The organism is Sphingobacterium sp. HSC-15S19, from assembly GCF_050433745.1.
Lineage (GTDB): Bacteria > Bacteroidota > Bacteroidia > Sphingobacteriales > Sphingobacteriaceae > Sphingobacterium > Sphingobacterium siyangense.
This window is the reverse complement of record NZ_JBNPWQ010000046.1, coordinates 1-42,430: the sequence shown is the minus strand read 5'-3', so window position 1 is coordinate 42,430 and position 42,430 is coordinate 1. Positions and strand designations below refer to the sequence as shown.

General features: G+C 39.0%; 38 protein-coding genes and 1 pseudogene. 20 read left to right on the top strand and 19 right to left on the bottom strand.

The genetic code is table 11. The features are described 5' to 3' along the window. Window positions 1-185: 185 nt before the first annotated feature. The 3 genes from L1283_RS25450 to L1283_RS25440 all read right to left on the bottom strand — a co-directional run bounded on the left by L1283_RS25450 (window position 186) and on the right by L1283_RS25440 (window position 1,863). Window positions 186-680 (bottom strand): hypothetical protein, encoded by a 495-nt coding sequence (locus L1283_RS25450; protein ID WP_232475760.1) that lies wholly within the window; start codon window positions 678-680, stop codon window positions 186-188. Between the two features lie 198 nt (window positions 681-878). Then, a complete protein-coding gene (locus tag L1283_RS25445; protein ID WP_429626595.1) occupies window positions 879-1,652 on the bottom strand; it encodes an Fpg/Nei family DNA glycosylase in 774 nt (257 codons plus the stop codon). A gap of 10 nt (window positions 1,653-1,662) precedes the next feature. Further along, on the bottom strand, window positions 1,663-1,863 hold the full coding sequence (locus tag L1283_RS25440) for a hypothetical protein (RefSeq protein ID WP_088161276.1): 201 nt from the start codon (window positions 1,861-1,863) through the stop codon (window positions 1,663-1,665). 93 nt (window positions 1,864-1,956) lie between these two features. Here L1283_RS25440 and L1283_RS25435 point away from each other — a divergent pair, with 93 nt between their 5' ends. The 3 genes from L1283_RS25435 to L1283_RS25425 all read left to right on the top strand — a co-directional run bounded on the left by L1283_RS25435 (window position 1,957) and on the right by L1283_RS25425 (window position 2,967). Next, window positions 1,957-2,139, top strand: a complete 183-nt coding sequence (locus L1283_RS25435) for a DUF3606 domain-containing protein (RefSeq protein ID WP_075992235.1) — start codon at window positions 1,957-1,959, stop codon at window positions 2,137-2,139. A 4-nt stretch (window positions 2,140-2,143) separates the two neighbouring features. Next, window positions 2,144-2,401: a hypothetical protein gene (locus L1283_RS25430; protein ID WP_286850943.1), complete on the top strand. Its 258-nt coding sequence runs from the start codon at window positions 2,144-2,146 to the stop codon at window positions 2,399-2,401. Window positions 2,402-2,520: 119 nt separating this feature from the next. Further along, window positions 2,521-2,967, top strand: a complete 447-nt coding sequence (locus L1283_RS25425; protein WP_075992237.1) for a hypothetical protein — start codon at window positions 2,521-2,523, stop codon at window positions 2,965-2,967. Window positions 2,968-2,993: 26 nt separating this feature from the next. Here the strand turns inward: L1283_RS25425 and L1283_RS25420 are convergent, their stop codons facing one another. Then, the gene (locus L1283_RS25420; protein WP_088161279.1) at window positions 2,994-3,461 is read right to left on the bottom strand and encodes a hypothetical protein; all 468 of its coding nucleotides are present in this window, start codon (window positions 3,459-3,461) and stop codon (window positions 2,994-2,996) included. Between the two features lie 358 nt (window positions 3,462-3,819). After that, window positions 3,820-4,773 (bottom strand): helix-turn-helix domain-containing protein, encoded by a 954-nt coding sequence (locus tag L1283_RS25415; RefSeq protein ID WP_075992241.1) that lies wholly within the window; start codon window positions 4,771-4,773, stop codon window positions 3,820-3,822. Window positions 4,774-4,856: 83 nt separating this feature from the next. Here L1283_RS25415 and L1283_RS25410 point away from each other — a divergent pair, with 83 nt between their 5' ends. Together L1283_RS25410 and L1283_RS25405 are read left to right on the top strand one after the other, a co-directional pair. Continuing rightward, entirely contained in the window at window positions 4,857-6,029 is a 1,173-nt protein-coding gene (locus tag L1283_RS25410) for an FAD-dependent monooxygenase (protein ID WP_286768344.1), read from the top strand. 3 nt (window positions 6,030-6,032) lie between these two features. After that, the gene (locus tag L1283_RS25405; RefSeq protein WP_286768343.1) at window positions 6,033-6,428 is read left to right on the top strand and encodes a hypothetical protein; all 396 of its coding nucleotides are present in this window, start codon (window positions 6,033-6,035) and stop codon (window positions 6,426-6,428) included. 284 nt (window positions 6,429-6,712) lie between these two features. On the opposite strand, the gene L1283_RS25400 is transcribed toward L1283_RS25405, so the two are convergent. Then, complete coding sequence (locus L1283_RS25400) at window positions 6,713-11,221, bottom strand: AAA domain-containing protein (RefSeq protein ID WP_286774930.1); 4,509 nt, start codon at window positions 11,219-11,221, stop codon at window positions 6,713-6,715. Between the two features lie 262 nt (window positions 11,222-11,483). Between L1283_RS25400 and L1283_RS25395 the strand changes: the two genes are divergently transcribed. Next, a complete protein-coding gene (locus tag L1283_RS25395) occupies window positions 11,484-12,230 on the top strand; it encodes a hypothetical protein (RefSeq protein ID WP_088161284.1) in 747 nt (248 codons plus the stop codon). 81 nt (window positions 12,231-12,311) lie between these two features. On the opposite strand, the gene L1283_RS25390 is transcribed toward L1283_RS25395, so the two are convergent. After that, window positions 12,312-12,839 (bottom strand): hypothetical protein, encoded by a 528-nt coding sequence (locus L1283_RS25390; protein WP_286774931.1) that lies wholly within the window; start codon window positions 12,837-12,839, stop codon window positions 12,312-12,314. Window positions 12,840-13,058: 219 nt separating this feature from the next. After that, window positions 13,059-13,529 (bottom strand): hypothetical protein, encoded by a 471-nt coding sequence (locus L1283_RS25385; protein ID WP_286774932.1) that lies wholly within the window; start codon window positions 13,527-13,529, stop codon window positions 13,059-13,061. Window positions 13,530-13,539: 10 nt separating this feature from the next. Between L1283_RS25385 and L1283_RS25380 the strand changes: the two genes are divergently transcribed. Next, window positions 13,540-14,280 (top strand): Rpn family recombination-promoting nuclease/putative transposase, encoded by a 741-nt coding sequence (locus L1283_RS25380; RefSeq protein WP_286774933.1) that lies wholly within the window; start codon window positions 13,540-13,542, stop codon window positions 14,278-14,280. Window positions 14,281-14,410: 130 nt separating this feature from the next. Here L1283_RS25380 and L1283_RS25375 read toward each other — a convergent pair whose 3' ends face one another. Then, window positions 14,411-14,629, bottom strand: coding sequence for a hypothetical protein (locus tag L1283_RS25375; protein WP_145331369.1), 219 nt, complete (start codon window positions 14,627-14,629; stop codon window positions 14,411-14,413). A 629-nt stretch (window positions 14,630-15,258) separates the two neighbouring features. On the opposite strand from L1283_RS25375, the gene L1283_RS25370 reads away from it, so the two are divergent. Together L1283_RS25370 and L1283_RS25365 are read left to right on the top strand one after the other, a co-directional pair. Beyond that, a complete protein-coding gene (locus tag L1283_RS25370; protein ID WP_286769525.1) occupies window positions 15,259-16,374 on the top strand; it encodes a hypothetical protein in 1,116 nt (371 codons plus the stop codon). A gap of 18 nt (window positions 16,375-16,392) precedes the next feature. Next, entirely contained in the window at window positions 16,393-16,743 is a 351-nt protein-coding gene (locus L1283_RS25365; RefSeq protein WP_145331365.1) for a hypothetical protein, read from the top strand. Between the two features lie 90 nt (window positions 16,744-16,833). On the opposite strand, the gene L1283_RS25360 is transcribed toward L1283_RS25365, so the two are convergent. Genes L1283_RS25360 through L1283_RS25345 form a run of 4 tightly spaced genes read right to left on the bottom strand, consistent with a single transcriptional unit; the run spans window position 16,834 to window position 22,649 of the window. After that, window positions 16,834-17,205, bottom strand: coding sequence for a response regulator (locus L1283_RS25360; RefSeq protein ID WP_070568401.1), 372 nt, complete (start codon window positions 17,203-17,205; stop codon window positions 16,834-16,836). 2 nt (window positions 17,206-17,207) lie between these two features. Further along, window positions 17,208-17,579: a response regulator gene (locus tag L1283_RS25355; RefSeq protein WP_429626594.1), complete on the bottom strand. Its 372-nt coding sequence runs from the start codon at window positions 17,577-17,579 to the stop codon at window positions 17,208-17,210. Between the two features lie 7 nt (window positions 17,580-17,586). Further along, a complete protein-coding gene (locus tag L1283_RS25350) occupies window positions 17,587-21,171 on the bottom strand; it encodes a response regulator (protein WP_429626593.1) in 3,585 nt (1,194 codons plus the stop codon). 8 nt (window positions 21,172-21,179) lie between these two features. Next, a complete protein-coding gene (locus L1283_RS25345) occupies window positions 21,180-22,649 on the bottom strand; it encodes a hybrid sensor histidine kinase/response regulator (RefSeq protein WP_088161294.1) in 1,470 nt (489 codons plus the stop codon). A 331-nt stretch (window positions 22,650-22,980) separates the two neighbouring features. Here L1283_RS25345 and L1283_RS25340 point away from each other — a divergent pair, with 331 nt between their 5' ends. Next, window positions 22,981-23,106 carry a hypothetical protein gene (locus tag L1283_RS25340; protein ID WP_262507993.1) on the top strand — a complete coding sequence of 42 codons (126 nt, stop codon included), beginning with the start codon at window positions 22,981-22,983 and terminating at the stop codon, window positions 23,104-23,106. A 138-nt stretch (window positions 23,107-23,244) separates the two neighbouring features. Here the strand turns inward: L1283_RS25340 and L1283_RS25335 are convergent, their stop codons facing one another. Together L1283_RS25335 and L1283_RS25330 are read right to left on the bottom strand one after the other, a co-directional pair. Further along, entirely contained in the window at window positions 23,245-24,402 is a 1,158-nt protein-coding gene (locus L1283_RS25335; protein ID WP_429626592.1) for a zinc-dependent alcohol dehydrogenase, read from the bottom strand. 497 nt (window positions 24,403-24,899) lie between these two features. After that, window positions 24,900-25,055, bottom strand: coding sequence for a hypothetical protein (locus L1283_RS25330; protein ID WP_286777505.1), 156 nt, complete (start codon window positions 25,053-25,055; stop codon window positions 24,900-24,902). Between the two features lie 212 nt (window positions 25,056-25,267). On the opposite strand from L1283_RS25330, the gene dinB reads away from it, so the two are divergent. The 6 genes from dinB (at window position 25,268) to L1283_RS25300 (ending at window position 32,140) form a co-directional block, all read left to right on the top strand. Next, on the top strand, window positions 25,268-26,449 hold the full coding sequence (dinB, locus tag L1283_RS25325; RefSeq protein WP_429626591.1) for a DNA polymerase IV: 1,182 nt from the start codon (window positions 25,268-25,270) through the stop codon (window positions 26,447-26,449). Next, on the top strand, window positions 26,430-29,366 hold the full coding sequence (locus L1283_RS25320) for a DNA polymerase III subunit alpha (protein WP_429626590.1): 2,937 nt from the start codon (window positions 26,430-26,432) through the stop codon (window positions 29,364-29,366). The genes dinB and L1283_RS25320 overlap by 20 nt, the downstream gene beginning before the upstream one ends. A 114-nt stretch (window positions 29,367-29,480) precedes the next feature. After that, window positions 29,481-30,104, top strand: coding sequence for an alpha-ketoglutarate-dependent dioxygenase AlkB family protein (locus L1283_RS25315; protein ID WP_286848044.1), 624 nt, complete (start codon window positions 29,481-29,483; stop codon window positions 30,102-30,104). 253 nt (window positions 30,105-30,357) lie between these two features. Continuing rightward, window positions 30,358-30,831 carry a hypothetical protein gene (locus L1283_RS25310; protein ID WP_286848046.1) on the top strand — a complete coding sequence of 158 codons (474 nt, stop codon included), beginning with the start codon at window positions 30,358-30,360 and terminating at the stop codon, window positions 30,829-30,831. A gap of 110 nt (window positions 30,832-30,941) precedes the next feature. Next, complete coding sequence (locus tag L1283_RS25305) at window positions 30,942-31,739, top strand: SOS response-associated peptidase (protein ID WP_312353201.1); 798 nt, start codon at window positions 30,942-30,944, stop codon at window positions 31,737-31,739. 11 nt (window positions 31,740-31,750) lie between these two features. After that, window positions 31,751-32,140, top strand: a complete 390-nt coding sequence (locus tag L1283_RS25300) for a hypothetical protein (protein WP_286848048.1) — start codon at window positions 31,751-31,753, stop codon at window positions 32,138-32,140. Between the two features lie 243 nt (window positions 32,141-32,383). On the opposite strand, the gene L1283_RS25295 is transcribed toward L1283_RS25300, so the two are convergent. From L1283_RS25295 to L1283_RS25285, 3 genes are all read right to left on the bottom strand, one after another. Next, window positions 32,384-32,632 (bottom strand): hypothetical protein, encoded by a 249-nt coding sequence (locus tag L1283_RS25295; protein ID WP_286848049.1) that lies wholly within the window; start codon window positions 32,630-32,632, stop codon window positions 32,384-32,386. A gap of 135 nt (window positions 32,633-32,767) precedes the next feature. Then, window positions 32,768-33,259, bottom strand: a complete 492-nt coding sequence (locus L1283_RS25290; protein WP_312353198.1) for a hypothetical protein — start codon at window positions 33,257-33,259, stop codon at window positions 32,768-32,770. 149 nt (window positions 33,260-33,408) lie between these two features. Next, window positions 33,409-33,972 carry a hypothetical protein gene (locus L1283_RS25285; RefSeq protein ID WP_286848051.1) on the bottom strand — a complete coding sequence of 188 codons (564 nt, stop codon included), beginning with the start codon at window positions 33,970-33,972 and terminating at the stop codon, window positions 33,409-33,411. Between the two features lie 496 nt (window positions 33,973-34,468). On the opposite strand from L1283_RS25285, the gene L1283_RS25280 reads away from it, so the two are divergent. Next, window positions 34,469-36,931: a hypothetical protein gene (locus L1283_RS25280; RefSeq protein WP_429626589.1), complete on the top strand. Its 2,463-nt coding sequence runs from the start codon at window positions 34,469-34,471 to the stop codon at window positions 36,929-36,931. Between the two features lie 191 nt (window positions 36,932-37,122). Then, complete coding sequence (locus tag L1283_RS25275) at window positions 37,123-39,015, top strand: right-handed parallel beta-helix repeat-containing protein (RefSeq protein ID WP_312353113.1); 1,893 nt, start codon at window positions 37,123-37,125, stop codon at window positions 39,013-39,015. A 292-nt stretch (window positions 39,016-39,307) separates the two neighbouring features. Here L1283_RS25275 and L1283_RS25270 read toward each other — a convergent pair whose 3' ends face one another. After that, entirely contained in the window at window positions 39,308-40,855 is a 1,548-nt protein-coding gene (locus L1283_RS25270) for a hypothetical protein (RefSeq protein ID WP_291095899.1), read from the bottom strand. 420 nt (window positions 40,856-41,275) lie between these two features. Between L1283_RS25270 and L1283_RS25265 the strand changes: the two genes are divergently transcribed. Both L1283_RS25265 and L1283_RS25260 read left to right on the top strand, forming a co-directional pair. Further along, window positions 41,276-42,097: a hypothetical protein gene (locus tag L1283_RS25265; RefSeq protein WP_291095901.1), complete on the top strand. Its 822-nt coding sequence runs from the start codon at window positions 41,276-41,278 to the stop codon at window positions 42,095-42,097. 82 nt (window positions 42,098-42,179) lie between these two features. Continuing rightward, window positions 42,180-42,338, top strand: a pseudogene (locus tag L1283_RS25260) (IS256 family transposase); the annotation flags it as partial. Window positions 42,339-42,430: the final 92 nt, after the last annotated feature.

Genomic DNA, 42,430 nt, shown 5'->3' with positions numbered 1-42,430 from the left:
ATTTTCTTATTTTATAAGATACAAATTATGCTGTTTTCTAATCCTGTTTTTAAAAATAAATTAAATAGTGGGTTTTGTTAAGGAACGACTATTTATAGAAAGTGATAAGGTCCATTAGTCTATAAGTCCGCTTGGTTATTTGGCGTGAATATCTTCTGTTTAAAGATTATTGTGACTACATTTTTTTAAGAGATCCAGAGGTTAAAGAATCGTTGTATGATTACCCATTTACCATTCACTTTTTCAAGCAGAAATGCATCACCGTTTCCACATAAAGGGCCACATATATAGTCAACCGGCACGTATGCTTTTTTGCGATTATACCCTATAATGGGAAGATGAAAGTAATAAATGCTTTGGTTGCGGTCCATCCTGTATTTATCGGCGTCATCAACAGTGTACGCTGCTTTGATAGCGGCTGGAATCGGGATGATTGCCTTCCTTTCGTTCATCTGATTCAGCATATCCAGCGAATCTGTGAGCTGGTTATCCAGTATTTTCATCAGCTTCTGTGGATCGACGTTGTAAAAAACATAATTCCTGTCATGCAATGATGAGATAGAATCTCTCATAAACTTGTTATGAATGAACGCCCTTCGTTCTCCTTCACGTTGCAGTTTGATACCAGCTGAATCGTCAGACAAAATTGTTTCTAAAATGGAAACATAGTCTTGTTGCATTGAGCTGTCATTGTATATTTTGGACTTATTATTTTGTACCGGTGTCATTGTACTTTTACGCATTGTACAGCCCTGGAGAACTAAAAAAAAGAAGATAATATATAGATTATTCATATGCAATTAGTTGCTATTATTTCCGTACCAGATCTGTGCCAAAAAACTTCACTGAGATAAGTAATTCTCTAGTCGTATCCTGTGCTATTCGAAAACTTTTTGTTGCTCTGTGTAATAAGTAGTTCTGCCGCTAATTTTGGTTTGCAATATTTCATGACCCTTACCATCAACCTTCGCATTTTTGTGATGAACTTTCATGAAATCCCTTATCTCACCGTTAATGATTTCAGGATGCTCTTTTAGAATCTGCTGTTCGGCATTTTCCAGTACCTCCTTAATTGCTTTGGCAAGATGTTGAACCTTCTCTTCGGGGATTTTGTTTGAAATTGAAAGTGGTGATATCCCTGCTTCATACAGGATTTCGTCGGCGTAGGCATTTCCAATACCGCCAATGACGTTTTGGTCCATCAGGAGAGTTTTAATTTTGGCCTTGCTTGATTGCAGCAATCCGAAAAGTAATTTTGGATTTAGCTTTTCAGAAAGTGCATCCATCACGTTTGCATGTTCAGGATTCAATTCTATATATGCCATCCTCTGAAAGTCGGTAATGGATAGCGTGCCACCATCCTTAAACTTCATGGAAACTAATGCATACTTTGGGTTTTCGTCTTCAGAATATATCAGTTTCCCATGCAACATGAGATGAACCGACAAGGTAGCATCTTTGCCAAAATCAAAAAAAAGCCTTTTACCTTCCCGATAAACTTTGACGAGTTTTTTGCCCTCTAGAGTTTGCAGCTCATTCAGGCTGACTTTGGTTTTTTGTTTGTTGTGAATGGCAGCTTTTTCAAGCACTTTACCTTTAAGCATTTTTGTGAGATTTTTGCTGAAGGCCTGTAGGTCTGGTAATTCTGGCATAGTTGTCGATTTAATAATTTGTGTACTTCTTTCTACTCTCTTCTTTTACCTTTTTAAAATGCTCCCTCGCTTTTTTTAGGCCGGTTGCTATGGCAATTCCTTCTTCGGCGCCTTCCTCAAGCAAAGCGTTTGCGATTTCAGTTGCTTTCTCCCGGATGTTGACCGGTTGATTTTTATATGATGGTGGATAATCTCCATTATACCAAGGCATAATTCCTCCTTTTTGTATTTAGAACAACATCAGAATAGTGATAGTTTTCAAACTCTATTGGCTGGCGGTTGTTCTATTCCAAAAACATTTATTATGACAGACAATAAAAATAAAAAAGATGCAAGGGACCGCAATCAGGTAGCTGGCGGTGAATCTTATGAGGTAGATTATTTGGCAAAAGAACTTGGCGTAACCCGGCAGCAAGTCGAAGAGGCCATCAAAAGCGTTGGCAATGGTCGTGAGGATGTTATTAATTATTTGAAAAATAAAAAATGAGAATATGGGAGCTATAGCAACATTCACTGGAATTCCGGTGACAAATAACATAGGAATAGAAAAATACTGTGATTTTGAAGTAGGACAGGAGGGGCAAAATGGACCATATGCCCGAATTACGATGGATGGCTGCCAGATGATCTTAGATGAAGATTTTGGTGTTATAGAGGGCGATCTTGCGGAAGAATGGAGGGAACCCGCTATTGCCAAACTTCTTCTTTTACTGGAAGTAGACCGAAACCGAGATGGAACTTTGAGCTAGTTAATTTGTTCATTACTTTTCTCAAGTTTAATTATGATATTCAGGTTAAAAGGACTCTACAATATATTAGCGGGGATTTGGCCGGGTATTCAGGATCGTATTGAAAGATAAAAATAAATATGACTGGTATTAAGAAATCCAAAAATGAGCTGTTAAAAGATGCACGATTGCAGGAGCTTGAAGGTAAAACTGAAGATGCCATCAAAAGCTATATCCTGGTTATAAGGAAAGCACCATTACAAGCAGGGGCATATAACAGATTAATGATTCTTTATCGAAAGCTCAAAGAATATAAGAAGGAGCTAGCCATTATTAAGCAGGCTATTGCTGCCTATGAGAAGGATTTTAAAGACGATCAACAGACCTGGAAGAAAGCAAACAGTAAGTCTGCACGTCTCAGTCTTAGTTTAGCTAAATCTATGGGGCTTCTCAACGATAAAGGCCTTCCCGTATATGAAGAATCTCAGATCATCAGCTGGAGAAAGCGCATGGAGGCCGTACAGAAAAAAATTAAGACACCAGCAAAGCCACAAAAAAAGAAACCGACAAAACGTTTAAAAAAGTAGCGTTAAACACACCAATAACCTCGAAATTATCTATTATCATCTTTTCTCCATTTTAGCTCCCCGTGTTGAATCATTCCGATGTATTTTTGTACCTGGTCGTCGGTCAGTAGGCTGTTGTCCTCAATATGATAATCGAAATTCTTAGTATACTTGTCGTGCTGGATGCTGCCTACATAAGCATTGTTCAGATAAATGTGCCAAAGACTGTATTTTTTCGCGCGTACCTCGACTACCTGGCGCACGCCATGGTGGTAAAATAGCTCCGGTACATCGGTATCGAATCGCAAGATCAGTGCATCGATACATGCTTCCTTTATATCATCTGCAAGTTCTCCAAACGCAAGTTCCCAAACTCCCTGAGACTTTCTGAAAACATAAAAAGCAAGCCCATTTTTGTTGTAAAGATGATAGTCTTTCATGCCCATGCTTTTATCATGCACAGTCATTTGGACATACATAACGCGATTACGGCAAAAGACTTCAAGAGGTTTCATGGATCAAAAATACTAATTAATTTAGTAAAAATAAATGATCAAATTGTGGTAATTGTATCTTTCAGTGTCACTACACTCCTTTGTACTTTATTTTTGTGATCTTTTTTTACAATTATAAATACTGCTAACAGAGGGATTTTCCTGCCTTGATACTGCTGATCTGCATAAACCGTATATATCATGGTTCTAAATATTTAAGAAAGAACAAGAGCTGTGGCATATAGGTTTATCTATTGGTAAATATTGGTCAACGAGCAACTTTAAACGGCTAGCGTATGCACACGAAGATCAAAATAAAAGATGAGCTCTCAACCTCTGATTTCTCCGGTAAAGTAGAATTTGCAAAGGGATAAGGTATTTACATTCTATTTTTATCCTGCCACTTCTTTGGTTTTAATCCAAAGTGTTTTTCAAACAACCTTCCGAAATAACTCAGATTGCTAAATCCTACTTGATAGCCAACTTCTGAAACTGAAAGATTTTCCTGCTGTAATAGTCTTGCTGCTTTTTGCATACGAAGATGATTGTAATATTCGTACATTCCTTTTCCAAAAACTTGTGTAAAAATCCTTCTTAGTTTTAGCTCATTCATTCCACCTATTTTTACCAGTTCATCTTTAGATAGGGATTTTTCCAGATTTGATGCTATCGTATTCCGAACCAAATAAACCGCATCAATTTCAGCGTTGTTAAGATGGAAATAATCTGTTTTTTTTCTTTTTAATAAATTGCTGAAAAGCAGATAAATAAGTTCAAGTGCTTTTAACCGATAAAAAGCTTGCGGTAAAATGTTTTCTATTGAAAGGTCAGCTAATTGAGCAATTAAATCAGTCATTTCAGGTGACAAAAATTCTTCTATCCAAAAGGTTTTTTCTATATCAAAAAGATAAGACAATTTATCTGCATCATTTCCTACAAAATGTTTCAGGTATTCCAGCTCAACTAAAATGCTGATTTGCTGTACGTGGACATCTTTAGGAAATAACACTTCACTTTCCAAATGTGAAGGTATAATACGAACATGAGGCTGATTGTTCAAAGATCTTTTACTAATGGCATTTGCCGATTTTTTGTTAATAAGAATATTTTGAAACGAAATGAGTAGTCCTTTTTCTATTGTCCTGATTGGTTTTCTTTTATAAGCAAAAGTCTTGCTGGCAATTAAAGAGCGAACCATTATTAACATCTCGGGCATCAAGTCCACAATGTTCAATTCGTTGAAATTCAAAAATTTTATCTCATTTTCAATGGAAGATAAGGAGATGCCAAGTTTTTCAGCAAGTTTTCTCATTTTACGCTTTTCATCAAACATAATTTTTTGGACTATTATTAGTTTAATTTGGGCTATTTTATCTGTAAATATAGAAAGATATTTGCTGTATAAAAATGAAAAAAATGAAAAAAAATATTATTATTTCAGGAGGTGGCATCGCTGGATTGACTGTTGCAAAACTGTTGAGCAAACAAGGGCATAAGGTGACTGTTTTGGAAAGAGCGGCATCATTCAGTAAGTCCGGATTTCTTATTTCGCTTAAGAGTTTTGGCGTTCGTATTATTGAAGAATTAGGATTAGCAGAACAATTACAACAAGCATCGTCACCCTCTGAATTTGTAAATTTCAGGGAGTCAGACGATTCAATTATACAAAGTCTTAGCTATGAGAAAATGAACGAGAATATTGAACGTTCCGTTCTGATAACGCGAGGCGGATTGCATCACGTTTTATACAACGAAGTAAAAAATGAAGTGAGTATTCATTTTTCATCTTCTGTTGAAAACGTAATGCATGATGAAGACAAAGTCCAAATATTACTCAACAACGGAACTGTGTTGGAGGCCGATCTCCTTATCGTTTCAGAAGGGTTACGCTCTACGACAAGACAAAATTATTTTCCGGAAAGTACGCTAGAGGATTTTAAATTTGTTTATATGGGTGGACGATTGAAAGAGCATCATTCTTATGAGGTTGGCAAATTCAATATCTATATTGATGTGAATAAGATGCTGTCTATTTATCCCATTGCTTCCGATGAAATAGCCATTCAGTGCTATTTACATAATACAGGAGATTTACCATCTGTTCAAAATAAAGCTAATGAAATACTCAAAACATCTTTTGCTGGGTATAATGAAGATATACAGCATTTGTTAGGTCGCTTCGCGGATAACGGTCTAATGTTTATTGATAAAATGGGGATGGTAAATTCATCCACTTTAGTAAATCGTAATGTGGTTTTATTGGGAGATGCGGGGTATTGTCCCACTGCGCTATCGGGAATGGGAGCATCATTATCAATTTATGGAGCAAAGGCGCTAGCTCATTTTATTCATCAAAATCCGAATGATTTAAAAACGGCTTGTTGCAATTATGATACCATGATGCAGCCAATAATTCAGAAATTTCAGGCTAATGCAAAAAATAATTCAGCATCATTTATCCCTGATAGTAAAGAAAAATTAAACTGTTTTGTCCATTCATTCAGAGCCGCCTCTGAGGCTGATGTGCAAAAAATAATGATTGATCCAATTTTATTAACGAAAGACCAGTTAAATTTTAAAATCAATTAGATAATGAATTTTAGAAAGATATTTTCCGTCATAGTTGGATTCGGAACGATAGGATTAATGAGTTCTGTTTTTGCAAAAATGCAAGGCTCGCTGTTCACGTCATCTTTAGAAATATTTACCAGTAAGGAAATCGCTGCCACCAATTTTTCCCAATTTATCATCAAACTTTTTTGTGTTTGGTTTAGTTGTGTGTTGGGTGGAATGGCTACTACGAGGATAGGGGGCAAGCCAAGAGAAAATCTTATAGTTGGTGGTTTAATAATACTGGTCGTGGGTTGGCTATGGTTGTCGTCTGAAAATCCTATATGGTTTTGGGTATTGCTGATTTTAGGTATTTTACCCTGTGTATTTTTAGGATATCGAGTAACTTCTATTATATGTAAATTTCATATCAAATGACCATGCGATTCTTAGTTGCAAATTGACCACCTGATTTTTTGGCGAAACTAGATTTAGTGCTGTAGGAGTAATGTCATCAAAAGCGATAATTAATATGCATCTTTTAAGTTATCAAGCCTGAACGTGAGATCAGACTTCGTCATTTGGTGTGAATAGCTCCCTTTTAAAGGTTATTGTGGTTACGATTGTTGCCTCGATAACCTTTAATAGGAGTCGGGAACCAATGAGATAACATTATTTGTGCTGGTTACCTGCGAATTATCGGTTCTATCAATGGCGATTCGCTAATTATCATTTATATTGATTTTCGTTCCCACATGCACGTGGTTGTTCAAATTTGCCTCTTCTTCATCCTGTTGACGAATAAAATCAAGTAGTCGCTTCAGCTCTCCATCGGCATCATCCCACCATTTAATTGACCATATCCTATGAAATACAAAACCATATCTTTCAAGTTGCTCCTGTCGGAAACTGTCCCAAGCATAAGCTTCCGGACTGTTATGATATTTCGCGCCATCACACTCTATTGCGATGAGTGGTTTGTGGCTTGTTTTTGATTTGACAACGATATCAATCCGGAAACCGCCTACGGAATGCTGCTGTTCTAAACGATCGGCACCGATATGCTGTGCAAGTTGTTCGAATACTTCATCTTCAAATGGAGACTCAGACCCCAAGCTAAATTCTGCTGGCTCATACAGTTTATCTGTACAATACTGACTCAATAGCTGGAGAATGCCCTTTCGCAATTCGTCATTACCCTCACTTACCGCTTTCGCATAGGTAAAGTAAGCGTACATAATACCACGGCCTTTATTGCCCTTCTGTTGGATAAGATTTGGGTACTGACCAACATACTCCTGCGGGAAAGAAGTACATACATATACCTTTGACCGCGCTCGAGTGATGATTACGTTCAACATACGATGTCCTTTACCTTGTATAATCGGACCAAAGTTTTGACTAAACGAACCGTCGGCTTTTCGCCCAAATGTTGTGGATAGAATGATAATATCCCGTTCGTCGCCCTGAATGTTTTCGAGATTTTTAACAAAGAATGAATCTCCCGCCTGCGCCATTAAACTGTCGAATGCAGGGTCATTCTGGCGAACTGCACTCAGTTCCTCAAGGATCAAGTTGCGTTGGTAAATATTGAAAGTAGCAACACCCACGCTTGGAATACTGTCTTTAGCTTCCTTCATGATCTGTTGTAACAATTCGACCACTCTCAATGCCTCTTGTTTATTTACTTGCCCTTCATACAATCCATCAATCTGTAAATATTCGATAGGAGTGTAGTGCTCCTTCGCCGGAACAGGCATCAACCTATTTCCGTAAAACGCATGATTAGAGAAGTCGATAAGATAAGGGTGTTTCGAGCGGTAATGGACTTTTAAATAAGACTCCACAAACCCTTTGTCTACAGCATAAGCTAGTAAGGATTCACTATCTGCAAGGTTAAGCTGAGCCGCTTGTAGCGCAGTCCGATCAGAAAATTCATCTTCGGAGTCTTCTATCTCATCATCGATCGGATCAAGTAGCGCTCCACTTCCTTCGAAGTAAGAGGAGGGAGCCATCTGGTGCTTATCACCGGAAACAATTTTTGCTTTTCCCCGGATCAGGGCCGCGTAAGTATCTTCGAGACGCAGCTGGCTGGCCTCATCGAATATGACCACATCAAAAATTCCTTCCTCCAGTGGTAGGATAGAACTGCAGACCGATGGATTGACCAATAATACTGGAAAAAAATTAGTAAATAGTTCAAATTCTCTGTTCACAATAGTGCGGAGTGAATTGCGACGCATTCCCTTAGCTCCCTTTTTGTTAAACAAACTATTTATGTTGTGTCCTCTGGCTTTAAAATGTCCGACGGCTTCCGCTTGTTTTTCTGTCCATAAGGCAATAACACTATTCAGCTGCGCATGGTTAAACTCTTGTTTTTGCTGTTGATATTGTTGTAGTTGGTAATCGCTTTTTGGCAATTCCTGTGGCTCATTTGTCGTGAGTATCCAATACAGATACCAACATTCAAATGCATCAGCCCAATGATCTTTAAGATGTATGCTGATTCTTGTAATAAGCCTTTGTTGCGCTTCGTCCTGTGAAAGGAAAAATGATTTCCACTCATGATAGATACGGAAATCACTTATGTGCTCGTTGAATGTTGCGATAGTGTGATTAATCCTATCACATTGTTCCTGTGCGGTTTGAAGATTTATATATTGTAAAAATACACCATCCGTAATATTTCCTGTTAATTGGTTACTTTCAATATCGTCAAACGAGTTTTGTAGACTTCGATAGGCATCAGCGCGTACCGCGTAGTAGTCACGAAAATTATTAAAATAGCTTAATTGAAAAGTTACTCTTTCAGTTAGATAAGGTATTGCCTCAAGCAACCCATTGATATCGGTAACAGGAGTCGTTGGAACGATATTGTAATCAGCGATTAGCATTTGCTCTATACTATCCAATTTTTGAAGTAGGGGAGTTATCTGCGCTTTTAGTTCACTCAGTTCAGCATGAAAATGATGATCATTAATATTAGACAAATAGTTATTTATCGTATGCGGGTATTGCTCTTTCCAATCGGCTGCCTTTTGTCTGAGTTCCTCGATATTATTTAGATAAATAGATAAATCAGTCGTTTCCAAATGATCGTTATATTGATGGTCAATATAATTTTTCTGAACATGGGCTGATCTTACCTGCGCGATGCGATTCTTTAATTCGATCCTCGTTTGTTTTATTTGTTTATGTTTTCCCGAGAATATACTTAATAAACTTGTTTTAAATTTTGCACCACTACTATTATCCAATAAATTATTACCATATTGAGCAATGCTTGATTCAGCGTAGGCAAGATAAGTTATTATTGCATTGCTTAGCGATGTATGATAGCTGCTATAATGTTGTTGCAAAGCATCTTCATATTGCTTGAAAAATTGTTGCGCTTTAATCCGAACTGTTTGTAATGCTAAGACAATTTCGTTGATCCGCTGTTCCTGAGGAAAAGTGGATGGTAATGCCTCTTCTTGAACTGAATCTCCAATACAAAATGCTAAATAGGGCTTAAAATCCTGCTGCATTATTGCGGGAATACCGCTCAAAAAATCATCAGCCCAATGCTTTCCACTCACCTGACGTTCAGCAATAACCTGTTCAATCGTTGGAATCTGTTTATGAGCGTATGCAATAAAATCTTCAATTCTTACACGTGATGGTCCAACCTGTTGATCTAAAAACAGATCGTCTGTCAATGGTCTAAATATGGAATGGACCTGATGCGATTGCTTAAATAAATTATGGCTATGTTTTAAAACAGCAAGTGTCTTTTCTAGTTCTGTGTGATCCTGAGCAAAATTAAAATCCTCTTTCGGTATAATATTCTTAAGCGGTACCTCATTAAAGTTTTTTAATAAAGCCAAATACCGTCCTACGATCTGCGACCAACTCTTATCACCGTAGACCGTTTGAGCTAAGGCAGCATGCTGTGCGTTAATAAGTTCAGCTGATTCCTTGAGTTTTGATTTTATCGTATCATATTGGTTTTGAGCTTGCCTTACTGAGATGTGAAACGGAACTCCGATCTGACGATCTCTGACAGAATCTACGATCGCTTCACGCGCATCGTTTACATCATCAATTATACCGACTAAAGCGCCGATTTGAGGATTCGTACGTTCGATATTTGCTTTAATGACATCAAGCGCTGTTTTCTTTTCGCAGACGACAAGACATTTCATTCCATTGGCAAGTGCATTTGTTATCAGTGCAGTTAATGATTGACTCTTTCCCGTACCTGGGGGGCCTTGTATTATTTGATTCGGTTCATTTCCAAGAGCACTTATTATTGCCTGTTGGCTTGGGTCTGTATCTACGGCACTGAAAGGTGTTGTCGATAAGCTTTCCACTTTAAGCTCATCAAATTCAAAGGCATCGAAGCGATCTAATAAGCGGGAAATGTCGGTAATAATACTTTCTTTTTGCGCTCTGAACAAACCAAAAATACCACCAAAATGAATGTAAGCTTTGTTATTGGCGATAGCATCTATCTGGGATGCTTCGGGTAATACATTGATAGCTGTTTCAAAGTTTTTGCTTAGCACCTCGAGTATCTGCTCTTTACTATTTGAATTGAGTGCTTCCAGTACTTCAGCACAAGCGTTCACTAACTCGTTGCTATCAATCAGTGCGTCATCTAAGGCCTCATTGGTCAGATTGGGGAGTGTGATGTCATCTTCACTTTTGATAAAAGAAAGGAGGACTTCATTGATACTGATCGGGTGAATATCTGAATCCACTATTTTTCCATTCGCTTGAACCACTTTATTTCGCAAAAACGACCATTCATTGACTTTGTTTTTAGATTTAACGGCCTCTAGTTGCCAAATGAATAATGGGGCTTTTATGATCTTAGCGGGGTCTTTTGAAGATCTTTTTATAAGTATCGGGTAGCCGAACCCAAGGGTCTTCATCCCATGTTCTTTAAAATAGTCCTCATTTTCTATGATAATGGAGTTCAGTCGTTTAGAAATGACGGTCAGTTTCTTTTGAGCCTCCGCATCTTTTTCATTGAGATCTATTTTATCAAATGATATCTTAAATTCAAAGTTTGCTTTGGTCAACAAGGTATCCAAAAATGATTTGGCGAGACCATCCTCAATGAGGTCGAGCTGCTGTAGGTCTAACCGTGTGGCCAACCTTCCTGGCAATGCATTTAAATGAATAGATCGGGCGTTACCGCCTTTTAATTTACTTTGTAAAGATTGCAGGAAAATCTTGGATGACATAATTGTAATATTTGTATTTAACCTAAGATACAAATATTCGGTATAATCAGCAATCGAATCAAATTACCTTATCAATGCCTGTCAGCATTTTAATTAGACACTCCAGCTTCATCGCAAAGATCCTACACGAGATGGTTCAGGTACGCGTAGGATATCAAATAAATTTATCTGTTTCTGTACTAATTAGTTAATTGACACAGGATTGTTACAGGAGGAATTTTTTCTTAATTTCGAACCGTTATAGTTATAATTCATTCCATTTATGCTGTTCATTTATACACGTTACGAGTACGTTTTAGGAAGTAAAAATATCATTGCAACATTAAAAAATGAGACCATAGCGCAGAATTTCAATCTTAGTATCATTACACCTGCGACCAAATTTTTAGGGTTTCCAGTTGGAGGAGGTCTGGTAAAAATGTCTCGTTTAGTCAATCAATACGGGCAGGTCATCCACGCAAGAAATTATTCGCCTGAAATAAAAGAAGAGGTAAAGAAATTTAAGAAGACACTAGAAATTCCGTATTTCAAACTTTGGAAAGGGTATTTGATTATAGCATCGATAGCAATTATCGGCTCTATTATTTATGGTATTAAACTGAACATAGATGGTAAGAAATATCGGAATGAAAAAGAAAGTCTTGCTCAATCGGCTCAACAACTACAGGCAGGACAACTATATGGTGCAAGTTTCTTTACCGATGCTGAAGGAAATAACATCCAAGGTTTACCAGCAGGTTGGGTTAAGATTCTAAAGATAGAAGGAGATACAATTTTTGTCCAACGGTCTAAAAAAATATCGGATCGTGCGATGTTTGAAATGAAAGATTTGGAATCAATTAAGCCAACATCGGATGAAGACTGGAATAATAGGGTCGAAAAAATGAATTATACGCTATTTAAAGAAGCTGTGAACAATAAAAATTTATCCGGTATTGATTTATCTTATATTGGTGCAGATCACGATAAATATTCTGGCGTTATTATGTCTTTTAAAGGCGTTGAATGATATTATTTCTAGAATTAAAACCGGAAAAATGGGATGAAAGCTCGCAAGTTTATTGTCAGGAAGAGAACAAATACATCGATATTACCAATTATCAATATTGGTTGATTTTTCAAGAATAGATTTGATCAGCTCATTAAAGTACGCGTTTACGAATTGATGTTTTTTCTCATTTTTGGGGCTACCGTTGCCTTTGAAATAAAATTTTTTCACGTTCATTTTATTCCAAGTACCGTTGTAATTCATAATTTGAGCACTGAAAGTTGGACTATTGATTCTTATTTTTCCATCTTTAAATAAAAAAGACAAGGTGTAATCGACATCATAGTAAGCAATAGCGGATGTTTTAAGTCCTCTGTGTTTGTAAGCCGCTAAAGTGATCGCTTGCCCAGGAACCAAAGTCAGGCCTTCTTTGGGGTTGGAATATAAGCTATTGATCGATTTTAATACATTATCGTAAAGTTCTTGCTGTTTAGCGCCAGGAACTTCCACTACGGTATAATCTAGATTCTCTTTAGAAACGAAACCTGTTGGAGCTAGGGTGAAATATTGTGAAAATGCTAAATTTGTGAACAGAAGCAAAAATATTCCAGTAATTATGTAATTTTTCATATTAAATTGTTTTGAAGGAAAGTAACTCAACCAACTTTACAAAATAAGTCGTTAGTCGCATTAATTTTTTGCAATGTACTTCTTTGTGTAGGAAAATCCAAAGCGAGCGGGTTAGAGAATTGAAATTTGTATATCAAATGCGTTGAGTTTTCAATAAGATAAGTCGATCGGAAAACTATAATATAGATGCAATCATATTTCACTACATTTTATAAAATTTTAATAGATAACAATATCAAAAGCCATACTGTTTTGCCTAAAAAATATTTGAGAAAAGCCAAAACTGCCTCCCTTAACGATTAACAAGAGAGACTTTTTATTTCCCCTTTTCTGCTTGACCAGCACGATCCAATCATCTTGTACGCTTTCTGTACCCACCAATAATAGCGCATCGTCTATTGACAATAAATCGTCCTCCCAAAGTGGAGTTGTACAGGTTCGAGCGAGCAGTTGCTCCAGATTTCCTTTCATGGGTTTATAGGCATGCGCATGCTTATGGAGGACTCGATATGGCTGATGCATGTGCTCCGGCGGATGATGTAGGGGAAATATCGCAGCAAAGACCATTTGATCGAAATTGAGGATAAGTTCTTTTCCAACTGTAAGGCGAAGTGCTACGACGAAAAGATTAGCCGTGAGATCTGGCGGCAGATGGAAAGCTTTGCCGGTTATTCGTTTAACAAGGCACATTCAGCATCTTTTGCCGTATGGCGAACGTTTTATTATTGAAGTGCAGCGCACGGCGCAGGATAATTTGAAAAAGCGCATGCTTTACTACAGTAGTAAATTGATAGCGGATCAGGCACCCAAAGGCAACCGAAGGGCTTGGAATTATGGAATTAGTGAAGTTTATATCATTGTACTGATGGATGGATTTGCAATGCCTGATGCGGGGGATGAGAAGTATTTTCTACACGATATTTGTTTATGTTATCGAGATCATGGTAAAATATTTTATGACGATCTAGGCTTTATATATGTGGAATTGGTTAACTTTGTTAAAGCTGAGGCAGAGTTAGTTAATGATTTAGATCGTTGGCTTTATGTACTCAAAAATATGTCTTCGCTAAATGGACTTTCCACTTATTTGCGTAAGCCTATTTTTGAGAAGTTATTTCAGTTAGCAGAGTATAGCAAACTAAAACCGGAGGAACGAGAGATGTACAACGTAAGTTTAAGGAATAAATGGGATGCCGAGAGTATCCGAAGTAGTCAGGAGGAGCGATTGAAACGAGCGCGCGAAAAAGCAATGGCTGAGGGAAAAGCAGAAGGAAAAGCTGAAGGAGAAGTTATCGGAAAAGCCGAAGGAAAGGCGGAAGTAATAAAAAATCTTTTGTCTTCGAATAAGTTTTCGATATCGGAGATAGCCGAATTAGCGAACGTCACTGTAGAATTTGTAAATGAGGTCCAGGCTGAGATAGCTAAATACGGCCATGGTTGATAGTCTACGCTTGTCCTACAAAGGGCAAGTCACTAAGGATGCCAAGCGGACACCACTGGTTGCAGAACCTTGGACAGGACACTCCTAGCAACTCGAAGAATTTAGGAAAGACGGACAATTAATAGTAGACCTATTTCGGCAGGGTAGCAGTTCCCGAAAGTATGGTCTCAAAATTATCTTCACTTATGAGGTTCCAACTAGCCCAATCTTTATACCATCGGAGTTCATAGGAAATACTGGTGCCATTTTTTTTCAGAATAAGTTTATGCTCACCAGGTTCATCCATAAAAACAACTGATTTGTCAACTTTAGTTCTTAATTCAATGGCAGATTGTGCCAATTCCTTCAACGAATCGTGAAAAAAGGAAATGTTGAGTGTGACAGTCTTTTCTATATTGCCAATTTCAAGAGCAGCCTAGTCTCCAGTATTAAAGGTGAAAACTGATTTCATTGTTTTTAGCGATTTCCTCTACAATTTAAAAAGAATATATTATATCCGTGGGATTTTGTATTTCAAACCTCACACTTTTCGGTATCTCCCACATACCGCCTACATACACCTCATCGAAGCTGATCGTTGGCAGATCGGTATTGTATTGGCGTGTTCTATTATTGCACAGGTTACTTGCAAATAAAGTTGATGATTTTTCATTGTTAGATAGAATACATATATGGTTTCCTCGTCAACAATATATTAGCTGTTTTCAGCTTTGTGTTAACTTTTTGTTATAGAATATTTAAAAAATTAACATAAACCTTTTTTTATTTAAAGATTTATTACACAAAAGTGTAGGATTGAATATTTCATTTCATTGAAAGAAAATTATAATTAAATTTGTGAATCAAGTTTCTGTATGTAATAGTGGTTTTTAGTATTTTTTTTAAAATATGTTCTTCCTTTTCAATAGAATGCTTGATAGAAGAAAACGTATTCAAATAATAGCAAGCTGACTTGCTTGATTTTTAATTTTAAAATTAATGATAAAGATCATATCGAATAAGGTTATTGTAAATACCAGAATTGCTGCGGCATGTTTTATAGTTTTAGGATCAGCATCTTGCAGTAAAAGTCCAATGCCAGTTAAGCCACCTATCGTCGATAGTACAGGTAAGAAGATAGACTATAGTGTTTATGATTTTGAAAGAATGGCAGCGCTTAGTAATCGTTGGATATCCGATACATTATGGAATGAAAAAAAGAACGAAATTATCGGATTTAGGCTTAAGAAGGCAGCAGATTATGCTTTTTCGTATGATTCTGAAAATTATTTAAAACAACCTTATTTTAATGTATTTGTTTCCTTAAACGATTTTCCAGAATTTAATTTGACCCAGTATCAATCGCAGTCTGCCTCCTATATTCCTTATGTGCGATTTAATCGTTATAATTCAAATCCCGTCGCGTATCAAAAAATTGCGAGCAGACAGGATCTAGATCAATTTATAAAAGATAAGTTTGTTGACAAGGGCCCGGTAAATTACTATGGCCATCAGGATTATATTTATCATTTTAAGCAATTTGAGAATCTACGTCTTGTTTTTAGCGGAGATGTGGATATAAAATCGAAGTTCGCCATCCCTGATTCACGTTATAATAGGATGGAAAATACGGGCTGGCTATACTATAGTTATAAACCGACATTTAATATCAAATCACATGCAGAGGAAAAAGATTTCAAGAAACTATTCCCTACGGCGAATTTAACTGGAGGCAACATTGTCAGGGTAGCAGAAATAGAATATGGAAAAAGTGCTTATATGGTCGTGGATGGCCCTGAAAAAATTAAGCCTATCATCTCTAAATTATCTTTAGACCCGCAGAGTTTAAGTGCTGACGATAAGAATCTTTTAAACAAACAACGAGCTTATTTTTACCTTATTGGCTATCAATCTTCGGATTTAGATCTGATACGAAATGCGCCTAGCACCGTAGAAAAAATAGATGCTTATCTAGCCTTGGCAATTCGCTCCCCAGAAACAAAGACTTACGAATATCCCCATATAGGAGTTCCCGCTTTATATAAATTAGAGTCATCCAATTTAAATGATGAAACTTTCAAAACCCTTCAGTTTACAAAAGAAATAAAATTTTAATACATAATATAAACTAAAATGAAAAGTAGTCAATTAAGTCTTGTACTCCTGGCCGGGGTATTGGGATTCTATTCCTGTAAAAAAGACAACTCGAGTCTAAAAAATGAAATCGGAAATAACGAGGATTCCCTGTTAAAAGTTTTCCAAAACACGAAGATCATCGAAAATCCAATTATTGACCTGACTAAGAAAGGAAATTCGAGCAGACTCCGGGCCGGAGGAATCATTAGAGACAGCGTCTGGCAAAATGGGCTTGGCAATACCTATTTTGTTGAGTCTGATAATATAACCATTTCATCAGAAACGGAGGATTATGCCTATCCAGGTGCAATATTCAATAGCAAAAATATCATTAGGTCCACCAGGTAAAGCATTAGTGCAAATATCAAGTATGTCGTTAATCCCTAAAATAATAAAATTGGTGCCCCAGATTGATAAATTTTTGGGGAGTAAAAGATCTTAATAATTTAAATTTAGCATTTTATTGATCACCTTCTCCAGATCGACGATGTCGAATGGTTTTTCCAGGTAGTCATCAGCTCCTGCCAGTTTAGCCAAGCTTTCTATATCTTTGTTCGCGGAAAGATAAATTACCGGTATTCTCTTGAATTCCTGATGGTTTTTGAGTAACTGAGTCGCTTCAATTCCTCCAATGGATGGTATCCAGTTATCCATTAAAATTAAGTCAGGCTTTGTCTCAGTAACCTTTTCTATCACGTCGTGGGAGGTAGAGGACACAGCTACTGAATATCCGAAGCTCTCCAATATCATAGAAATCATCTCCAGCAATTGTTTGTCATCGTCAAACAATAATATTTTCTTCTTTTCCATTCTTAAAATTTTTCGATCAGCGGAATAAGTTCGTCGATATCTATAGGTTTAGAAATATAACCATCTGCGCCAGCACTTAGGCATTTTTCCCGGTCACCGGACATGGCCTGAGCAGTAACCGCAATTATGGTAACATCGTTAAATATTTCGCTGGATCCCCTGATCCTGGCAATGCCTTCATATCCATCTATTTCAGGCATCATCATATCCATCAGCACGGTATTGATATTTTTATGCTGATGGAGTATTTCAAGCCCTTCTGCTAAGGAAGCACTGCTTAGTACAGCATAACCTTTTGACTTAAGAATCAATTTTAGGGCAAAAATATTATAAGGTTCATCATCGATGATCAGAATCAATTTTTTATTGTCCATATTTTAATCAGTTGTATAACCATACACGTAATAATGAAAGCAATTGATCGGTATCCACGGGCTTTGAAATATAATCAGAGGCCCCGGCTATGATACACCTTTCCCTGTCACCGATCATGTTTTTTGCTGTTATGGCAATTATCGGTATTTCACTATAATGGGGATTTTGACGAATCATTTTAATCGTTTCATACCCATCCATTTCGGGCATCACCATATCCATAAGAATAGCAGAAATATCATCGTGTTCTTCAATTTTGTCTAGACCTTCCTTTCCGTCCATTGCAGAAACAACATTAATCTGATACCTTTCAAGCGCTTGAGAGAGATAATAAATAGTGCGTATATCGTCATCGACGATAAGAACTTTTTTATTTTGCAGTACTTCTCTGATGGTTCCTAAAGACGATTTTTTTGACCATTCTTCACCAGGATGGTTTCCTACTAAATGCAAAAACAGTCCAACTTCGTCCAGTATTCGCTGGTAGGAATTTGCCGTTTTGATGACAATCGAATCGGCATATTGCTTCAATTTTAGCTCTTCAGATTTCGAAAGATTCTTCCCTGTGAATACAATGATAGGTATATTTTCTAAACCGGGTTTTTGTCGTATCGAGTCTAATGTGTCATATCCCATATTGCCCGGAACGCCCATGTCCAGTATAACGCAATCTGCTTTATCAGAATAGAGACTGTCGACGCTTTCTGTAACGGTAGTCTTTATTTCAGAAATGATATCATAGCTTTCCAAAAAGTTAGCAAGTGCTGCTGCATGTTTTGAATTTTCCTCTACAATAAGCACCTTTTTCGGATTCCGGGCAAGTGCTTCCTCAATTTTTATAAACATCTGCGCCATTTGTTCCAGCGCAATAGGTTTATCCATAAAATCGATAGCCCCTTGGAGCAGACTTTCCCGTTTAACTTCAAAAGATGACATAACATGGACTGGAATCGGACGTGTAATTGGATTGTTTTTAATCTCTGCCATAACCTGCCACCCATCTTTTACAGGTAATTGAATATCCAATAAAATCGCCGTAGGCTTATACCTTATCGCTGCATCAGCTGCCTGGTCTCCACGCACGATGACTACCCCTTTATACTTTTGCTGCCGGGTATACCTAAGCAGCGCTTTAGCAAAATTAACATCATCTTCCACGATCAATATCACTTTATCGTCCTCTTTTATATCATTCCGGTCATCATCAACATCCGGCGGGATAATGTCAACGGTATGTGGATTACTGGACATTATGATGTCCTGTGTTTCTTCGATGTTTTCCGCAATGGACTGTATAAGCTCTTCCGTTGTCGGAACAGTATTTTCTTCCTGATTTTCGGGAATTAAAAGGGTAAAGGTACTTCCTTTTTTTTCCTGGCTACTTAAACGGATCTCTCCGCCCAACAGACGCGAGAGTTCACGGCTGATCGAAAGCCCAAGACCTGTCCCGCCAAATTTACGCCGTGTGGATCCGTCAGCCTGCTGAAAAGCTTCAAAAATGACGTCCTGTTTGTCCGGTGCAATTCCTATACCGGTGTCAGTTACGGCAAAAGCAATCTGTCCATCTTGTGCCTCGCTTGGGAAGACGGAAAGTATGACTTGTCCCTCTTTCGTAAACTTGATGGCATTCGATAATAGATTCCGTAGGATCTGGTCCAGTCGCTGGCGGTCAGTACGTATTGTCTTTGGCAGGTTGTCTGCCAATTTTATTGTAAATGAGAGTGCTTTTTCCCTTATAATCGGAGAAAATAGATTGTCCAGGTCTTTTGTCAGATCCGAAATTGCAACCTGCTGATAATCGAGTTCCATTTTACCGGACTCAATTTTTGAAAGATCGAGAATTTCGTCGATAAGGGTCAATAGGTTTTTTCCCGATAATTGGATCACCTCGGCCGATTCAATCTGTTCGGTTGTCAGGTTCTTTTCGGGATTATCCGACATTAGGCGTGATAGAAGCAAAATTGAATTGAGCGGTGTACGCAGCTCATGTGACATATTTGCCAAAAATTCTGACTTATATTTCGTGCTCCGCGCCAGTTCTTCCGCTTTTTTCTGAATTTCCTGATTTCGGTCTGCTATCAGTATATTTTTTTCTTCTAGCATTGCAGAGCGTTGCTCCAGTTCTTTATTGGCTTGCAGCAGTTCTTCCTGTTGTACGCGTAGTTCTTCTTCGGACGTCTGGAGTTTTTGGGTATGGATTTCAAGATTTGCATTGAGATTTTCCAGCTCGGCATGCTGTGCCTGAAGTTCCTCTGTCTGCGATTGCGTTTCTTCAAGCAGCTGCTGTACTTTCAGCCGCGCCTGAGCTGCAACAATCGCTGCACCAATATGACGGCCCGCTTCTCTATAAAAGGGCATCTGGGGTTCCTTGAATTTCCTGAAAGAACCAAGTTCAATAACACCAATGCAGGTGTGACCATCAAAAATTGGAAGTAATAAGATCGAATGCAGGGGTAAATATCCTGCAGTAAAACTGACCACATTTTTCGAAGGATATGGATTTTCTATGATCCGTACTTTGCCGTCCACAAACGCCTGACCGACAGCGCCTTCTCCGGGTGCGATAAATTGCCGCATCGAATCTTCATGGCCGTAGGCTCCTATCAGTGCTAGCTGCGTATGCTCAAGGATATAAAGGGAGCCGTTGGCACATTCCCCATAAGTGACTAAGATTTGCAATGCATCGGAAACTAGATCTTCTTTCACTTTGTTGCCGACTAAAACTTCGTTTAGCAAGGCGAGCCCGGTCTGGCGCCATTCATTGTCGCTAAGTTCATCGAAAGATTGTTTTAACGAATCTGCCATATTGTTAAGTGAACCGGCTAAACTTCCTAGTTCATCATGCTCCTGGTCATTGATTTTAACCGAATAGTTTCCGGCAGCAATCTGTCCCGCAATACGTTGTGTTGCGACGAGTCTTTGGGTGATCTCCCTATCTTTTTTCTTAAGGTCTTGTTCGAGCTGTACCCGTTTCGCCAGGTCCCTTCTAAGCCTTATATAAGAAAATATGGTAATGAACAGCGAAAAAATCGCAGCGATGATCACAAAAAGTGAAGTCAATGTTGATGCCGTATTGAGCCTTCCGGACCTACTGTCGAGCAATTTCTCCTCATTGTCCACAAGTCTGGCGAGAAGCGCACGGCATCTGTCCATATATTTCTTGCCCTCCTCCATGTCCGCTAAGGTCACCGTACCCCGGGCCTTTTTTATGTTAACCAGTCCGGCCAGTTTATTCAATCGGGACTCGACCAGCTGGCCGATGCTATCTATTATTTTTTGCTGCGGGAGATTGTCCGATACCAGGTCACGGGCGGTGGCAATTGACTGAGGGAGGGAGCGGGAACTGCTATAATAGGGTTCCAGAAAATGTTCTCTTCCGGTGAGCAGAAACCCCCGCTGTCCAGTCTCGGCATTTTGCAGGTCGATCAAAATTCTGTTCGAGCGTGCAATGACACGTCTACTGTGATCAACCATTTGACTATTATGGATCTGATTACGGATACTTAGATATGATGCTGTCGAACTGGTCAATAACAGGGCCAGTGAAAATCCAAAGCCGATCTGCAGATCTCTTAAAAAACGTTTTGGCATTGCCTGGTTCAATTTAAAGGTAAAGAAAAATAAAAAGTAGATCCTCCTGTGGGGGCACTGCGTACACCGATAGTTCCATTGTGCTGCTTAATTATTTCAGCGCAGATATAAAGACCAATCCCCAGACCCTGAAAGTTTACGGACGATTCTTCCACACGGTAAAACTTATCAAACACGTGTTTTTGCCTGTTTTCCGGGATACCTATACCGCAATCGGTGACAAATACACTAACTGAGTCAGATTCATATTGTATGTCTATTGTTATACAGGGCCTATTGACTGAATATTTTATCGCATTACTGAGAAAATTGATCAAGACTTGCTCTATACGCCTCTTATCACCTTTTATCATGTGGTTGATAAGATTGGGATCGTAATGAAAATAAAAATCAACATCGGCATTCATCTGTCTCATTGAGGATATAGTCTCTTCAATCAGGTTTTCAATTACAAAATCCTCTTTTCTTAAATTTAGCTGGCCGCTATCAATTTTAGAAATATCGAGCAGGTCTTTTATCAGCTCCTGTAATTTATCTACATGTCCATCTAGGGTAAGGAGATGTTTTTGGATAGAAGAAATGTCGTTTAAGCCGATCAGACGCATCATAAATTGCACATAACCCTTAATACTGGTCAGAGGTGTCTTTAGTTCGTGGCTGGCAATGCTCAAGAATTCGTCTTTCTTTTTTTCCAATTGTTTTCTGTGGTCAATGTCCGTCAGGGTTCCCACCCAAATTGGGCCCGATTCCTGCTCGCGTATCGGTGCTATGCGAAGAAGAAAATATTTGTAATTTTCTGCGCTAAGCTCTTTGATGCGGACTTCTTTTTCATAAACCGTTCTGTGTGACACAGCGTCAGTCCATAGCATTTTGATCTCCTCGTCATCGGGATGTGTGGGCGGAAAAGATTCAGCGGACCGAGCAAATCGGTACCATTGGGAATTGACAAATTTTATGCCCCCATCAAAATTTGCAGTGAAAGCCAGCTGCGGTAAGGATTCGAGTGTCAGGTGGAGCTGGTCAACCTGTTTTTCAAGGGCACGCTGGGCTTTTTTGCGTTCTTCGATTTCAGATAGAAGCTGTTCCTGCATTTTATTGAGAGCGACTGTCTTTTCATGGAGATCATAGAAAGTTTTGACTTTCAGATTCAGGATATCCGGATCGACAGGTTTAGTGACGTAATCATGACCACCGGAAGCATATCCCTGCGTAATGAATTTTTTGTCCTTGCTGACTGCCGATAGGAATATTATCGGGATATTTTTTGTTTTATTGAGGCCACGTAGGGTTGCTGCAACTTCAAATCCATCCATATCCGGCATCTGGACATCCAGAATAATGAGTACGTAGTCGGTTTTCAGGGATTTTTTTAGCGCTTCCTCACCAGAGAGGGCAGTATCCACTAAAAAATTTTTTGATTCTAAGAGCTTCTTTAATGAAAATATGTTTTCTTCTTGGTCATCTACAATTAAAATCATGGTTTCTGCATTTATGTTTAACGGTAGTTTGAGATTGTATAAGTAAATGTTAAATATACACAGTTTATTTGTATCAACGAATTCAACTCTGTCTTAAAGGGAAAATTTTTGATAAATTATAAAAGCCGACAGCAAATATAGATTTAGCCGTTTATAAATTGGGGTAATATAGAAAATCGATACAAGTCTACCAAAACTAGCTTTGCGGTATTACTTAAAAATAAATGAACTATTGTAGCTTCAATAATGCATAGAAATAAACTCTAATTATCTGATATAGTATTTAGTATCGTCTTAAAGCGTATGATTGATTTACAAAAAATATTTGCAGATGGGGTGGTCCCAGATCGAAAGTGCTGCAGCTAATTTTAAAGGGGGGATTACAGCTTACACGCTTGAAGAGAAAGTAGACCAAAGCACAGCAAAAATATGGAGAAAATATTTTGGTAACTTTTGAAGGAATACTTGCGAAGCTATTTTAGCGATTTGCGAAAAGGCCTATCCGCATTAACCGAACGATAAACCGCGAGGAAAAATCATTTAATGTTTACAGCAAGCCTGCTCGTTTTTCGTGATTTTTCCTCGCAAATTTATCTTAGGGTTTCAAAACTACTTTAACGCAATCGTCTTCTTTCTCATTGAAGATTTTATAGCCATGCTCCGCTTCAGTAAGCGGAATGGTGTGGGTGATAATATCATCGAGAACTACTTTATTTTCGCTGACGAGGTTGACAAGCTTGTCAATATAGTTAAGAACAGGGGCTTGACCCTGCTTAATGGTGATACCTTTATCAAAAATCCTGAATAGTGGGAAATTATCGTATGGTGAACCATATACGCCCATGGTCGATACTGTTCCCATTCGTCTGACCGCTTCAAAGCACATTTCCAATACTTTTATCGACCCTTTTTCAAAATTTATCGTTGCTTTTACTTTATCCATAAAATTTCGTTCGGGCTCAAAGCCTACTGCATCTACGCACACGTCGGCTCCTCTTCCGTCAGTCATTTCACGAATTGCCTGAATAACATCTACTTTATGTGGGTTTAGGATTTCAACGTTATTGACTGCTTTCGCTTTCTCCAATCGATAGTCCAGTGGGTCTATAGCGATAACTCGACCAGCACCATTAAGCCATGCTGCTTTTTGAGCCATCAGGCCGACAGGACCCGAACCAAAGATTGCAACAGTTTCACCGCCTTTCAGATTTGCCCAATCAATCGCAGACCATCCGGTAGGAAAAATGTCTGTTAAAAACAAAGCCTGTTCATCAGTCAGGTGTTCGGGAATAATCCGAGGACTGATATCGGCATAAGGAACGCGTACATATTCAGCCTGACCGCCAGAATATCCTCCGTAAAGATCAGTATAGCCGAAGAGTGCACCACCTTTTTGATCCATCAAATCCCCGTTGGGACCATAGTGTTTAAAGTTTGAATTCTCGCAGGCAGGAGATGCTTCATGCGTACAGAAAAAACATTTTCCGCAAGCGATCGGAAAGGGGACTACTACACGGTCGCCTTTTTTTAGATTGGTGATTTCTGAGCCCACTTCCTCTACGATGCCCATAAATTCGTGTCCCATGATCAGGTTTTCCTTCTGCGGGACTGCACCGCTTAGAATATGTAGATCGGAGCCACATATTGCGGTCGCGGTTACTTTTAGAATGACGTCTCTTGGGTCAAGTATAGCTGGGTCAGGTACATTATCGACCCTGATATCGCCGGGCTTATGGAATACTGCTGCTTTCATAATTTATATTTTAGAATGTGTGTACATTTAACCAATTATTAATCTGTGTTTTAAAGGAACACATCCAAAACAACTTTGGTTCAAAAAATAATAGCACACAACTATTCACATCTCAATGAAGGGTATTTTTCTCAAAAGATAACGTATATGCAACATCAATATGTGTCAAACCATTAGGTGTTCGGTGATGTTCACGGTGAAAGAATAATTCATTAAATGAAGGTGATGAAGATTAAATAGAATAGGTTGTATGGTGGAATGATATTATTTTTAAATTCACTAGAATCAATCTCTGTCGAAGAGTCTTCGAATTGCTCTATTGTTTTTTTGAGTTCTTTCCGCTCGCAACAATACTAAGGCTAATCAATAACAGCAATGATAAGGTAATTAGGTAAGGTCTTTTGCTTTAGCTCAAAGCCGCCGAAGCCCCTTAACATGTAACCAAGGCGGGCATCTAATAAGCATTACCTCCCTTAACGATTAACAAGGGAGGCTTTTTATTTCCCCCTTTTCTGCTTTACCAGCACGATCCAATCATCTTGTACGCTTTCTGTACCCACCAATAATCGCGCATCGTCTATTGACAATAAATCGTCCTCCCAAAGTGGAGTTGTGCTGGTTTGAGCGAGCAGTTGCTCCAGATTTCCTTTCATGGGTTTATAGGCATGCGCACCGCATTTCCGCCATAAGTAAGTGAAGTTTAAGCCAATCCTTTACTATAAATTATATCGCTGACAATGAATGTGATAAAAATTAAATCATTTCTCGCTGTTGATTGTTTGCTAATAATATTAGTAATTTTGAATGCAGCAATTACCAAAAATCAAAGGCGACAATACAGGGCCTTTGATACAATTGAAAAAACATGGAGAGGAGTATAGTACATTGTGATCTCGATACATTTTTTGTATCTGTCGAGCGCTTGCAGAACAGCAAGCTCATCGGAGTACCCGTGCTCATAGGAGGAAGTAGTGACCGCGGGGTAGTTGCATCTTGTTCCTATGAGGCCCGCAAGTTTGGCGTGCATTCCGCTATGCCAATGCGGCTGGCGCTGCGCATGTGTCCAGAGGCGGTGGTCGTACGGGGCGATCACGATCGGTACAGTTATTATTCGGGTATAGTTACACAAATTATTGAAGAAGAAACGCCCATCGTCGAAAAAGCCAGTATAGACGAACATTACCTTGATGTCTCCGGTATGGACCGCTTTTTTGGCTGTTGGAAATGGACACAGGAACTCCGCCAGCGTATTATCCGAGAGACTGGATTGCCCATTAGCTTTGGCCTGTCGGTCAACAAGACCGTCTCCAAGATTGCCACCGGTACCGCCAAACCCTGTGGTGAAAAGCAGGTACAAAACGGTGCCGAAAAAGGTTTCCTCGCACCACTATCCATCCGTAAAATTCCCATGGTAGGCGAGAAGTCCTTTACCTTGCTCCGAAATATGGGAATTTCCAAAATCGGAACCTTACAGCAGATGGAAGTGTTCACCATGCAAAAGGTCCTCGGGGAAAACGGGATCAACATCTGGCGTAAAGCCAATGGGCTCGATGATTCCCTGGTGTTGCCTTTTCGGGAGCAAAAGTCCATGTCCAAAGAAAATACCTTTCAGCAGGATACCATCGATATGGATGTCCTTCGCCGAACGCTGATCAGTATGGTCGATATGCTCGCTTTCGATCTGCGCAAAGAGCAGAAGCTGACGAGCTGCGTTACCCTCAAGATTCGTTATAGCAACTTCGATACCCATACCCAACAGCTGCAAATCGGTTATACCAATTCGGATCGAAAGCTTACCGATGTGGTACTTGCACTCTTCAAGAAACTCTATAGCCGCAGGATGCTGATAAGGCTTATCGGGATCAAATTCTCCGGTCTGATCTATGGTTCCTATCAGACCGATCTCTTTGACGACAGTGCCGAGGAGGTCAACCTTATGCAGGCCATGGACAAGATCCGAAAACGCTATGGGGCTGAATTTCTGATGAAGGCCATCTGTGCACCGCTGCCGGAGAAAGGAGGGGAGCATGCTCTTAAATCTACATAGCTATTATAGCCTGCGTTTTGGCACGCTCAGCCTGCAGGATCTTATTTCGGGCATGCTGGCCGGCGGTTATGACACTGCCGTGCTTACCGATATTAATAACAGCTCGGGATCGCTGGATTTTATCAAACTGGGCCGTGCTGCCGGACTGAATTTACTGGCGGGAATGGAATTCCGCAACGGCGATCAGCTTTGTTTTGTTGCCATCGCCAAAAATGAGCATGGCTTCCGTGAGATCAATGAGTATCGAACGAAGCTCAATATGGAAAACCGCGCTACAGCAGAGCGTTCGCCCGAATTTGAGCAGGTCTTTGTCATCTATCCCTTTAGCAAGCTCAATGCCTTTCCATTACGGGATTTCGAATACATCGGCGTGAGACCCCGTGAGCGTACCCGCGCCCAACTGATGGACCACAAGGTACTTGATCGCTGTGTTATCCTCGCACCCGTCAGTTTCCGCAAGGCCGACTATACCTTACATCGGCAACTGCGGGCAATCGACAACAACCTGCTGATCTCACAGCTCGACGATGAGCAGATCGCTGCCGAAGACGAGGTATTTATCCCCCGGGTCAAACTCATGCGCTTATTCTCCGACTTGCCCCAATTGCTGGCCAACACCAACCGTATACTGGGCCAGTGTTCTTTCAGTTTTGATTTTACCAGTGTCAAGAATAAAGCAACCTTTACCGGTAACCGCTACAACGACAAGCAGCTTTTGTACAAGTACTGCATGGACGGCTTTACCAGACGTTATGGCCGTAACGATCGGGTCGCGACCGAACGCATCCAGCGCGAACTCGAGATTATCGAAAACCTGCGTTTCTCCAGTTATTTCCTCATTACCGACGATATCTGCCGCTACGCTCGTGGGCGCAATTTTCACTATGTAGGCCGCGGATCGGGGGCCAATTCTGCTGTTGCTTACTGCTTAGGGATCACCGATGTTGACCCCATTGCACTTAAGCTTCCCTTTGAGCGTTTTCTCAATCCCAAGCGCAAGAGTCCACCCGATTTTGATGTTGATTTTAGCTGGAATGAGCGCGATGAGATGTATGAGTATATCTTTAACCGTTATCAGACCGGGCATACCGCTTTGATGGGCGCCATGAGCACCTTTCGCTCCAGAAGTATCCTGCGTGAGCTGGGCAAAGTATACGGATTGCCCAAGGCCGAGATCGACCGCCTGGTGCATGAGCCCGAGCATATGCTCAACAAGAACGAAGTGACCAACACCATATTAAGCGTGTACAACCGCATGGCCGATTTCCCCAATCAACGCACCATACACGCCAGTGGCGTATTGATTTCCGAGGAACCATTGACCTGTTATTCGGCGATGGACAATCCGCCAAAAGGATTGCCGACTATGCAGTTTGATATGTATGTGGCCGAAGATATCGGTTTTGAAAAGTTCGATATCCTTTCGCAGCGTGGCATCGGCCATATCAAAGATTGTCGTACCATTGTGCGGGAAAACTTGGGCGTGGTCATTGATACCGACAACCCCAAGCGTTTCTTTCAGGATGCCCATATCGCAGCGCAATTAAAATCGGCCAATACCATCGGCTGTTTCTATATCGAGAGCCCGGCCATGCGGCAGCTGCTCACCAAGCTGCGGTGCGATGACTACCTGACGTTGGTGGCCGCTTCATCCATTATTCGTCCCGGGGTGGCCAGTTCGGGTATGATGGGCGAGTATATCCGTCGTCATCACGACCCCACGACAGTAGTCTATCCACATCCCGTATTTAAGGAGCAGCTCGAAGAGACCTACGGCGTGATGGTCTATCAGGAAGATGTGATGAAGATCGCCAATGCCTACGGCGGGCTCGATATGGCCGATGCCGATGTGCTCCGACGGATGATGTCGGGCAAATATCGCAGCAAAGACCATCTGATCGAAATTGAGGATAAGTTCTTTTCCAACTGTAAGGCGAAGGGCTACGACGAAAAGATTAGCCGTGAGATCTGGCGGCAGATGGAGAGTTTTGCTGGCTATTCGTTTAACAAGGCACATTCAGCATCTTTTGCCGTTGAGAGTTATCAGAGTCTTTTCCTCAAGACCTACTATCCTTTGGAGTTTATGGTTGCGGTGCTCAACAATTATGGCGGGTTTTACAATCGTAAGGTCTATGTCAATGAAGCACGAATTTCAGGGGGCAATATCTGCCTGCCCTGTGTCAATCAGTCGATCTTTAATACCTCCATTCAGGGTAAGGACATTTACCTGGGTTTTGACTGCCTGCTCAATTTGGAAGGTAAACTGGCTCATCGTATTATTGAGGAACGCGAAGCCCATGGCAAGTACACCAGTCTAGAAAACTTTGTCAAACGGACACAGACGGGTATTGAGCAGGTCGTTATTTTGATTCGTGTGGGTGCCTTGCGTTTTACGGGGACGGGGAAAAAGCAATTGCTGTGGGCGGCTCATCTGATGATGAGCAAGCATAAGCCTGTCGCAGCAGGTATGGCGCTCTTTGAGACCGAAAGTCGCAAGCCTATTCTTCCCCCTTTGGAAGAAGACATCTTGGAGGATTATTACGACGAGATGGAGCTGATCGGCTTTTGCGTAACGGGTACGCTATTTGATCTTACCAAAAGCGATTACCGGGGCGATATGCCCGCTCGGGAACTCCATTTGCATGAAGGAAAGATAGTCCGCGTTGTCGGAGATTTTGTCTGTGAGAAATTTGTGAAGACTAAGCGTGGCGACCTGATGAAATTTGGTACTTTTCTCGATGCCGAGGGACGATTTTTTGATACCGTCCATTTCCCACAGACCCTAGCCAAATATCCGCTCCGTGGGGCCGGAATCTATTTGGTTGAAGGCAAAATTGTTCTGGAATATGGTTGCCCTTCTATTGAGGTGATCCGCTGTGCGAAGATGCCATTGAAACCAGATCCGAGAAGTGAGTAGTATTTTCTTTTGGATAAACGGGCAAACGCTCTACAACGAGGATTGTTCTTTCTTCACAGAGATCACGTTTTGATGCGGTAAGGTACATCGTTATAAATTTAAAATCATTGCCCCATGGATCAACTTAGTTTGTTTGAAAATGAAGGATATATTTTTCCAGAAGATCTCCTGGAATTTGAGCCAAATTTTATTACCCAGCTAGAAGCTGATCAGCTGTTTGATTTCCTGTTCAGGGAAGTGCCTTGGCAGCAGACATCCAAAAAAATGTATGATCGAACGGTGCTGACTCCTCGGTTGACAGCCTGGTATGGTGATGAGGATGTAGAGTATCAGCTGGCCGGAAAAATGATAGGCGCTAACGAATGGCTTAAGCCTTTAAAGGCGTTGAAGGAGCGGATTGAAAAGCGGTTTCATTGTACTTTCAATTCCGTATTGCTCAATTTATATCGTGACAACAATGATTCAGTAGCCTGGCACCGCGATCGTGAAAGCGAATTAGGCAACAGACCCGTGATTGGGTCGGTGAGTCTGGGGCAAGCACGCTATTTTGATTTCAGAAAGGTGGACGATCACAGCAAGAGGTATTCATTACTGCTTAAGCATGGCTCATTACTATTGATGAAAGGTAATCTGCAGGAGATATGGGAACATCGCATCGCAAAATCCACGCAAAAGATGAGTGCACGTATCAACCTGACTTTTCGCCTGATCAACGAACAAAAGAGAAATAATATATAGGCATCTATTTAAGACCAGCTTTTTCTGTGCTCAACTTTTTTATAAAAGATCAAACGAAAACGAATCAACCATTGTTATAAAGGTACTTTTCATAAATTAGGTTAATAACAGGTAGTAAAAACCTTGAGATCCCCCTCCTCAAGGTTTTTTTATTTTTTTTGAAATCTACTATCCCATTATTGGGATCATAACTATATATATCAGGGCTGGTTTATTCCGGCCTTTTTTATGATATAAATCCTATCTTAGTCCTATGCTGTACAATCCCTTTGAACAAGTCACCAAAAGTTCGTTTCGCGAGCTCGTCGAGTCGGGCTACGCCGACTTTGTGCTGCAGCGCTTGGAGTGGCCCGATGTCAAGGAAAAGACAGGCTTTCTGCTCACGCCTTATGATGATATGGAAAGCGCCGATCAGCATGCCCATCAATTGGGGGCAAAGGAGGGAAGAGCACTGCAGCTGCCGCAAGACGCCGATAAAATTGAAAGCCTGTTAGCAACTGGATCAGGCTATCGGATTTTTCTGAATCGCATCAAGGAGGAGAACTGGGATAAGCGTATGCTTAAGCTCTACGAAAAAAATATCGTTAACTACCTGCGTACAAAAACCAAGTTTCAACGCAAAAATCCCATCGATATCCTTTTCTCGCTAGAATACGGTCGGGTAGTGGCGACCATTAGCGATGGGCAGACCCAAAAGAAAGTATTTGCTATCGAGATCCTTCGGTAGCCTGATCAGTTCCGAATTGAAATTCCCAATTTTCTTGCCTTGGGGCAATCCTTGTTTACAGCGCAAATTGTGTATATTCGTATCAAAGCCAAAGAAGAAAGGATACCATTATGTGCTGGGACATTAGCCTACATACCGATATTGAGATTATCAAAAAGACCTTTCCGCAATTGCGGGACGAGCGTCGTCAATTGGATTACAATTCTGATTACCTGGAAAACGTCCAGGCTATTACCTTTCCTAAATATCCGATCCTGTATAAGGACAAGGACTCAAGCCAGCTTGCATTGACCGAGATGGAGTGGGGGGTATTGCCTACCTATATTGACGATCCCAAACTGCAGGCCGATCGCAGGCGCAATATGATTAATGTGCGTAGCGAACGTATCCTGGAAGATAAAAAGTCCTATTGGTACCGTTTGCGCAAGCAACGTTGCCTTATCCCTGTGAGTGGTACCTTTGAGCATCGTGCGGTAAAGGGCTGGAAAAAGAAAGTGCCGTACTTTATCGGCGCGGAGGGCAGAGAGCTGTTCTATCTGCCAGGTTTGTACCAGTGGCATGAGACCGTGGATGAGGATGGCGTAGTTGAACGCGTAGGTTCCTTTGGAATGCTTACACGAGCAGCCAATGAAGTGATGGCCAATATCCATAATGATGGGCCCAATAAACATCGTATGCCTTTGTTCTTACCGGAGGATCTCGAGCGTCAATGGATCGAGGATATTCAGGAGGACGATATGCCGCCGATATTTCTGTTTGAAATGCCCAATGAAAAGCTTAAACACTATCCGGTGTATACGTTGAGAGGATATCCAAACCGCCCGGATGGAAAGCATCGTTACGAAGCTTTCGACTGGGAAGGATTACCGCCATTAGGAAGCGATACTGTGCAGACTTCGTTGTTTTAAATCAATATCCAATGGGAAGTTTAACGAAATATGTATCAAATGATCGACCCGAGTTCGCTGTATTTATCGAAGATGATGATAAGGTTTGTTACGCGTACTTATGGAAAGAAGGGGAAAATATCATTGCCCATGTGTGGCTATACAATGTAGCACCAACTCCGATTGAGCCAGAATTGCAAATAGAAGAAAACCATCCCTTTTTAAATCCAGCGGAATTTGTTAAAGAAAATCTTAAACCATTTGACGCATGGTCGCCTGTTGAGGTAACCTGGGATTTTGATGAAGAAGTAATAGCTAAGATATTTTTATCCGAAAGGTTGATCGCGACACTTACTGTAAGGGCAAGTCCCGGTTGGTCCAGCTTGGTAACTAAAGATGGCCCATTGGCGCAGAAGATGTAAAAACATATGCTATTGCACTGTTCCTTTTATAAAGATTCTTTATAACTTTAATATGTCGGTTAAAATATAAGACAACTAGCTAGCACCTTAGTTTACTAAGGTGCTTTTTGCTTTTCGTACCCCCGGGCGGCCCGATCTTAATTGTAAGTTAGCCTAGGTAAATCTTTTTGAGGCGGCTGGTTAGCAATTCAATTTTCCTTTCCAAAATAAGATGATAGAAGTTTTCGAAGCAATCCTGATAGATTACCTATAATACCTATAGTCGTCAGTTTCCATTACATCGTCATCAAACCATTCATCATCCAGATACTTGTAAAGATCATTTAAATCAGCTACTTCCTGACTTGTTTGAAAAAAAGGTTGAAACCAAATCCAAAAATTCTCCTGGTCTTTATAAGGATCGGGTAGTGGTACAATCACTGTACCACGGAATAGATCTCCAGGATGTTCCTTATACCTGAAGTGTGTAAACTTTTCATTTAAATTTTTCATGACAGTCATTTGGTGCGAATGCCACAAATGCTGTACCGGAGAGATTATATTAGCGTCAAAGTCAATTTTAGCACAACATTTTAAAGAAATGGACAAAGTTATTCAATATTGTTTATTTCATGACAGGCAAAGTCCTTAATATTCTAGCCCATCTGGAAACCCCGTAGCGCCAAGAAAAAAAGCTAGATGAACAATTGTTATATGGAAACATAAAATTACAACTATAGTTAAAGGCTTAAGGGTCTTTAAATCAATTCCAAGTAAAATAATTTGAGTAAGGTATTTATCGTAGTGTATACCGTATGCTAGCGTAAAAATAGATTGTGGAATTAAGGAAATCCCTAACAGAACCTTTGTCAGTTGGCTATCTTGTAGTGAACCAATATTATTCAATATCACTATATCCGTTATTGTGAAAAGTATTGAACTAACAACCAAACACAAAAATAAGCCCCTCTCTCGGGCGGTGTTTTTTTTAGTCGCATTACCAGATCTCTTCAGATATTTTTCCAATCCAAAGTCTTCACCTGTCAGTCCACGTATTCCGCCGTACATCATTACTAAATATACGATTACGCACGGAAGCAAGGGCATCAATATGAAGATCGTTTCGGTATTCATTTCCATAATAGGTTAGCTATTTTTAATTATTACGCCAAACTTCCTTTTACAAAGGTGCCGCGCAATGTGATTATTTTATTGCTGCAATTCCAGTTTTCAATTTCTAGGCATTTCTTTACAGAATGGGCTCGGAAAACCAACCGACAATTTAATTGTTAGATCTGATATATTTCATTGCCCTCAGTAGCATAGGAGCCACTATAATTCAATTCAGCATTTAGCTCTATCGCAAAAGTTTTTGTGAGATATTCTAATTCTTCCATTAAAAAGGCCACTAAGACAGTTCGGATCTTTTCTATTTTATACTCTTTAGAATTTATAGATGCCACTAAGTACCTGCCTTTTGTTTCTTCCATTGGGGAAAGAGAGATACGATCGTTGTTGACTGAGTAGATTTCTATCCTGTCGTTGTCAGAATCTGTATTAAAAAACAAGTATCGACTTTCATAAAAGGAGGCCGAGCCTACTTCATTTTTTAACTTCCCACATATCCGAAATGAAAAGTAGTCGGGCAAATTCCCGTCGGATTCATAGATAACATCTGAATTCTGATTAGCTAACAGGAGCACAAAATAAGGTGAGCGTAGTACTTTTTTTACCTCATTTAGAATAGTATAGAAGTCTTTTTTATAAAATGGTTCGAAAGCAATTCTAAATTTTGAAGGCTTATTACAGACTTCATGAAAGGTTTTTAGCTTGGCTTGAAGAGATTTATACATTGGGTATTTTGTTGATTTAGTTATATAATTTTAAGCTATACATTATGGCTATTAGTTGAAAGCCCTGTTAAGATAATAATTTTATCGGAGAAATAAAATTATAAACTCTAAGGCCTTCGGCGCTGAAGATATAGTTCATTTATTAAAAATAACCGATGTTTCGTCCTTGGACCTTAGTACAATTGCAGATAGTGCTAACTCTTTCAGCGAATCGTGAAAAAAGGAAATGTTGAGAGTTACAGCTTTTTCCATATTGCCTATTTCAAGCACGGCCAAACCGCCATTGAGTAATGTGTATTTGAGGCTGAAAGATGATTTCATTGATATCGAGCAAATTTCTTTCACAATTTAAAAAGAATATATTATATCTGTGGGATTTTGTATTTCAAACCTCGACTTTTCGGTATCTCTCACATACCGCTTACATACCGCTTTTTTTCCTAAGATAGCCTAGCCTACAGCCATACTTTTGCTCTACACATAAAAACAAAAGAATATGGCAAATCAATTTTTAATTAAGAATACGATGCAGGAGATGAAGGCGCTGGATTCTACTGAAATCGATGGATTGGAAGGAAACAATCCAATTTACGCAGGAGTCCAATTATTAGGTTATCATCAAAAAGGCGATACCCCGGCCCCAATTATTTACCATTTAGTGCCAGTTAATCAAGATCCAGGACCAGAGGATGGAGGAAGCATTATTAATGTTGGGACCAGAAAGTTGGTTCACACTTTTGAAACGGTCATAGACGTGCGATATTTTGGTTTACGGAGCGGTGCCGACTATATTAACGATCCGCAGCTTGTCAATAACATCTTTATCCATAACGGGGGAAAAGATATTCTTTTTGATAGCGGCACAGACTTTACAATGGATATGGGTACTTATTGGGATGATGGAACTATTAAAGTGGCGAGTAATACCAATATCATTATCAATGGGGTGATACGTCATCGTTCTAGCACTAATGGTAATGCAAGTATGTTTCTTGTTAGAAATGCTACAAATGTGTCTTTTAAAGGCACCGGGACACTTATCGGGTATAAACACAGGCGACCTGCGATAGGTCTTAATATTTATTACAAACATTTTAATCGGTTTACCGGTGTTTATCAATTGGGCGATTATGTCACTATAAATTCTTATGGCTATAAGGTGACCCAATTAGGTCGTATGGACAAGGACCCTAGTGTTGCTGACACCTCTGCAATTGGAGATATATTTGTGCTTGGAAATCCTGCGAATTTGCCCGATGAGAGTTATTTTATGAAACTTGAGCTTATCGAAAAAAAATTAGGGGAGTGGGGGCATGGAATCTATATTTATTCATCGAGCAACGTGAGTATTAGCGGCTTGACTTTGCGTGAATTTTGGGGCGATGGATCAGCGGTAGGGGGTAATGAAGATGAGAACAATAATAATCCAAGTAAAATGGTTAATTATCATAACGTTCAGTTTATCGACAATAGAAGACAAGGGATATCTCTTGTAAACTGTACCACGATTGAAATTGATCATTGCTTATTCTCTCAAACCTACGGAACGCTCCCTATGGCTGGGATAGATCTGGAACCGAATCCGAATAAGGACAGTATAATTAAAGTTGGAAAAGTTAGCGATGTGAAAATTACAAATTCGGTCTTTAGCGACAACTATCAGGCAGTGGCAATGTTTAATCCTTTCAAATTAGAGACGGCCCGGATTGATAATATTTATCTGGAAAATAACGATATGCGAGACAATCTGGTCAGTAATTTAGGGATAGCTAGAGCTGGAAACGTAACCGTTGACAGACTTCGGTCCTATCCGACTAAAATTGGTAGCTATTCAGGAGATATTTCAGTTTGTGCCGCGTCTTTTAAGATGAGTAACTCATATATTCAATGCGACGCCACCTACAGTACTAATCAAACAAATTTACATGTAATCAATCTGAGCAATACATTTACAGATCTATCTTTAATGAAAAGATTTTGGGTCAATAACAGTGAATTGAGAGGGTTGAATGGTACTAATCAAAACTTTCTTAATATTCCATTTGCTTGCTCGGATCTTGACATCAGGTTTGATCATGTTGGCATATACGATGTCGGCAATTGTACAATAGCGACAGGAAGTACGGTTACCCAGTTGAAGTCTTTGTCTTTTGAGAACTGTTATTTTAGAGGCTATGCTGGGTATCTTGGTTCTAAAACAATTTCAATGGAAAAGTTGGATTATATAAATAATACGTTCGATTTAAGATCAAGACCTAATGTTGTAAATGAGTCGTTAATCAATATACCTGCCGGATGCCAGTTGTCTAACATCGTCAGAAATACCTTTAATGGCCTGGAGCCAGTACTTGCACAGTCGGATAATAGTATTATTACCGTACGAAATACGGGAGCAGGAGTTCGCACCAACATTTTGCATAATATATTTAAGAATATTGGTAAAGTTAATTATCCTATTATTGAAACATTTGGGGGAAATAGCACACCTACCTTTGTAATACAATCCAACTCTTTTATCGATTGTTATGTTAATAACTATTTAAGAGTGAACAGAAATAATCACGGTTTTCATTTTATAGCGAATAATCTGTTTACACGATCGTCTGTTGAGGATGCTATTAATGTGTTAGGCACAACGTTTGCCTCCGGTTTTAGATTATTTATTAATATGAATATATTTCAGTTGGCAGCCAATAAGAATATTGTCGCTCCAGGGCTTTATTCAGGATCTGTTATTATGCAGGCCAATACCGTTAATCATTTATTCCGGTATAAAAATGAAGACATATTGGGAAATGCCACAGATTTGGCGAAAGGTTTGGTCAATCAATCTGCTATTTCTCCTGACAATGCATTATCTCCTGGAGCGGACTATGCGCAGTCGGAAGTCCACGGGATCTTGATTGAATTACGAGACCTGAAGACGAAGCTACGAACTGCGGGTGTCTTAGCAATATAGCTTTAAGCAAAAGAAAAAATGAAATGCGGTATTCTAAAAAAGTACCGCATTTCATTTTTTTAATAATGCTGAAAAGACTGACGTAACGCAGACTTTTCGGTATCTCCCGTATACCGCTTACATATACCTATTGATCCTCAGCTAGTCACCGCTACCACCATATTTTTGCTATACACATAAAAATAAAAAATATGGCAAATCAATTTTTAATTAAGAACACAATGCAGGATATGAAAAATATTTCTGCGGACGAAGTCGATGGATTAAAAGGAAGCAATCCAATCTATGCAGGAGTCCAGTTATTAGGTTATCACCAAATAGGGGATACCCCGGCTCCAATTATCTACTATTTAGTGCCAGTTAATCAAGATCCAGGACCGGATGATGGAGGCAGCGTTGTTGATGTTAATGGTACAAAACTTATACACAAGTTTATTGATACGATTGATGTAAGTTACTTTGGGGTACATTCCTCCGTTCAAGACAATTCGATTGCTATTAATAAAGCAATTAACTACGCTAATGCCTCTAAGGTCACCCGTGTTGTAAATTATGCAGATATAACTGTTGTCGCAAAGGCTGTATCCAGAAGCGTTGGCTGTATCGAACTGAAATCTAATGTCTCATTTGAGAACTATGGAACTATCACCTTAATCCCTAATGCTTTGTCACAATATGCTATAATTGGGGGCGAAAACATCAGTAATTTTAATATTATTGTTGGTCGGATTATTGGTGACAATCCTGCGCATCAAGGCGACATACATGAGCATGGTATGGGGATTGGCCTAAAGAATGCTGCGAATTTTGTAATCAAAGATGGGAGTATAGCGCAATGTGCAGGCGATGGTATGTATTTATATGGAGATACATCTACCACTAATTACAATAAAGGCTGTTATAATGGAGATATCCGAAACGTCACCTGCGACAGCAATCGGAGAAATGGAAGTGCATTGATCTGTTGTGAAAATATTAGGGTCGAATCCTGTATTTTTAAAAATACATCTGGCAAAGATCCGATGTCTGGTTTAGATATTGAGCCTAATAATTATCAGAACTGTAAGAATATTACAGTCTCTAACTGTGAATTTATTGGTAATGTAGAATTGGGTTTGTCCATTGTTACGCATCAGGTGCAGGCAATTATTGACGGTGTGATCGTTACCAATTGTAAATTTGACAAGATTGTTCATGTATCCCAAAGTTCAACCGAACTTACATCAATGACTAAAAATATACTTTTTGATCGCTGTTCAATTGATGCAAAAGACTCCTACGGTATAAATTTGATCAATGGTGTGTCTGCTGTCAAAATTGAGAACTGCACTATTAACATGCAGAAGACCACTACCAATACAGACCCATGTGTAGGTATTCGGATATTCAAATCATCTGGCTGCGTGCTATTAAATAATATGATTAAATCAGACGGCACTGGAATTTTTGGAATTCAGCTTGAAGACATTGTGAATAATAACCACATTAGTAATAATACAGTGTCTGGGTTCACCTATGGAATTTTTGTTGCTGGAGGAGTGAATAATAGTGTTGAAGGTAATTATATTCACAATATTACTAATCGAGGAATATGGAATCACAGCTCAAGAGGAAGTATTGATCATAATGCATTGTTTAATATTGGATCTACTGGAATTGAACAGAATGGAGGCAGCCAAAATACTATTTCATTCAATTGGTGTTTCAATACAGGCACGTCTTACGCCGATAATACAGGTAGATCAATTTATCTAAATAATGGTACTAAAGGCAATCAGCTACTTTTTAATACCATACAGAATGATGACTCTACCAAGCGGATTAAATATGGAATTGAAGATTACCCCGGTGCCTCAGAAAACATTATTGCATGGAATTCGATTGACGAAAGTTATTATAGTAAAGTCCGGAATCTAGCTGCTAATAAATTTATCCTCGACTATGTTACTGATGCAGTTGACGATATTTCGATCCCGGATGCAAGTGATACAGCGAGCAATTTAACGTTGACTAATGCGACCAAGGCGAAAGTCAATGAAATTCTGAGTCAATTAAAAATAACGGGTTATATAGATCGATCATAATTTGCGTGGGACAGACCTAGCTTCTGGATTTAGTTCTGGTTTGATCAACGTTTTCTCCGAAATGACCAATAACTATTTCAGCTAACATACCTATCTTTATAGAAAGAAAATACACTCGTTGGTTACAGCTAATCGGATTAACAAATAGCCAAATTGCTTCCCTCTGCCGGTTAGAGGGAAGCTTTTTTAATTTCTCCATTTGCAGGATTTAGTTATCGCCTGTAAGGTTAAGTGTATTTTGATCTTGTAATCGAAAATTCAGCTTATTGCAAGGAGGCATATTTATAGCGATTTATTTGTCTTTTTTGTTTGGTATCGTAGGTAAGCTAACAGAAAGATTAAAGCCAAATACCACATTATCCTTCCAGAATTTATATTTGCTACTTTCAAAAAGTTTTTGAAGTTTACATATTGGTTGTATAGTTAGAGGTACCCCGTCCTTAACTTCAACGGGTATAAAGACCCCAATTCTCATACCTACATTATCATTGTTAATATCATTGAATCCTACTTTTGGCGTTAATTCAATACCAATGTTAGTTTTTGACCAAAAATGAATTATTGTTAGTTGCATGTTGGCTGAAAATTTATGTGGTGCAATATTTTCATATACTTCTGTAGAAAAGTTTTCTTTAGAAAGGTTTACAGATCCGATCGGATAAGGAGAGGAGGATTCCAACGTAATCATTCCATCCGGATCATATTGGCGCGCGTTGGAAGCATTTGCAGTGATTGAGTAATAGCGTCTATTTAAATTTTCGTTATTCACTCTAAGGTAGTTATAAGCGATCTTCCCACTAAAATATTTATCGTTTTCTGTTTTCTTGTAGTTTCTTTCTGCTGCACCAGCACTGGTGTCTAATATTGAATAAGGACTTATGTTATAATTTCCTGAGACTGTAAACCAATGATAGGAGATTTCATTCCACTTCGCTTTCATCTGTATAGAATCAATATCTTTTAAAAGTAGTCTCTTTCTATAATTGTTTGCAGCCTCTTTTTTTTCGCTAGTCCAATTTAGAATATTTGAGTCAATCTTCGCTTCTAACTTTGTAAAGTAATTTTCAGTTTTAAATTCATTTTTAACCCTTTTCAGAAAATCATCTTTTAAAATCCCCAGCTTTATTAGATCGTTAGCATTTTTCTCAAAATCCTTAGCCCCTTGAAAGACTTTGTCATCAAATACTTCCTGTTGCCAGCTCTTCTTATAACTATCAAAGTTGGTTTTTAGCAAAGAGAACTTTTCCTGAACTTTTTTAACTTGTTCCTCGTAAGCAGATTGCTGGATAGTATCAGATTTTGAATTTTTAAATGCTTTATTGATATACGGTACTATTTCCGGAAGGAGCATAGATTTGTTCCTCTTGTCAAAAAAACCGGAGCTGTTCAAGAAATAATTTAGATTAAAACCTCCTGTTATGGATTGGCTATATTTTCCGTCTTTAAATATATTGATGAATTTTTCTTTTCCTTTACCGCTTATTGTAAGCTGAGGATTTAGTTTTCCAAATTTTCCAAAACTAATATTTGCAGTTGCCCCTTCATCGTCAATCGATAATGACGTTGCAAAGGATTTACCAGCTTCTATTTGAGAACCACTTAAAGCTTTTTGGTTATCACTAATTAGAGAGTCCAATAAATATCCTGCGACAAAATAACTGTACTTGTCAGATTTTTTCTTAGATCCATTATTTGCTATAATCCGGTTATTATAACTGGTATCCACCAACTGGCGAACTTCACGAATCTTTACATCGAAATCCTGTTGTGAATACGAAATAAAAGGGAACGCAAAAATTACCCCGAAAAGGGCCAGAGTTAAAAAAATAGGTTTTTTCATGGTTTGAAAATTTTTAAGTTAATAAAAGTGTTAGGATATGGCCAATCCTCATTTAAATATAGTTAAATATACAGTGTGATTTACCTAGAATTGGATAATTTAATGTGCTTGAGTTCTAATGGAGTTGGTTTTTCAGAAATGATTGTTATTTGGCCATTCATCGAAGGAGATCTTTCACACTTATCCAGGTACATTTGTAAATTTCAAGACATTGAGCATTCAATATAGTTGGTGCGGCATAAGCATGTATTGATTCAGTTTAAACTGATTAAAAAGTTTCACTTGCAATAGATGGTATGGGATTTATATGAAAAAGCAGATGAACTTATCTTAAAAAAAGCATAATTAATTAACTTTGTGTGTTGCAGGTGTATTCTCGGACATTATTAATCTTATAAACAAACTAACCTAAATTTGATAATGACAAAAGAAAAAGAATTCGATGATATAAAAACTGAATATTTTAATAAATGTACTTACCTAGGTATCGCTGGTAAGGGAAAGTACATTAGGCAATTCTATTGGAATAATTTTATTTTATCTCTCTTTTTGTTGATGATCATTATCACATGGGGCATGACGAGATATTATTACAATAAAGAAGTTTTGATTTGTTCCTCCTTAATAGCATTACTTGGAATATCGGTCTCATTTTCTTTAGCGTTTGTTTACGGAAAATATTTAGATAAAAGATATAAGCAAAATTTACAGTCTTTATATCATGGGAAATTATCGGAAGAATTGAAAGTCGCGATTCTCAAATCCTATATCCTCATGCTAAAAGGTTCAATATCGTCGACATTTATTGGACAATACAGAAGGATATGTCGTGATAAAATCGATCAGAGGAAGCAGAGGGTTGATATTTGGATAACATCTTTTGTGGCAGTTGTGCTATCTCTGATTTTAGGAGCTTTTTTTTCTATGATTATGAGCCCTAATAATTCGACTGCAAAGGTTCAACCTTTACTAGTCATATCAGACCCCGTGGAACTTTTCCTTTATGGTGTTTGTGTATTATATTTGATAACATATTTCCAAATAAAATTTGTTACGGAGAAATTTGGTTCCCAATCCACCTATAGAGATTTTGAAGAGTCCTTAATAGCTTTGGAACATGAAACTGAAGAAGTTGAACGTGATATTTATTATGAAAAATTAATAGACAAAATTATTCGCCAGGTAAAAGGCGATAGAGATAAAAAAAGTTTCTTTTCAAATGTGATAGATTTTTTTAAATAGTTTTAAAGCTAAATTATATTCGTCTCTATTATAATCTTTTTACCATTACTCTTTAAATAGATAATTTATATACGACCAATCCGACGGAATGCACCGTAAGATACGAAAAATCATTAAGTTTAAAGGAGCTTTCAGCTCTGAACAAGCGCTAAAGAAATTGATGTATCTGATCATAGAAGATATCGCAAAAAAATGGACGATGCCAATGCATAACTGGGGCTTGACCATATCCCAACTTTATACTCTAATAAAAAACAAGTTTTTCATCACTTTTTCTGGAGCTTTCCATATTATTTTTTTCTCTTGGATCAATACATACGTGCTCAGGACTGT

What these genes read in the sequence shown, in the direction of transcription:
- L1283_RS25400 (WP_286774930.1), bottom strand. Translation starts at nt 11,221, where the DNA reads ATGTCATCCAAGATTTTCCTGCAATCTTTACAAAGTAAATTAAAAGGC.
- L1283_RS25425 (WP_075992237.1), top strand. Translation starts at nt 2,521, where the DNA reads ATGACTGGTATTAAGAAATCCAAAAATGAGCTGTTAAAAGATGCACGA.
- L1283_RS25360 (WP_070568401.1), bottom strand. Translation starts at nt 17,205, where the DNA reads ATGGAAAAGAAGAAAATATTATTGTTTGACGATGACAAACAATTGCTG.
- L1283_RS25315 (WP_286848044.1), top strand. Translation starts at nt 29,481, where the DNA reads ATGGATCAACTTAGTTTGTTTGAAAATGAAGGATATATTTTTCCAGAA.
- L1283_RS25370 (WP_286769525.1), top strand. Translation starts at nt 15,259, where the DNA reads ATGATAAAGATCATATCGAATAAGGTTATTGTAAATACCAGAATTGCT.
- L1283_RS25265 (WP_291095901.1), top strand. Translation starts at nt 41,276, where the DNA reads ATGACAAAAGAAAAAGAATTCGATGATATAAAAACTGAATATTTTAAT.
- L1283_RS25390 (WP_286774931.1), bottom strand. Translation starts at nt 12,839, where the DNA reads ATGAAAAATTACATAATTACTGGAATATTTTTGCTTCTGTTCACAAAT.
- L1283_RS25405 (WP_286768343.1), top strand. Translation starts at nt 6,033, where the DNA reads ATGAATTTTAGAAAGATATTTTCCGTCATAGTTGGATTCGGAACGATA.
- L1283_RS25300 (WP_286848048.1), top strand. Translation starts at nt 31,751, where the DNA reads ATGGGAAGTTTAACGAAATATGTATCAAATGATCGACCCGAGTTCGCT.
- L1283_RS25330 (WP_286777505.1), bottom strand. Translation starts at nt 25,055, where the DNA reads ATGAAAGGAAATCTGGAGCAACTGCTCGCTCAAACCAGCACAACTCCA.
- L1283_RS25430 (WP_286850943.1), top strand. Translation starts at nt 2,144, where the DNA reads ATGGGAGCTATAGCAACATTCACTGGAATTCCGGTGACAAATAACATA.
- L1283_RS25445 (WP_429626595.1), bottom strand. Translation starts at nt 1,652, where the DNA reads ATGCCAGAATTACCAGACCTACAGGCCTTCAGCAAAAATCTCACAAAA.
- dinB (WP_429626591.1), top strand. Translation starts at nt 25,268, where the DNA reads ATGGAGAGGAGTATAGTACATTGTGATCTCGATACATTTTTTGTATCT.
- L1283_RS25365 (WP_145331365.1), top strand. Translation starts at nt 16,393, where the DNA reads ATGAAAAGTAGTCAATTAAGTCTTGTACTCCTGGCCGGGGTATTGGGA.
- L1283_RS25340 (WP_262507993.1), top strand. Translation starts at nt 22,981, where the DNA reads ATGGGGTGGTCCCAGATCGAAAGTGCTGCAGCTAATTTTAAAGGGGGG.
- L1283_RS25415 (WP_075992241.1), bottom strand. Translation starts at nt 4,773, where the DNA reads ATGTTTGATGAAAAGCGTAAAATGAGAAAACTTGCTGAAAAACTTGGC.
- L1283_RS25435 (WP_075992235.1), top strand. Translation starts at nt 1,957, where the DNA reads ATGACAGACAATAAAAATAAAAAAGATGCAAGGGACCGCAATCAGGTA.
- L1283_RS25385 (WP_286774932.1), bottom strand. Translation starts at nt 13,529, where the DNA reads ATGTGCCTTGTTAAACGAATAACCGGCAAAGCTTTCCATCTGCCGCCA.
- L1283_RS25450 (WP_232475760.1), bottom strand. Translation starts at nt 680, where the DNA reads ATGCAACAAGACTATGTTTCCATTTTAGAAACAATTTTGTCTGACGAT.
- L1283_RS25440 (WP_088161276.1), bottom strand. Translation starts at nt 1,863, where the DNA reads ATGCCTTGGTATAATGGAGATTATCCACCATCATATAAAAATCAACCG.
- L1283_RS25285 (WP_286848051.1), bottom strand. Translation starts at nt 33,972, where the DNA reads ATGTATAAATCTCTTCAAGCCAAGCTAAAAACCTTTCATGAAGTCTGT.
- L1283_RS25290 (WP_312353198.1), bottom strand. Translation starts at nt 33,259, where the DNA reads ATGGAAATGAATACCGAAACGATCTTCATATTGATGCCCTTGCTTCCG.
- L1283_RS25305 (WP_312353201.1), top strand. Translation starts at nt 30,942, where the DNA reads ATGTGCTGGGACATTAGCCTACATACCGATATTGAGATTATCAAAAAG.
- L1283_RS25280 (WP_429626589.1), top strand. Translation starts at nt 34,469, where the DNA reads ATGGCAAATCAATTTTTAATTAAGAATACGATGCAGGAGATGAAGGCG.
- L1283_RS25310 (WP_286848046.1), top strand. Translation starts at nt 30,358, where the DNA reads ATGCTGTACAATCCCTTTGAACAAGTCACCAAAAGTTCGTTTCGCGAG.
- L1283_RS25320 (WP_429626590.1), top strand. Translation starts at nt 26,430, where the DNA reads ATGCTCTTAAATCTACATAGCTATTATAGCCTGCGTTTTGGCACGCTC.
- L1283_RS25350 (WP_429626593.1), bottom strand. Translation starts at nt 21,171, where the DNA reads ATGCCAAAACGTTTTTTAAGAGATCTGCAGATCGGCTTTGGATTTTCA.
- L1283_RS25395 (WP_088161284.1), top strand. Translation starts at nt 11,484, where the DNA reads ATGCTGTTCATTTATACACGTTACGAGTACGTTTTAGGAAGTAAAAAT.
- L1283_RS25335 (WP_429626592.1), bottom strand. Translation starts at nt 24,402, where the DNA reads ATGAAAGCAGCAGTATTCCATAAGCCCGGCGATATCAGGGTCGATAAT.
- L1283_RS25420 (WP_088161279.1), bottom strand. Translation starts at nt 3,461, where the DNA reads ATGAAACCTCTTGAAGTCTTTTGCCGTAATCGCGTTATGTATGTCCAA.
- L1283_RS25270 (WP_291095899.1), bottom strand. Translation starts at nt 40,855, where the DNA reads ATGAAAAAACCTATTTTTTTAACTCTGGCCCTTTTCGGGGTAATTTTT.
- L1283_RS25275 (WP_312353113.1), top strand. Translation starts at nt 37,123, where the DNA reads ATGGCAAATCAATTTTTAATTAAGAACACAATGCAGGATATGAAAAAT.
- L1283_RS25295 (WP_286848049.1), bottom strand. Translation starts at nt 32,632, where the DNA reads ATGAAAAATTTAAATGAAAAGTTTACACACTTCAGGTATAAGGAACAT.
- L1283_RS25410 (WP_286768344.1), top strand. Translation starts at nt 4,857, where the DNA reads ATGAAAAAAAATATTATTATTTCAGGAGGTGGCATCGCTGGATTGACT.
- L1283_RS25355 (WP_429626594.1), bottom strand. Translation starts at nt 17,579, where the DNA reads ATGGACAATAAAAAATTGATTCTGATCATCGATGATGAACCTTATAAT.
- L1283_RS25345 (WP_088161294.1), bottom strand. Translation starts at nt 22,649, where the DNA reads ATGATTTTAATTGTAGATGACCAAGAAGAAAACATATTTTCATTAAAG.